This is a genomic window from Frigoribacterium sp. VKM Ac-2530, assembly GCF_015350835.1.
Classification (GTDB): Bacteria; Actinomycetota; Actinomycetes; order Actinomycetales; family Microbacteriaceae; genus Frigoribacterium.
Genome location: NZ_JADKSE010000001.1, coordinates 1,438,579 through 1,490,779, shown reverse-complemented (window position 1 = coordinate 1,490,779; position 52,201 = coordinate 1,438,579). Strand labels below are relative to the sequence as shown.

General features: G+C 70.6%; 65 protein-coding genes and 1 pseudogene (2 of these 66 running past the window's edge). 33 read left to right on the top strand and 33 right to left on the bottom strand.

Annotated features, from left to right (window positions below):
- Nucleotides 1-276: the beginning of an ABC transporter permease gene (locus ITJ48_RS07110; RefSeq protein WP_370544819.1), read on the bottom strand. The gene continues 549 nt to the left of window position 1, outside the view; the window shows 276 of its 825 coding nt (coding positions 1-276); the start codon lies at nt 274-276; its stop codon lies beyond the left edge, outside the window.
- Nucleotides 277-517: 241 nt separating this feature from the next.
- On the opposite strand from ITJ48_RS07110, the gene ITJ48_RS07105 reads away from it, so the two are divergent.
- The 4 genes from ITJ48_RS07105 to ITJ48_RS07090 all read left to right on the top strand — a co-directional run bounded on the left by ITJ48_RS07105 (nt 518) and on the right by ITJ48_RS07090 (nt 3,362).
- Nucleotides 518-1,480, top strand: a complete 963-nt coding sequence (locus ITJ48_RS07105; protein WP_194612948.1) for a LacI family DNA-binding transcriptional regulator — start codon at nt 518-520, stop codon at nt 1,478-1,480.
- 156 nt (nt 1,481-1,636) lie between these two features.
- Nucleotides 1,637-2,206, top strand: coding sequence for a recombinase family protein (locus ITJ48_RS07100; RefSeq protein WP_194612947.1), 570 nt, complete (start codon nt 1,637-1,639; stop codon nt 2,204-2,206).
- On the top strand, nt 2,206-2,685 hold the full coding sequence (locus ITJ48_RS16635; RefSeq protein ID WP_370544855.1) for an HIT family protein: 480 nt from the start codon (nt 2,206-2,208) through the stop codon (nt 2,683-2,685). The genes ITJ48_RS07100 and ITJ48_RS16635 overlap by 1 nt, the downstream gene beginning before the upstream one ends.
- Before the next feature lie 257 nt (nt 2,686-2,942).
- The gene (locus ITJ48_RS07090) at nt 2,943-3,362 is read left to right on the top strand and encodes a uracil-DNA glycosylase (protein ID WP_192119034.1); all 420 of its coding nucleotides are present in this window, start codon (nt 2,943-2,945) and stop codon (nt 3,360-3,362) included.
- Here ITJ48_RS07090 and ITJ48_RS07085 read toward each other — a convergent pair whose 3' ends face one another.
- Complete coding sequence (locus ITJ48_RS07085) at nt 3,363-4,289, bottom strand: LysR family transcriptional regulator (RefSeq protein ID WP_167260826.1); 927 nt, start codon at nt 4,287-4,289, stop codon at nt 3,363-3,365.
- Nucleotides 4,290-4,340: 51 nt separating this feature from the next.
- Between ITJ48_RS07085 and ITJ48_RS07080 the strand changes: the two genes are divergently transcribed.
- Nucleotides 4,341-5,489 (top strand): TDT family transporter, encoded by a 1,149-nt coding sequence (locus tag ITJ48_RS07080; protein ID WP_043594582.1) that lies wholly within the window; start codon nt 4,341-4,343, stop codon nt 5,487-5,489.
- Nucleotides 5,490-5,521: 32 nt separating this feature from the next.
- Here the strand turns inward: ITJ48_RS07080 and ITJ48_RS07075 are convergent, their stop codons facing one another.
- Both ITJ48_RS07075 and ITJ48_RS07070 read right to left on the bottom strand, forming a co-directional pair.
- Nucleotides 5,522-5,965: a hypothetical protein gene (locus tag ITJ48_RS07075; RefSeq protein WP_054145818.1), complete on the bottom strand. Its 444-nt coding sequence runs from the start codon at nt 5,963-5,965 to the stop codon at nt 5,522-5,524.
- Nucleotides 5,966-6,160: 195 nt separating this feature from the next.
- Complete coding sequence (locus tag ITJ48_RS07070) at nt 6,161-6,724, bottom strand: TetR/AcrR family transcriptional regulator (RefSeq protein WP_194612945.1); 564 nt, start codon at nt 6,722-6,724, stop codon at nt 6,161-6,163.
- A 117-nt stretch (nt 6,725-6,841) separates the two neighbouring features.
- Between ITJ48_RS07070 and ITJ48_RS07065 the strand changes: the two genes are divergently transcribed.
- Nucleotides 6,842-7,507: an SDR family oxidoreductase gene (locus tag ITJ48_RS07065; protein WP_194612944.1), complete on the top strand. Its 666-nt coding sequence runs from the start codon at nt 6,842-6,844 to the stop codon at nt 7,505-7,507.
- A 49-nt stretch (nt 7,508-7,556) separates the two neighbouring features.
- Here ITJ48_RS07065 and ITJ48_RS07060 read toward each other — a convergent pair whose 3' ends face one another.
- Nucleotides 7,557-8,189: a TetR/AcrR family transcriptional regulator gene (locus ITJ48_RS07060; RefSeq protein ID WP_194612943.1), complete on the bottom strand. Its 633-nt coding sequence runs from the start codon at nt 8,187-8,189 to the stop codon at nt 7,557-7,559.
- A 210-nt stretch (nt 8,190-8,399) separates the two neighbouring features.
- Here ITJ48_RS07060 and ITJ48_RS07055 point away from each other — a divergent pair, with 210 nt between their 5' ends.
- Together ITJ48_RS07055 and ITJ48_RS07050 are read left to right on the top strand one after the other, a co-directional pair.
- Nucleotides 8,400-9,470 (top strand): hypothetical protein, encoded by a 1,071-nt coding sequence (locus ITJ48_RS07055; protein ID WP_194612942.1) that lies wholly within the window; start codon nt 8,400-8,402, stop codon nt 9,468-9,470.
- Between the two features lie 32 nt (nt 9,471-9,502).
- Nucleotides 9,503-10,558: an amidohydrolase family protein gene (locus ITJ48_RS07050; RefSeq protein WP_194612941.1), complete on the top strand. Its 1,056-nt coding sequence runs from the start codon at nt 9,503-9,505 to the stop codon at nt 10,556-10,558.
- 141 nt (nt 10,559-10,699) lie between these two features.
- Here ITJ48_RS07050 and ITJ48_RS07045 read toward each other — a convergent pair whose 3' ends face one another.
- Nucleotides 10,700-11,326: a DUF6226 family protein gene (locus tag ITJ48_RS07045; RefSeq protein ID WP_194612940.1), complete on the bottom strand. Its 627-nt coding sequence runs from the start codon at nt 11,324-11,326 to the stop codon at nt 10,700-10,702.
- 158 nt (nt 11,327-11,484) lie between these two features.
- Nucleotides 11,485-11,940, bottom strand: coding sequence for a hypothetical protein (locus ITJ48_RS07040; protein ID WP_194612939.1), 456 nt, complete (start codon nt 11,938-11,940; stop codon nt 11,485-11,487).
- 170 nt (nt 11,941-12,110) lie between these two features.
- Here ITJ48_RS07040 and ITJ48_RS07035 point away from each other — a divergent pair, with 170 nt between their 5' ends.
- Nucleotides 12,111-12,377, top strand: coding sequence for a hypothetical protein (locus ITJ48_RS07035; protein ID WP_228506221.1), 267 nt, complete (start codon nt 12,111-12,113; stop codon nt 12,375-12,377).
- Nucleotides 12,378-12,482: 105 nt separating this feature from the next.
- On the opposite strand, the gene ITJ48_RS07030 is transcribed toward ITJ48_RS07035, so the two are convergent.
- A complete protein-coding gene (locus ITJ48_RS07030; RefSeq protein WP_194612937.1) occupies nt 12,483-13,166 on the bottom strand; it encodes a TlpA disulfide reductase family protein in 684 nt (227 codons plus the stop codon).
- 94 nt (nt 13,167-13,260) lie between these two features.
- Between ITJ48_RS07030 and ITJ48_RS07025 the strand changes: the two genes are divergently transcribed.
- Nucleotides 13,261-13,644 carry a hypothetical protein gene (locus tag ITJ48_RS07025; RefSeq protein ID WP_194612936.1) on the top strand — a complete coding sequence of 128 codons (384 nt, stop codon included), beginning with the start codon at nt 13,261-13,263 and terminating at the stop codon, nt 13,642-13,644.
- A 118-nt stretch (nt 13,645-13,762) separates the two neighbouring features.
- Here ITJ48_RS07025 and ITJ48_RS07020 read toward each other — a convergent pair whose 3' ends face one another.
- Both ITJ48_RS07020 and ITJ48_RS07015 read right to left on the bottom strand, forming a co-directional pair.
- Nucleotides 13,763-14,302 carry a hypothetical protein gene (locus tag ITJ48_RS07020; protein ID WP_194612935.1) on the bottom strand — a complete coding sequence of 180 codons (540 nt, stop codon included), beginning with the start codon at nt 14,300-14,302 and terminating at the stop codon, nt 13,763-13,765.
- A gap of 119 nt (nt 14,303-14,421) precedes the next feature.
- Entirely contained in the window at nt 14,422-15,279 is an 858-nt protein-coding gene (locus ITJ48_RS07015) for a helix-turn-helix transcriptional regulator (protein ID WP_194612934.1), read from the bottom strand.
- Between ITJ48_RS07015 and ITJ48_RS07010 the strand changes: the two genes are divergently transcribed.
- Nucleotides 15,278-16,150, top strand: a complete 873-nt coding sequence (locus ITJ48_RS07010; protein WP_228506220.1) for an SDR family NAD(P)-dependent oxidoreductase — start codon at nt 15,278-15,280, stop codon at nt 16,148-16,150. The genes ITJ48_RS07015 and ITJ48_RS07010 overlap by 2 nt on opposite strands.
- Nucleotides 16,151-16,233: 83 nt before the next feature.
- On the opposite strand, the gene ITJ48_RS07005 is transcribed toward ITJ48_RS07010, so the two are convergent.
- Complete coding sequence (locus ITJ48_RS07005; RefSeq protein ID WP_194612932.1) at nt 16,234-16,968, bottom strand: SDR family NAD(P)-dependent oxidoreductase; 735 nt, start codon at nt 16,966-16,968, stop codon at nt 16,234-16,236.
- Between the two features lie 59 nt (nt 16,969-17,027).
- Here ITJ48_RS07005 and ITJ48_RS07000 point away from each other — a divergent pair, with 59 nt between their 5' ends.
- Nucleotides 17,028-17,474, top strand: a complete 447-nt coding sequence (locus tag ITJ48_RS07000; RefSeq protein ID WP_192042612.1) for a MarR family winged helix-turn-helix transcriptional regulator — start codon at nt 17,028-17,030, stop codon at nt 17,472-17,474.
- Between the two features lie 90 nt (nt 17,475-17,564).
- Here ITJ48_RS07000 and ITJ48_RS06995 read toward each other — a convergent pair whose 3' ends face one another.
- A complete protein-coding gene (locus tag ITJ48_RS06995) occupies nt 17,565-17,930 on the bottom strand; it encodes a hypothetical protein (protein WP_192042613.1) in 366 nt (121 codons plus the stop codon).
- 184 nt (nt 17,931-18,114) lie between these two features.
- Here ITJ48_RS06995 and ITJ48_RS06990 point away from each other — a divergent pair, with 184 nt between their 5' ends.
- Together ITJ48_RS06990 and ITJ48_RS06985 are read left to right on the top strand one after the other, a co-directional pair.
- Entirely contained in the window at nt 18,115-18,534 is a 420-nt protein-coding gene (locus tag ITJ48_RS06990) for an ATP-dependent DNA ligase (protein ID WP_192042614.1), read from the top strand.
- Between the two features lie 260 nt (nt 18,535-18,794).
- Nucleotides 18,795-19,136, top strand: a complete 342-nt coding sequence (locus tag ITJ48_RS06985) for an ASCH domain-containing protein (protein ID WP_194612931.1) — start codon at nt 18,795-18,797, stop codon at nt 19,134-19,136.
- Nucleotides 19,137-19,193: 57 nt separating this feature from the next.
- Here the strand turns inward: ITJ48_RS06985 and ITJ48_RS06980 are convergent, their stop codons facing one another.
- Together ITJ48_RS06980 and ITJ48_RS06975 are read right to left on the bottom strand one after the other, a co-directional pair.
- Nucleotides 19,194-19,691, bottom strand: a complete 498-nt coding sequence (locus tag ITJ48_RS06980) for a DUF2231 domain-containing protein (protein ID WP_194612930.1) — start codon at nt 19,689-19,691, stop codon at nt 19,194-19,196.
- Between the two features lie 51 nt (nt 19,692-19,742).
- Nucleotides 19,743-20,546, bottom strand: a complete 804-nt coding sequence (locus tag ITJ48_RS06975) for a hypothetical protein (protein ID WP_194612929.1) — start codon at nt 20,544-20,546, stop codon at nt 19,743-19,745.
- A gap of 140 nt (nt 20,547-20,686) precedes the next feature.
- Between ITJ48_RS06975 and ITJ48_RS06970 the strand changes: the two genes are divergently transcribed.
- From ITJ48_RS06970 to ITJ48_RS06955, 4 genes are read left to right on the top strand one after another with little or no spacing between them, the layout of a single operon-like run.
- Entirely contained in the window at nt 20,687-21,496 is an 810-nt protein-coding gene (locus ITJ48_RS06970; protein WP_194612928.1) for a phosphatase PAP2 family protein, read from the top strand.
- On the top strand, nt 21,493-22,152 hold the full coding sequence (locus tag ITJ48_RS06965; protein ID WP_370544818.1) for a DedA family protein: 660 nt from the start codon (nt 21,493-21,495) through the stop codon (nt 22,150-22,152). Before ITJ48_RS06970 ends, ITJ48_RS06965 begins: the two co-directional genes overlap by 4 nt.
- Complete coding sequence (locus ITJ48_RS06960) at nt 22,139-22,810, top strand: response regulator transcription factor (RefSeq protein WP_194612927.1); 672 nt, start codon at nt 22,139-22,141, stop codon at nt 22,808-22,810. Before ITJ48_RS06965 ends, ITJ48_RS06960 begins: the two co-directional genes overlap by 14 nt.
- Complete coding sequence (locus tag ITJ48_RS06955) at nt 22,807-23,943, top strand: HAMP domain-containing sensor histidine kinase (RefSeq protein ID WP_194612926.1); 1,137 nt, start codon at nt 22,807-22,809, stop codon at nt 23,941-23,943. The genes ITJ48_RS06960 and ITJ48_RS06955 overlap by 4 nt, the downstream gene beginning before the upstream one ends.
- A 45-nt stretch (nt 23,944-23,988) precedes the next feature.
- Here ITJ48_RS06955 and ITJ48_RS06950 read toward each other — a convergent pair whose 3' ends face one another.
- Nucleotides 23,989-24,846, bottom strand: a complete 858-nt coding sequence (locus ITJ48_RS06950) for an NAD(P)H-binding protein (protein WP_194612925.1) — start codon at nt 24,844-24,846, stop codon at nt 23,989-23,991.
- 102 nt (nt 24,847-24,948) lie between these two features.
- Here ITJ48_RS06950 and ITJ48_RS06945 point away from each other — a divergent pair, with 102 nt between their 5' ends.
- A complete protein-coding gene (locus tag ITJ48_RS06945) occupies nt 24,949-25,656 on the top strand; it encodes a TetR/AcrR family transcriptional regulator (RefSeq protein WP_194612924.1) in 708 nt (235 codons plus the stop codon).
- Nucleotides 25,657-25,686: 30 nt separating this feature from the next.
- Here the strand turns inward: ITJ48_RS06945 and ITJ48_RS06940 are convergent, their stop codons facing one another.
- A complete protein-coding gene (locus ITJ48_RS06940; protein WP_194612923.1) occupies nt 25,687-26,568 on the bottom strand; it encodes an SDR family oxidoreductase in 882 nt (293 codons plus the stop codon).
- Nucleotides 26,569-26,665: 97 nt separating this feature from the next.
- On the opposite strand from ITJ48_RS06940, the gene ITJ48_RS06935 reads away from it, so the two are divergent.
- Complete coding sequence (locus ITJ48_RS06935; protein ID WP_194612922.1) at nt 26,666-27,244, top strand: TetR/AcrR family transcriptional regulator; 579 nt, start codon at nt 26,666-26,668, stop codon at nt 27,242-27,244.
- A 30-nt stretch (nt 27,245-27,274) separates the two neighbouring features.
- On the opposite strand, the pseudogene ITJ48_RS06930 reads toward ITJ48_RS06935, so the two are convergent.
- The 6 genes and pseudogenes from ITJ48_RS06930 to ITJ48_RS06905 all read right to left on the bottom strand — a co-directional run.
- A pseudogene (locus ITJ48_RS06930) lies at nt 27,275-27,517 on the bottom strand (VOC family protein); the annotation flags it as partial.
- Nucleotides 27,518-27,576: 59 nt separating this feature from the next.
- Entirely contained in the window at nt 27,577-29,304 is a 1,728-nt protein-coding gene (locus ITJ48_RS06925; protein WP_228506219.1) for a CBM35 domain-containing protein, read from the bottom strand.
- Nucleotides 29,305-29,455: 151 nt separating this feature from the next.
- Nucleotides 29,456-31,423 (bottom strand): beta-L-arabinofuranosidase domain-containing protein, encoded by a 1,968-nt coding sequence (locus ITJ48_RS06920; protein ID WP_194612921.1) that lies wholly within the window; start codon nt 31,421-31,423, stop codon nt 29,456-29,458.
- A gap of 59 nt (nt 31,424-31,482) precedes the next feature.
- Entirely contained in the window at nt 31,483-32,244 is a 762-nt protein-coding gene (locus ITJ48_RS06915; protein ID WP_192042741.1) for a carbohydrate ABC transporter permease, read from the bottom strand.
- Nucleotides 32,245-32,360: 116 nt separating this feature from the next.
- Entirely contained in the window at nt 32,361-33,344 is a 984-nt protein-coding gene (locus tag ITJ48_RS06910) for a carbohydrate ABC transporter permease (RefSeq protein ID WP_370544817.1), read from the bottom strand.
- Nucleotides 33,345-33,356: 12 nt separating this feature from the next.
- Nucleotides 33,357-34,613, bottom strand: coding sequence for an extracellular solute-binding protein (locus ITJ48_RS06905; protein WP_194612920.1), 1,257 nt, complete (start codon nt 34,611-34,613; stop codon nt 33,357-33,359).
- Between the two features lie 163 nt (nt 34,614-34,776).
- Here ITJ48_RS06905 and ITJ48_RS06900 point away from each other — a divergent pair, with 163 nt between their 5' ends.
- The 3 genes from ITJ48_RS06900 (at nt 34,777) to ITJ48_RS06890 (ending at nt 38,061) form a co-directional block, all read left to right on the top strand.
- Entirely contained in the window at nt 34,777-35,799 is a 1,023-nt protein-coding gene (locus ITJ48_RS06900; protein WP_192042627.1) for a LacI family DNA-binding transcriptional regulator, read from the top strand.
- Between the two features lie 76 nt (nt 35,800-35,875).
- Complete coding sequence (locus ITJ48_RS06895) at nt 35,876-36,877, top strand: NAD-dependent epimerase/dehydratase family protein (protein WP_194612919.1); 1,002 nt, start codon at nt 35,876-35,878, stop codon at nt 36,875-36,877.
- Between the two features lie 83 nt (nt 36,878-36,960).
- Nucleotides 36,961-38,061 (top strand): VanZ family protein, encoded by a 1,101-nt coding sequence (locus ITJ48_RS06890; protein WP_194612918.1) that lies wholly within the window; start codon nt 36,961-36,963, stop codon nt 38,059-38,061.
- A gap of 57 nt (nt 38,062-38,118) precedes the next feature.
- On the opposite strand, the gene ITJ48_RS06885 is transcribed toward ITJ48_RS06890, so the two are convergent.
- The 3 genes from ITJ48_RS06885 to ITJ48_RS06875 form a co-directional block, all read right to left on the bottom strand.
- Nucleotides 38,119-38,799 carry a cation transporter gene (locus ITJ48_RS06885; protein WP_194612917.1) on the bottom strand — a complete coding sequence of 227 codons (681 nt, stop codon included), beginning with the start codon at nt 38,797-38,799 and terminating at the stop codon, nt 38,119-38,121.
- Complete coding sequence (locus ITJ48_RS06880) at nt 38,796-39,149, bottom strand: helix-turn-helix transcriptional regulator (protein ID WP_194612916.1); 354 nt, start codon at nt 39,147-39,149, stop codon at nt 38,796-38,798. Before ITJ48_RS06880 ends, ITJ48_RS06885 begins: the two co-directional genes overlap by 4 nt.
- 134 nt (nt 39,150-39,283) lie before the next feature.
- Nucleotides 39,284-40,228: a chlorophyllase gene (locus ITJ48_RS06875; protein ID WP_194612915.1), complete on the bottom strand. Its 945-nt coding sequence runs from the start codon at nt 40,226-40,228 to the stop codon at nt 39,284-39,286.
- Nucleotides 40,229-40,344: 116 nt separating this feature from the next.
- On the opposite strand from ITJ48_RS06875, the gene ITJ48_RS06870 reads away from it, so the two are divergent.
- Nucleotides 40,345-40,974: a TetR/AcrR family transcriptional regulator gene (locus tag ITJ48_RS06870; protein ID WP_194612914.1), complete on the top strand. Its 630-nt coding sequence runs from the start codon at nt 40,345-40,347 to the stop codon at nt 40,972-40,974.
- A gap of 40 nt (nt 40,975-41,014) precedes the next feature.
- Here ITJ48_RS06870 and ITJ48_RS06865 read toward each other — a convergent pair whose 3' ends face one another.
- The 3 genes from ITJ48_RS06865 to ITJ48_RS06860 all read right to left on the bottom strand — a co-directional run bounded on the left by ITJ48_RS06865 (nt 41,015) and on the right by ITJ48_RS06860 (nt 42,424).
- Entirely contained in the window at nt 41,015-41,467 is a 453-nt protein-coding gene (locus ITJ48_RS06865; RefSeq protein ID WP_194612913.1) for a VOC family protein, read from the bottom strand.
- Nucleotides 41,468-41,544: 77 nt separating this feature from the next.
- The gene (locus ITJ48_RS16415) at nt 41,545-41,676 is read right to left on the bottom strand and encodes a hypothetical protein (protein ID WP_255524497.1); all 132 of its coding nucleotides are present in this window, start codon (nt 41,674-41,676) and stop codon (nt 41,545-41,547) included.
- 100 nt (nt 41,677-41,776) lie between these two features.
- Nucleotides 41,777-42,424 (bottom strand): NAD(P)-dependent oxidoreductase, encoded by a 648-nt coding sequence (locus ITJ48_RS06860; protein ID WP_194612912.1) that lies wholly within the window; start codon nt 42,422-42,424, stop codon nt 41,777-41,779.
- A gap of 62 nt (nt 42,425-42,486) precedes the next feature.
- Here ITJ48_RS06860 and ITJ48_RS06855 point away from each other — a divergent pair, with 62 nt between their 5' ends.
- Complete coding sequence (locus ITJ48_RS06855; RefSeq protein WP_194612911.1) at nt 42,487-43,089, top strand: TetR/AcrR family transcriptional regulator; 603 nt, start codon at nt 42,487-42,489, stop codon at nt 43,087-43,089.
- A gap of 48 nt (nt 43,090-43,137) precedes the next feature.
- On the opposite strand, the gene ITJ48_RS06850 is transcribed toward ITJ48_RS06855, so the two are convergent.
- Nucleotides 43,138-44,370: an FAD-dependent monooxygenase gene (locus tag ITJ48_RS06850; protein ID WP_194612910.1), complete on the bottom strand. Its 1,233-nt coding sequence runs from the start codon at nt 44,368-44,370 to the stop codon at nt 43,138-43,140.
- A 60-nt stretch (nt 44,371-44,430) separates the two neighbouring features.
- Between ITJ48_RS06850 and ITJ48_RS06845 the strand changes: the two genes are divergently transcribed.
- Entirely contained in the window at nt 44,431-45,042 is a 612-nt protein-coding gene (locus ITJ48_RS06845; protein WP_194612909.1) for a MarR family winged helix-turn-helix transcriptional regulator, read from the top strand.
- On the opposite strand, the gene ITJ48_RS06840 is transcribed toward ITJ48_RS06845, so the two are convergent.
- Both ITJ48_RS06840 and ITJ48_RS06835 read right to left on the bottom strand, forming a co-directional pair.
- Nucleotides 44,978-45,277, bottom strand: a complete 300-nt coding sequence (locus ITJ48_RS06840; RefSeq protein ID WP_194612908.1) for a transcriptional regulator — start codon at nt 45,275-45,277, stop codon at nt 44,978-44,980. The genes ITJ48_RS06845 and ITJ48_RS06840 overlap by 65 nt on opposite strands.
- Nucleotides 45,274-45,762 carry a hypothetical protein gene (locus ITJ48_RS06835; RefSeq protein WP_194612907.1) on the bottom strand — a complete coding sequence of 163 codons (489 nt, stop codon included), beginning with the start codon at nt 45,760-45,762 and terminating at the stop codon, nt 45,274-45,276. Before ITJ48_RS06835 ends, ITJ48_RS06840 begins: the two co-directional genes overlap by 4 nt.
- A 71-nt stretch (nt 45,763-45,833) precedes the next feature.
- On the opposite strand from ITJ48_RS06835, the gene ITJ48_RS06830 reads away from it, so the two are divergent.
- The 3 genes from ITJ48_RS06830 to ITJ48_RS06820 all read left to right on the top strand — a co-directional run bounded on the left by ITJ48_RS06830 (nt 45,834) and on the right by ITJ48_RS06820 (nt 47,889).
- Complete coding sequence (locus ITJ48_RS06830) at nt 45,834-46,421, top strand: DUF1349 domain-containing protein (RefSeq protein ID WP_194612906.1); 588 nt, start codon at nt 45,834-45,836, stop codon at nt 46,419-46,421.
- Nucleotides 46,422-46,494: 73 nt separating this feature from the next.
- Nucleotides 46,495-46,797, top strand: coding sequence for a hypothetical protein (locus ITJ48_RS06825; protein ID WP_194612905.1), 303 nt, complete (start codon nt 46,495-46,497; stop codon nt 46,795-46,797).
- Between the two features lie 87 nt (nt 46,798-46,884).
- Nucleotides 46,885-47,889 carry a MerR family transcriptional regulator gene (locus tag ITJ48_RS06820; protein WP_194612904.1) on the top strand — a complete coding sequence of 335 codons (1,005 nt, stop codon included), beginning with the start codon at nt 46,885-46,887 and terminating at the stop codon, nt 47,887-47,889.
- A 55-nt stretch (nt 47,890-47,944) separates the two neighbouring features.
- On the opposite strand, the gene ITJ48_RS06815 is transcribed toward ITJ48_RS06820, so the two are convergent.
- Nucleotides 47,945-48,736 (bottom strand): SDR family NAD(P)-dependent oxidoreductase, encoded by a 792-nt coding sequence (locus ITJ48_RS06815; protein WP_194612903.1) that lies wholly within the window; start codon nt 48,734-48,736, stop codon nt 47,945-47,947.
- A gap of 107 nt (nt 48,737-48,843) precedes the next feature.
- On the opposite strand from ITJ48_RS06815, the gene ITJ48_RS06810 reads away from it, so the two are divergent.
- A complete protein-coding gene (locus tag ITJ48_RS06810) occupies nt 48,844-49,329 on the top strand; it encodes a MarR family winged helix-turn-helix transcriptional regulator (RefSeq protein WP_194612902.1) in 486 nt (161 codons plus the stop codon).
- A 201-nt stretch (nt 49,330-49,530) separates the two neighbouring features.
- Nucleotides 49,531-49,749 carry a three-helix bundle dimerization domain-containing protein gene (locus tag ITJ48_RS06805; protein ID WP_194612901.1) on the top strand — a complete coding sequence of 73 codons (219 nt, stop codon included), beginning with the start codon at nt 49,531-49,533 and terminating at the stop codon, nt 49,747-49,749.
- A 58-nt stretch (nt 49,750-49,807) separates the two neighbouring features.
- On the opposite strand, the gene ITJ48_RS06800 is transcribed toward ITJ48_RS06805, so the two are convergent.
- Entirely contained in the window at nt 49,808-50,260 is a 453-nt protein-coding gene (locus ITJ48_RS06800; protein WP_194612900.1) for a VOC family protein, read from the bottom strand.
- A gap of 140 nt (nt 50,261-50,400) precedes the next feature.
- On the opposite strand from ITJ48_RS06800, the gene ITJ48_RS06795 reads away from it, so the two are divergent.
- Both ITJ48_RS06795 and ITJ48_RS06790 read left to right on the top strand, forming a co-directional pair.
- The gene (locus ITJ48_RS06795) at nt 50,401-51,336 is read left to right on the top strand and encodes a helix-turn-helix transcriptional regulator (protein WP_194612899.1); all 936 of its coding nucleotides are present in this window, start codon (nt 50,401-50,403) and stop codon (nt 51,334-51,336) included.
- Nucleotides 51,333-52,201: the 5' portion of an aldo/keto reductase gene (locus ITJ48_RS06790; RefSeq protein ID WP_194612898.1), read on the top strand. 100 nt of this gene lie beyond the right edge of the window; only the first 869 of its 969 coding nucleotides appear in the window; its start codon is at nt 51,333-51,335; its stop codon lies off the right edge, out of view. The genes ITJ48_RS06795 and ITJ48_RS06790 overlap by 4 nt, the downstream gene beginning before the upstream one ends.

Below are 52,201 nucleotides of genomic sequence, written 5' to 3'. Positions count from 1 at the left end.
GCTCGACCAGCGTGACGTGGAGCGGGCCAGCAGGTACGCGATCGGGAACCCGAGCACGACGCAGACGGCGGTGACGATCAGCCCGAGGCCGACGGTGCGGCCGATGATCCTCAGGTCGTACGGGTCGGTGAGCATCTGGCCGACGCGGCCCAGCACCTCGCCCGTGCCCACGCCGGGAGGGGCGACGAGCATCGCCAGCGACGGGACGAGGAACCCGACGAGCAGGAAGGCGAGCCCGGGCAGCAACAGCAGCAGGGCGGTCTTGCGAGTGGTCACGACGAGCCTTTCGTGGCGGTCGGGGTACGACGTTCGTACGGGGCCGCCTCGTCGGCGCCCAGGTCGCCGAGGGGGCAGTGACAGGGGAGTCGAGGAGGCGGTGCAACCGGTTGTGCAACCGGTCTCATCAACCATAGGGTCCCCCTGGGGGCAGCACGACCACCGCGTGTAACGATCATGTGAAACGTGGTCCGGCCGTGCCCCTAGGCTCGCTGCAGGCACGACGACGGAGGGGACGCGCATGTCGACACTGGCCGACGTCGCCGCGCTCGCGGGGGTCTCCAAGGCGACCGCCTCCCGCGCCCTCAGCCGTCCCGAGCTGGTGCTGCCCGAGACCGCGGGTCGTGTGCTCGCCGCCGCCGAGCAGCTCGGCTTCGTCGCGAACCGCGCCGCGCGCCAGCTCGCCCGGGGTCGCAGCGGTCTGATCGCCCTGGTCGTCCCCACGCTCGAGAACTCGTACTTCACGCCCGTGATCGCGGGCGCGCAGGCGCTGGCCGGCGAGCACGACATGCAGCTGACCGTCGCCGTGCACCCGCTGGCGCACCCGGACGAGCTCGTCGCGTTCGAGCGGCTCTCGGCCCAGGTCGACGGGTTCATCGTGGTGGCGCCCCGCGGGCCCGACGAGGTCGTCGCGGCCGCCGCCTCCTCGAAGCCGACCGTGCTCGTCGACCGTGAGGTCGCCGGGCTCTCGTCGGTCGTGGCCGACACCGCCGCGGCGTTCGGGTCGCTCGTCACGCGCCTGGTCGACGACGGCCACGAGCGCATCGTCTACGTCGGCGGACCGGAGGGCTCGTGGCAGGACGCCCAGCGCACCGAGGCCGTCACCCGTGCCGCGCACGGGCGTACGTCGCTCGTGCGGCTCGGGCCGTTCCCCTCCACCTTCGCGGCGGGGGTCTCGGTGCTGCCCGCGGTGCTCGAGGCGCGGGCGACGGCCGTCGTGCCCTACGCGACCGCGATCGGGCTGGGGCTGATGTTCGCGCTGGGAGACCGGCCCGCCTCCTCCCGGGTCGTCGTCAGCTCGGAGCGGATGGTCGTCGACTCGCTCGGCCTCGTCGGGGTCCCGGCGATCGACGTCGACGGCGACGAGCTGGGCCGCGTCGCGACGGGCCTGCTGCTCGACCTGGTCGACGGCCGAGGAGGCGCGGGCACGGAGCGAGCACAGCGTCGCCTCCCCGTCCCGGTGCGCTGGCCCGCCGGGGCGTGACGCTGCCCGGAGCGCCCGGGTGCCGGTCGTTCACCGGGACACCTCGGCGGGCCTGCTTCGGCCGGCCGAGGTCAAGGGGCGCCTGGCCTGCGAATTCGCGTATGCCTGTCCCGCAAAAATGCCCGGTGATGGGGGTCTAAACGCTACAGTCATCGAATGCTCATCGGATACGCCCGCGTCTCGACCTCGGGACAGGATCTCGCAGCACAACGTGATGGTCTCGCAGCACTCGGTGTTGACGATCAACACGTCCACGTTGATCACGGCCTGTCGGGCACGACTCGAGCACGCCCGGGCCTACGCGAGGCGCTGGCAGCGTGCCGCGCCGGCGATGTCCTGGTCGTGACGAAGCTCGACCGTCTCGCCAGGTCGTTGCGCGATGCGACCGACATCGCGGACGAGTTGACGAAGAAGGGCGTCGCCTTGAACCTCGGGGGAGCGGTCTACGACCCCACCGACCCGGTGGGTCGGCTCCTCTTCAACGTGCTCGGCATGGTCGCCGAGTTCGAAGCCGACCTCATCCGTGCCCGCACGCGGGAGGGCATGGCGATCGCCAAGGCCGCCGGCAAGCTCCGAGGTCGCAAGCCCAAGCTCACTGCCTCGCAGGAGAAGCACCTCGTGCAGCTGCACCGCACCGGCGCCCACACCACCAGCGAGATCGCCGAGCTCTTTGGCGTGGCCCGTTCGACGGTCTACCGCGCGATCCAGCGAGGAGAGCAGGCGTGATGGACATGGGTTCACCAGAGGTGCAGGTTCAGGTGGCGGCGGCGCCACACGAGGCTGAGCAGTTGGAGGCCTGCCCGTTCTGCCGCATCATCGACGGTTCGTCTCCGGCCGTGTGGATAGAACGTGAACACGACGCCGTGGCCTTCGCGCCTCTGCCCGATTCGGCACTCGCTCCCGGGCACACTCTGGTCGTACCCGTCGAACACACCACGGACCTCCGCACGGCATCGCCTCGCTCGCTGGCGGCGACGATCGCCCTGGTACAGCGCGTCGCGCGAGCGATGCGAGGCGGGCTCGGGGCCACGGGTACCGTCCTTCTCCAAGCCTCGGGCCAAGATGCTGGGCAGAGTGTTCCGCACCTGCATTTCCATGTCGTCCCGTGCTGGCCTGACGACGAGACCACCCATTGGCCACCACGGCCCTCTACTCACCAGTTCGACGGAGACCCCCACGCGGCCTTGGCGGAGATGTTCGAGTAGCGCCCGATATCCCATCCCCCACTGGATCACTTGCTGTGGGGCGAGCGCACTCGGAGAGGACGCCGTCGTGGTCGTTCCGTGTCGTCGGTGAGCGTGGGCGGAAACGGTCCCTAACGTCGTAGCGTCTAGGGATGCAGCAGCCCAGGGGCCTCGATCAGCTCGTATCGGAATGGCGGAGCTCCGGACCAGGACGTGCGCGCTTCGTGCCGGGCTTCGACCCATCAGGTGGAGGAGCAGCGGCGACAGTTCTCGTGCTGATGGAATCACCCGGTCCTGCCACGATCAAGCAGGGCGAGGACGCGATCAGCAGTGAGGACAACCCGGGGCCGACGGCGTCTGCGTTCAGGCGAGCACGGATCGAGTCGGGTCTGGGCAGGAACGTCTACCTGCGATGGAACATCGTCCCGTGGGCCCTTGGTCGGGCGCCGACCGTCACCGATCTCGACGAGGCACGCCCTGCCCTGGCTCAGCTGCTCGTTTCTCTGCCGCAGCTGCGGGCGATCGTGACCTTCGGCACTCCGGCCCTGACGGGCGTGATGAGGTACTTCACCCTGGAACCGCGTGCGAGGGTCGTGCCCGTGCTCGCGGCACCCCATCTGTCGCCGGCGAACGCCACCCGCGCCGGCGAGAAGCACCTGCGGGCCGTCACGGCCCTACGGCACGCTTCGCTTCTCTGATCATCTCGGCGAGGAGTCGGGGCTGTGCTGCGACGCGGCGATCACGGCCAGGAGATCCTGCGCCCCGGCGCTCAGACCGGCCGACCACACGGCGCGGAACGGGCGCCTCAGGTCGACGGCTGCCGGGACGGTGACGAGGCGCCCGGCACGGAGGTCGTCCTCGACCAGCAACGAGCTGATGACTCCCGGACCCACACCGCCGGCGATGGCCGCCCGGATGGCGCCCGTCGACGACAACTGCGCAGCGGGTTCTGCCATCAGGGCAGGGTCGATCCCCAGGGCGAGCTCGAGGGTCCGGCGGGTGCCCGAGCCCGACTCCCGAGACACGAGCGGTGTGGATGCGAGATCCGCTGCCGTCACGGGTTCGGACTTCGATGCCCATGCGTGCCTCGGCGAGACGACGACGAGCAGTTCGTCGACACCCAGGACGGTCGTGGCGAGCCCGTCGGCCTCATCAGGGGTCTCCGTGAACCCGAGGTGCGCGCGCCCCGAACGGACCTCGTCGACGACCCAGTCGCTGTTGCCCGATTCCAGGCGTACCCGGACACGATCCGCTGCCGCTGTCATCCAGCGTGGCATCAGCGCCTCTGACACCGTCTGACTCGCCGCGACGAGGAGAGCGTCGGAGGCGCCGGTCATCAGGGTGTGCAGCGATCGTTCGAAGGTGGTCGCCGCCTCGAGCAGGGGTCGGCCCCACTCGCACACCAGGAGTCCGTGCTCGGTCAGCGCCGAGCCCGCCCGAGAGCGGACGAGCAACGTACGACCCAGCCGCCGCTCGGCGCCCGTGATGCGAGACGACGCCGCCTGCTGGCTGATGCCCACCGATGTCGCGGCCCGGCCCAGACTGCCCGATCTCGAGATCGCCTCCAGCAGTCGGAGCGTCTCGAGATCAACAGGGAGTCCGGTCACAAGGATCGATTGTGACACCACAAGCATCCGCCCGTATCGGCAGCCGGACGCACGTACGAAGATCGAGGCATGCCTGCCGCGATCACACCGACTGTCGCCCCTCCCCGCACGCACGGTCTGTTCCGCCAGCTCGAGCACCGCGGGCAGATCGTGTCGAACCTGACCCCGAACTGGTTCGCGTCGATCATGGGGACCGGCATCGTCGCCAACGCCGCGGCGACCCTGCCGTTGCAGTTCCCGGGGCTGCGCCCTGCCGCGACCATCGTCTGGGCACTGGCCAGCGTGTTGTTGGTCGCTCTCAGCACGGCGACCGTCATGCACTGGGTGCGTTACCGAGCCACCGCGCGGGGGCATCGACTCAATCCGGTGATGGCGCACTTCTACGGGGCACCGCCCATGGCGCTGCTGACCGTCGGCGCGGGCACCCTGCTCTTGGGCAGAGACGTCCTCGGTACGCCCCTGGCGGTCGGCATCGACTGGGTGTTGTGGACCATCGGTACGGTGCTCGGCCTCGTCAGCGCGATCGCGGTCCCGTACCTGACGTTCACCCGGCACGACACGGCCCCCGACAGTGCGTTCGGCGGCTGGCTCATGCCCGTGGTTCCCCCGATGGTGTCTGCCTCGACCGGTGCGCTGCTGCTGCCCTTCCTGCCCGCGGGGCAGGCCAGGCAGAACATGCTCTGGGGGTGCTACGCGATGTTCGGGTTGTCGTTGCTGGCGTCGATCGTGATCATCACGCTGATCTGGTCACGCCTGGCCCAGCACAAGATCGGCCCGGCCGGCATGGTCCCGACCCTCTGGATCGTCCTCGGCCCCCTGGGGCAGTCGATCACCGCGGCCAACCTGCTCGGTGGCAACGCCCACCTCGCCGTCGACCAGGGAACCTCGCACGCCCTGTTCGTCTTCGGGCTCGTCTACGGTGTGCCCACTCTGGGATTCGCCCTGATGTGGGCGGCACTGGCATCGGCCATCACCCGCCGCACCATCCGCCAGGGGCTCCCGTTCTCACTCACCTGGTGGTCGTTCACCTTCCCCGTCGGCACCTGCGTGACAGGCCTGAACGGTCTGGCCCTGCACACGGGACTCGTCGCGCTGCAGGTACTGGCGGTCGTGTTCTACATCGGGCTCGTCGGGGCCTGGGTCACGGTCGCCGTGCGCACCTTCCACGGCAGCGTCATACGCGGAACGCTCCTCGCGCCTCCCCGTCCCCTGCCCTGACCGCGGACGACGAGGGTGCGTGGGGGAGTGGCTCAGATCGAACAGGCGTCGTTCCAGTCACGGCGATAGGCCTCGGGGTCACTGACGTCGACGATGGCCGAGGCGGCGCCCTTGGGCTCGTCACGCGACCGGTAGCTCTCGAACGCCACCGCACTGCGGTCGTTGCTCGCCGGATCACGCACCCCGGAGGCTTCGACCCACAGAGTCCAGTTCCACCGCGTCCGGACGCCAGGCTGCAACGCGCCTTCGCCGACGACCAACAGCACGTCCGTGCCGGCGGGTGAAGACTCGAAGTCTGCGCCCGTGAATGATCGGACCGACGACGTGAGGCCTCTCGCGCTGATCTCCCGAGCTAACTGACTGCCCATGTCCGAGAGATGCTCGCCAGCATCGCCATCCACAGCCACGATGCCTCCACCGGACGGAAGCTGACTCAGCATCTCGGAAACCAAGTCATGGATGACGGTGTTGCTCATGATGCTTTCTCCTGCTCACTCGTTCGTCGAAACGGAAAAGGGAGTCGGCGGCCGCCGACTGATGTGGCTGCACGAAGCGGTCGCGAACCTGATGCAACCACGAGCATGCGCCGACGTTCAGCCCTGTAGAAGCGCGTGCTTGGAGCGCCCGATAGGGGATCCTTGATCGGCACTCCTAGATGGCGATGGCTGGAGTCAGTCGACCCAAGCGGCCGAGACGCTGCGGTCCACGATGCGGCGCCAGCCCTTAGGGGCGGTGGGATCACGGCTGGCCGTTCCTGCCATCCAGAGCACGGTCATCAAATCATCGGGGGTGAATTCGCGTGAGAGAACGCCGTCGGCATGGGCGGCCTCCACGAGTTGCGCCCCCAAGGCCATCGACCGCTCGCACGCGTTGATGAGGAGAACTGCGTCGGGGTACCGCCGCAGCATCGCGTCGTTCATAGCTGGATCACTGAGCTGCAGATCGATCATCCCCGAGATGAAGGACTCCAACTGGGAGCGAGGAGAGACCTCGTCCAGCACGAGCGCCCTGAGCACTTTGAGCTTCTCGCCAGCGATGTCGTCCACCACGGCGTCGATGAGCTCCTCACGGGACCCCACCCGGTTGTAGAGCGTCCCGATGCTCACGCCCGCTTCTCGGGCGATGTCCTCCAAGGGCGCGGACAGCCCTCGCCTTGAGAACACCGCGACGGCGGCCGCGCGCAGCTTCTCGCGGTTCGCCTGGGCGTCTCGACGCAGGCCTGGCACAGCAGTCACGGCAACTCCACGGGAAATTGAGGGCGGCCTCAATCTAAGCTGATCGCCAGTTGAGGACTATCTCAACTTACCGCCTCCGCACGCGAGGGCCCAGCGGTAGGCCCGAAAGGACGAACCATGCCCCTCATCACCATCATCGGAGCAGGCCCCGGCCTGGGCCGGGAGATCGCTCGCGCCTTCGGCCGGAAAGGGTTCGACGTGGCCCTCGTTGCGCGCGATCAGACCCGGCTCGATGCACTCGCCCAGACCCTGGCCGCTGAGGGCATCACCGCGCGGGGCTTCACCGCCGACGTCGGTCAGCCCGCCACGATCACGAGCGCTCTCCGCTCGATCCGTGAGTCACTCGGGCCGATCGACATCCTCGAGTTCTCGCCGGCCGATCCGACGTTGGAGTCCGTCGATGCCCTGGAGGTGACGATGGAGAACCTCCAGCCGCAGATCGACTTCTATCTCGGTGGCGCGATCACCGCCGTCGGCGCCGTCCTGCCCGACATGATCGCCGCCGGCGCCGGAACCATCCTGGTCACCACCGGCGGCGGCCCGATGGCCCCGACACCTGCGCGCGGCAACATCAACATCGCCGCTGCGGGCCTTCGGAACTGGACCTTAAACCTGCACAGCGCCCTCGAGGGCACGGGGGTCTACGTCGCCCACGTAGCGATCACCGCGCTCATCGGAGGTGGTCGTCCCGACGCGGAGCCGGACGTCATCGCCCAGTCCTACGTCAAGCTCCACGACGAACGACGGGACGACCAGCTGCACTACGTCGCATACGACCACTGACGCCAGCCCGTCCCGTCCGGAGTAGCACTCCGGACGGGCCGCGGGGTGTCTAGGAGGGTCGCGCCGTGATCTCGGCTGCGGCAGCGCTGGTCGCGAATGCCCGGAGCGTGACGACCTGCTGGGCCGTGCTCGGCGGAGCGTCGGCCATCTGCCAACGAGAGACCAGCGCCACCATTCCCCCGATGGCGAAGGCTCGCGCCTCGCCTGTGAGACAGATCCCCGGGCGGCTTGCGTCGCCGTCCGAGTCCGTCAGCCACGTGGTGACAGCGGCAGCGAGGACCTCGGTGACTCGCTCACCTCGGGGGATTGCCCGCAACTTGTCGAAGAACTCGCGATCGGCTCGCCCTGCGGCGAGCAGCGGTTCGATGCCGGCCTCCCGAACGGCGTCGGTCAGGGCCTGGGGAAGGTTCGCGGCACCTTCGTCGAGAGACAGGCGGGTGCCGTCCAGCAATCGGCTGATCCATACATCCGTGGCGAGGTCGCCGATGTTGCCGTAGTGATTGTGCAGCGCCTGCCGGCTAAGACCTGCTCGCTGCGCGACCGAGCTCATCGAGATCGTCTCGCCCTTGGGCGATTCAGCGACCAGGGCGGTCAACGCCCTGACGAGGGCCGCGCGGGTCCGGGTGACTCGTGGGTCCACCCGCTGCACCCCGGCTGGCTGCGCGCTCGCTGCTTCGGACATGTGTCCATCTTGCCAGAACACGACCACTGATGTACTTTCGTCATCTACTGGACAACTGTAAAGGACATGATGACGCACGCGACAGGATCGACATCACGACACGGAGACGCTCCGCAGCATCCCGAATTCGAAGCGGCGGTCGCCGGAGGTTCCTTGACGTCGGAGGGGCCGGGTTCCGCGCACCGCCACCGCAACCTGATCCTCGGAGCAGTGGCGATCCTCCTGCTCGCGATGGCGATGCTGACGAGCTACTCGAGCGCCTTCGGCCACCCGCGACCCAACAACGTCGAACTCGCCGTCACCGGCGACGCGACCACGATCGTCGCCCTCGAGCAGCAGGACGCCTTGGAACTCACCGTCGTGGGGTCCCCAGAGGAGGCCCAGACGGCGGTCCGTGATCGAGACGTCGACGGCGCAGTCGTTCTCCCCTCCCCGGGTGAGTCCCCGGCCGAGTCCTCTGCCGTCACGACGTACATCGCGAGCGGTGGGGGGCGAGCAGTCGGTCAGGCCGTCTCCGGCATTGGAGACTCGATCGCGGCGAACATCGGCACCACCAACGAGACCACCGATCTCGCCCCCTTGCCGGGTAACGATCCCGTCGGGTCGATCGAGTTCTACGCGATCCTGTTCGCCGGGCTCGGTGCTGCGCTCGGTGCGACGCTCTTCGGACGTATCCTCGGCACGGTCGACACGTCGTCCAAGTTCGTCGAACGCAGCGTCGTCCTCGTCGTCTACACGGCCGCGCTGGCGGGACTGATCACCCTGTGGATCGATGCCGGCCTCGAAGCCGTCACCGTGAATCCGGGAGCGGTGTTCGCAGTCCTGTGGCTGACAGGAGTGGCCATCGGAGGAGCCGTGACCGGCGTCGCAGCTCTGGGCGGAACGATCGCAGCACTGGCTATGACACTGGCTCTGGTGATCCTCGGCAACACCTCTTCCGGTGGCCCCCTCGGCATTCATGTCCTGAACGACTTCTTCCAGACGCTCTACTACGTGTTCCCCCAAGGCGATGCTCTCGACCTCCTGCGTTCCATCCAGTACTTCGACGGCGCTGCCATGTCGGCCCCCATCATGCGGCTGGGCATCTGGGCCGTCGGCGGCATCTTGCTCACGTTGATCGCGATGCTGATCCGGAACCGGCGAGAGGCTGCGGCCCGACAGCAGGGTGGCCCTCGTCCGGGCTCCGGTGCTGCCACTGCGACCGCCCCGTCGAGTTCCGGCCCCGAGCTCACCGCAGTCACCGCGAGCCCGACACCTCACGCGACGACTTCGGCACCCTGAACGGCAGTGATCGAACATTCGGAAGGAAGCGCATGCCAGGCAAGATCGATGTCCACCAGCACCTGCTCCCACCCCGGTACTTCGAGGCGTTGGCCTCAGCGGGACACCGGGCGATGATAAGCGGCGCAGGGGCCGGTACGCAGCCGAGTCCGACGGCTGTCGTCGGTGGGACTGCGCAGTGGGACCCGTGGGCACCAAGCGCGGGAACCACCGCTCGGCACGGTTCGCGGACAGTCGGCGGGTGGCTAATGCCGGACTGGGACCCGGAGGCGGCGATCGCGATGATGGACGACGCGGGCATCGAGACAGGCATGCTGTCGATCAGCGCACCGGGCGTGCACTTCGGCGACGACGCCGCGGCCCGCGACCTCGCCCGCGAACTGAACGACTACCAGGCCGAACTCATCAGAGAACGACCAGACCGCTTCGGACACTTCGCCGTACTCCCGCTCCCGGACTTCGACGGCGCCGTCACCGAAGCTGTCCGAGCACTCGACGAACTCCACGCCGACGGCGTCCTGCTCATGTCGAACGCGCACGGCCGTTACCTCGGCGATCCCGCCTACGAACCACTCTGGGTCGAACTCGCTGCACGCTCAGCCGTTGTCTTCGTACACCCCACCGCACCACCAATGGCAGAACTGCCAGGCATGCCCACAGCGCTCCTGGACTTCCCCTTCGACACCACCCGAACCGCCGTCGACCTCGTCGCCCACGGAGTATTCGACCGGCACCCAGAACTCCGCGTGATCCTCTCGCACGCCGGTGGATTCCTGCCCTACGCCGCCGACCGATTCAGCGCCGCCGCCATGTTCAACCCCGGAATCACCCCCGAGAGCATCCAAGCGGGCCTCCGCAAGTTCTACTTCGACACGGCGTTGTCCGCGACACCTACCTCGCTACCGTCGCTCCTTGCGTTCGCGGAGCCGGGACACGTGCTCTACGGCAGCGATTTCCCCTATGCCCACCCGGAATGGCGTGCCCGCTTCGACCACAGCCTGGCCACCTACGACGGCCCAGATGCGGAACGACTGGGCGAAGTGCACCGATCCGCCGCCGAAGTACTCTTCCCCCGTCTGGCTCGATGAGGCGTCCCACTAAACGATCGTTCACCGAGATCAGTTTTGGACTGACCTATCGAGACAGCCGGCGCCCCGTAGCTGCGGGGGAGTGGCTAGCGTCCGCCGGTGGTCGGTGTCCGTGATCGGTTGCGAGCACGAGCCCTGGTGTCAGGTGAGCCAGGGGTCTCCGGCGATCATGAGGCGGCCGATACTCGTTCCTAACCGAGCCTTGTCGATAAGCGAATCGAAGTCCTGCCAGCCGGACGCGGACCAACCATTCACGCCGACAGTCAGCTTCCAGTCCTTGCCCTCGGCGTAGAGGAACTCTCCGTTCATAAGGCCGATGAATAGGTCGTCGATCGCAGTCAGCAGGTTGTCGCTCCCGCTGTCGCATGCGTCGCAGCCGCAGAAGGGCTCCATCCCGATCAGGACTGCAGGATCACCAACGCCGAGCGCGACTGCGTCCTCGATGCCCTCCGTCGACCCCATGACGACCAAGATCGACAGTGCATCCGCTTTCACGGGAGTGACGAGAACGGCCCGGGAGTCGGTGGGTCCGTACGCCCATGGCGGCGCTTCAACGCTCTGGGCCGTCCCGAGCTCCAGGCCCTCCAGAGCGTCGATCCACGACCTGGCCCTGGCGCCCACGACGGCGTAGCGCTCTGGTTCGCTGACTCGGGAGTACTCCTCGTCAGCGATATCCAGGTGCTCATGAGGGTCGTCCCACCGCGTGCCGCCTGAGGGGTGCGCGGTAAATCGCCGAGTGACTTCGGCTATCACGTCGTGAATTTCCACGCCCTGAACCTAGCGGCGGTTGCGTCCGATGAGGGATCGTTCACCGAGATCAGTTTCGGACTGACCTATCGAGACAGCCGGCGCCCCGTAGCTGCGGGGGAGTGGCTAGCGTCAGCCGGTGGTCGGTGACCGATCGGCTACCGAACGGTCGGCGCCTCTCATCGGGCCAGTCGGCGCAGGCTCAATCCCGCTGTGAGGCCGGCACCTGATGCGGCAAGGAGTCCGACGATGGCACCGGAAGGGGAATCGCTGAAGAAGAGGCCGAGGGCCAGGCCTGCTGAGATGCCGACAACTGCTGCTGTGGCCAACACCGCTGATGTCTGGCTTCTCGATCTGCCCCAGCGGGGGTGCTGCCGCAACAGCGACGCGCTGACGAGTCCGGCAACCGCTCCGATGAGGGCGAAGACCACGGCAGCAGGAACTGCGTAGACGAGCGTGATCACGACCCATCCCGCGATCCCGGCGCCGTCGAGCCCGGCGAAGGCACCCCACACGACGATCCACACGATGGGCAGAAGCAGCGCACAGCCCGCGCCGACCGCTGCTCCCGTACCGACCAAGACGCGCGCATCCGACCGCTGCGCGCGTACCGGACGCTCAACGTCGACGCTCATGAGGACTCCCCTTTTCCATGAGGCTAGGGCTTGCACCCGGGCATGGGCATCCCCTGACCAGGTGCGCCAACTCTCCCGAGAATACGAGCTACGCAGCACGACCGGCGGCCCGGGAAGGGGGTCTGCGTCAATGTCCGATAGACGAATCGGCGTCCGGCACACTGGGTCTCATGCCAAGAGAGGTGTCCCTCGTCCTCTTCGAGGGTCAGTCGTGGCCGCTTCGCGAGAACATTCTGCTCAATGACGATGCGCGAACTACCTTCTCGCCCGAGGAGTACGGGCTTTCTGCACGGCTGACGCAGCAGCTCTACGACTGGACTGAGTGGTGGCACACCCACGAGATGCGTCAGTCTCCTAGCCACGACCGGTGGGCGGCTCGATTGGCTCGAGACCTGCAAGCTGAGCTCGGCCCGGAATTCGTCGTACTTCTCGACTAGGCGCCCTGATGAGCAAGTTCGGGTCGAATGCCCGATAGCCGATCGGCTATGGGTGTGGCGCTTTTGCCGCCAAGCATCGCGCAGAAGGGGCGGGTGCCGCCCGGTTCACTCAGGTGTTGCGGACGCGGTCTTGACAAGTGCCCGCAGGATCGAAGGCTCGACGGCTCCTAGGACTCGAGCGCTCACGCGGCCCTCAGGGTCGAGGACGAAGGTCGCCGGGGTCGCATTTGGGGCCGTCTTACCGGCGAATGCGAGCTGGACGCTGCCGGTGTTCGCGTCGATGGCGGTCGGGTAGGTGACGTCGAATTGTCGGGTGAAGGCGTCAGCAGTGTCGGGCTGGTCCCTGACGTTGACGCCCAGGAACGCAGCATCGTCGGCCACGTCCTCGCTCACCGTTTGAAGGTCGGTCGCTTCCATTCGGCACGGGACGCACCCGGCGAACCAGAAGTTGAGAACGGCGACCTTGCCCTGGTAATCAGCCGCAGTGATCTTCGTGCCGTCGCTGAGCTCGGAATCGAACTCGATTGGGGCGCCGCGGTCTTCGGGAGCGATCTCGGTCACGACCTGGTCGGCTGAGATGTATCCCTTACCGTCACCCCACTGCTGTTCGATTCCCGACGATGAGGTGCACCCAGCCACGGCCGCGCTGGTGGCCAGGAAAAGGGCCGAGAAAGCCAGGAGTCGACGTGTGCGCACGCGTGAGGATAACTCGGTCAAGCTGCGCGCGAGCAGTGTCGAATTGGGGATGTTGGTCCCGTGGCCCGGGCGACGCCATAGGCGATCGGTCATCGGTGATCGGTTGACCGCCAGGGAGACGCTGGCTGACGTTGGCTGGTAGTGCCCTTGGGCAGCCCGGCGCGACTGTCCGTGACAACATTCGTTCATGCGGCTCTGGCCTAAACGCTCTTCAATCACACCTCCGCGCGAGGAGGTCGATCCCAGGGTTCCGAAGCTTGTGGACTGGGATCAGCATGGCATCGTCGGCACAATTGGCTCAGGACCTGCTGCGGGAACGACCGTGGTAGCCCACAGCTACAGGACAGAGACTGGTGGTCTCGACTTCTATGAATTGGAGTTTTGGGACGGCCCCGACCAGATCTTCGACGCGGCGGGCCGGTTCGTCATGAGTGATTGGGTTACTGACAGTCGAGTGCCTGGCGAAGAGGGGGGCCTCATCGACGCGCTGACCCGTGAGGTCGATGTCACCTGGTGGACCGACCGGGAACGGATCGACGCGTTCTGGTCGGTGCACTGGGACCCACGTTAGGGACTCGCCTGACCAGCTTCAGCGTGCCACTTGCCGATCGGCGACCGGGCAAGCTCGTTCGTAGTCGCGGGCATCTCTCGGGAGGCGAGGCGTCTGTCGATTGTCTCCTCGGTCCGAGTCAGGGCCTGGACCCTTTGCGGCGTCTCCACGAATTCTTCAGACGCACTAAGTCGCCCCATTTCTCGGCTGCACGCAGGACTCCGAGAGCGAGCACGACGAGCAGGGTGGTGGCGACGAGGATTCCGATGAGGGGGCTGCTGGCGCTGTCGTGGACGGTGTCGGTGCCACCGAGGATGGCATCCGGTATCGCGTAAGAACGCGAGGTGCCGTTCCTTCCCACTGCCCCGTCGAGTCCGACGCTGCGGTAGGTCAATTCACCGTCGTCGCTCGTCCACGTGCCGACGCTTTGGCAGCCGTACCGGCCATCGCCTTCGCAGCTCTCCTCGGTGAACGTGCCTGCCACATGCGCCTGAGTCGAGTCGTGGACGGCTGAGGCGAGAATTAAAGCGACGACCAGCGCTACTAGAGCGGCCCCGGCGTAGACCGAGAGATGCCAGGCGCGCGTCCAGGGGCCCGAACGGTGGCGAGTGCTGTCCGGACGCCGATGTCTCGGGCCATAGAACCCATCATCCACTTCTGAGGGCACAACTTCGCTCACGCCGGCAAGCGTGCCACAACTCAAGGTCACCTCTGGCAATGCGCCCGTTAGGGGATCGGCCATCGAGACTCGGCCGCGATGTTCGTCGATCTCTCAGAGCCTCAGCTTGGATGGGCCGTTCAGGTGCCCTGCGGCTCGACGAGGGTCTCGGAGCCGATGACTTCCAGCAAGGCGAGGTTCTCAGCGTCTCGGGAGCCTGCTGGTGCGGTGTAGAGCACGAGGTGTTGGTCCCGTTCGGTGATGGCGAGGGAATCGCAGTTGACGGTGATCGGCCCGGCCGGTGTGCGGCGGAAGGTCTTCTGCAGGGGCGGTGGCGTTTGGACGTCGTGTCGCTCCCAGAGTCGTCCGAACTCTGCGCTGCCGGCGTGGAGGTCGTCGATGAGTTCGCGGACGCTCGGGTCTGATGGGTAGACGGCCTGGGCACTGCGGAGTTGAGTCACGACACCCTCCCGGAATGCGACCTCGTCGGAGATGCCGTAGATCTCCTCTGACGGTTGCCCATCGTGGAGGAATGTCTTCCTCGCGAGGTTGCGATCGCGAGGCGCGAGCTGGGCGAAGTCTTCCATGAGAGCTGCCGCCAGGTCGTTCCAGGCGAGCACCTCGAAGGTGGCCGAGAGGACGATCCCGGCGGTGTGGGGGAGCCGTTCGAGCAGGGTCAGGATGCTCGGCCGTACGTCGCGACTGTGCAGTCCCGTCGGAGTGGGGGCGGTGCCGGCCAGCCGGTGCAGGTGGTCGGACTCCTCGGGGGTGAGACGCAGTGCGCCCGCGATGCCTGCGAGGACGACGTCTGAGGGCCGAGGCGCACGGCCCTGTTCGAGTCGGGCGTAGTACTCGGTCGAGACGTGGGCGAGGACGGCGACCTCCTCACGCCGAAGACCTGGAGTCCTCCGCCGAGACCCGGACGAGAGGCCGACGTCTTGGGGGCGGAGACGCTCGCGGCGACTCCGGAGAAAAGCTGCGAGCTCACCCTTGTCCATGCCGCCATTCTCCGCCCGGTCAGGCCGCGGACCCTCGTACCGTTTGTGCCTGGATGCGGATTCCCGAGGCGAAGACGCTCATCACATGACGAACAACAACGAGAACACGCCGGTCGGCCTGCTGACCGGGAAGGTCATCTTCATCACCGGAGCCAGCCGCGGCATCGGCGCCGCGGCCAGCCGTCTCTTCGCTCGAGAGGGCGCATCCGTCGTGCTCGCTGCCCGCGGCACGGGGGCGCTCGACGCCCTCGTCGACGAGATCCGCACCCAAGGCGGCACGGCTGACGCCGTCGCGATGGACCTCGCCGACCGGGCCAGCATCCGTGCGGCCGTCGAGCGAGTCGAGGAACGCCACGGGCGCCTCGACGGGGCATTCAACAACGGAGGAATCAACCAGCAAGGAATCGGCCCACTCGACACCACGTCCGATGACGACATCGACGAGCAGTTCGCCGTGAACTTCCGTGCACACTGGGTCGCGATGGTCGCCGAAGCAGCCCTCATGCGGAAGACCGGCGGCGGCGCGATCGTCAACACGTCCAGCATCGGCAGTCGCCGTGGCGTGCCGCCGCTGCCGGCGTACGGGGCCATGAAGAGGGCGTTGAACAGCATCACGGAGACGGCGGCGGTCACCTGGGCTGCCGAGGGCATCCGTGTGAACGGGCTCATGCCCGGCGGAACGGCGACGGAGATGATGGACGAGTGGGAGAAGAAGGCCCCGGGGATCATCGACGCCAACAACGCGGCCAGCCCGATGGGCCGCATGGCGACCGCCCTCGAAGTCGCCGAGGTAGCCGCATTCTTCCTGAGCGATCGTGCCTCGGCCGTGACGGGTGCCATCGTGCCCGTCGACGGCGGCGCCGGCGCCTGAGGCCGGGGCCGTTCACGTGTCAGACGCGCCTTCGGTCGTCACCGACAGGAGAAACGTCGGCCAGGCGATCGGTCATCGGCCGTTCACCACGCGAGCTGCTGATCGTCCTCGAAGACCGCGCCGGTCGGGCCGGCCGTGGGGAGGGTGGCCAGGCGGATGGCGGCGGCGGCGCCTTCGTCGGGCGTCCGGGTGCCACGGAAGTCGTTGAAGTCGGTGGCGACGTGTCCTGGGGCGGCGCCGTTGATCTTCAACGACGTGTCGGCGAACTGCCGGGCGTAGTGCACCGTCAGGGCGTTGAGGGCTGTCTTCGAACTCGAGTACGCCATCGACGGCTGCCCCGCCCAAGCGCCCTCCTCGCCGATGGACCCGCGCTTGCTCGTGACGTTGACCACCCGCGGTGCGTCCGCCTTCGTGAGGAGAGGCAGGAACGCGGTCATCATCCGGACGACGCCGAACACGTTGACCTCGTACACGTTCCTGATGTCGTCGACCGTCTCCTCGGTCGGCCTGGGCAGGTGGTCCATGGGGTGGAAGGTGAGGGTGCTGACGCCGGCGTTGTTCACCAGCACGTCGAGGTGCCCGAACTCGTCCGAGACATCCGCGGCGAGAGCGTCGACCTGATCCTGCTGGGTGACGTCGAGGACGACGGGGCGAACGTCACCGTCCAGTGATGCCGCTGCTTCCTCGCCGGCGCCGATGCTCCTCGCGCCTAGCAGGACGATGAAGCCTTTCGAGGCGAGGCCCCGCACGATCGCGATGCCGATGCCTCTGTTTCCGCCGGAGATGAGAGCGACCTTCTTCATGCTGTGTGTTGTCATGTCAACAGCATGGACCTACCGCGTTGACGCGTCAACACCACGGCCGGTAGGTTCGACGCATGACCGCACCCCTCACGGAACAGGAACAGGATCTGTGGCATGCGTGGAAGGTCGCCGCCGACATGGTGCGGCAGCGTGTGGCCGAGGACATCAAGGCGGGCTCGGGGTTGTCCGATCAAGACTTCGGCATCTTGACCCGACTGGTCGAGATGGGTGGCGGGGAGCTTCGCCAGAACGATCTCGGCGGTCTGTTGCAGTGGGATCGCAGTCGCCTCTCTCACCAGCTCACGCGCATGGAGAGCCGTGGACTCGTCAGTCGCAGCGCGGTCGACGGTGGCGTTCTCGTCAGAGTCCTGGACGAGGGAGCGAACCTGGTCCGGATCGCGCGACCGATCCACGCCGCCGCGGTCCGAGAACACCTGCTGCAACGCACCGAGGGCCTCGAGCACGCGACGCTGATGCACGCTCTGGAACGACTTTCAGTCGACCGACCATCGTCTCAGTAGGCGGTCTCGCGAGGGCAAGCAGGCAGGGACCGTGGCGCGCTTGCCGTCGATGGACATCGCGGGATGCCCGGAGGACGAACTCGGGCGGCTTCACGCGGACGCGGCATGGGTCACCAGAGCAGCAGAGGCCACGATGAGAGCGCCCAGCGCGAGCAGTGCACCGAAGGCGAGGCCGACGAGGCGGGAGGGGCGGACGCGGTCACGGAGCACCCAGATGCCCACGGCGCAGACCAGGACGATGAGCCCGGCGAGGAACGGGTAGCCCTGCAGGGTCCCGCTGCCGAGGGCATAGTTGCAGCTGCCCGGTCGTGAGCTGCAACCGGCGAACGCCATGGACCCGATCGCCACGACGTACCAGCCGACGAACGCGAGGGGAACGCCGAGGAGGACGACCCCGGTCATGGCCGCGACGACGATGCTCGTGGGCGACCCCTCGTGCACGACTTCGCGTCTCATGATGCGATCGTGTCACGTCACGCTGGCAGGGCTGCGGGGGCAGCCTCTTGTGGCAGGGCCCGCAGCGGATAGAGTCGCGCGTACCGAGCGTTGATCGAATGTTCATGAGGCATCCCCAGGCCCCGGATGCGTCGGGAAACGGTGCACGATCTCATCCACATCGGTGGTCTGGACGGGCCACCCCATGGGTTCCATCAGCTACGACGGGCTCGTGGTCGTCGTGGACGACCGCACCCTGACGCACCTCCAGATCGTCATCGTCAACAAGCTCCGCCGCGGCGAGGCGTTCCTCATGTCCTGGAAGGACAGCGTCGAGGCCGGCTCGGGACGGAGCGCGATCTGGATGCACCCGCAGGTGCTCATCTACTTCAAGTTCGACGGCAGCCGTGTACCGGTCATCAACGAGACATGGCTGCGCGAACTGGCGGACTCGGCGGAGAGCTCCCGGGGGCTCGTCGTCACCACCGAGGCCGGGGACGTCCCGAGCCTGGCTCCGAGGAAGTACTCCCAGCCCCGAGGCACGGTCATCGCCCCGACGGACGGCGGGGGACGCGACCGGACCACCGCCACTCGAGTGCGGGCCTCCGCCGAGCTGTCGTCGTGACGTCCGGCAGCGTCGACGTCGAGTTCGCGACCTTCAAGCAGCAGTTCCTGAACCGGACTCAGCGTCGCAGGCTCGGCATCGAGCTCGGACAGGACGACGCCTGGCAGATCTACGGCGACGATGCCGCTTTGCGTCGTGAGTTCGACACGTGGCAGACGCGGACGCGCCAGCCTCTGCGGCCCCGTCTCATCCGGATCGGACGAGCGCCACGCGGTCCGTGGCACAGGTGGATGACGGGCCGGAAGGGGCAGGCTGGTCGGATGACCGACGGAGCGCGCCAGATCATCCACTTCCACCGGCAGCACTACGACGCGATCGTCAGCGGCGAGAAGGTGACGACGGTCCGGTGGGGCGAGTCAGTCCGGGTCGGAGCGTCGACGTTCGTCTTCGACGAGCACCCCACCGCCCCGCCCCTCGCCGGGCACGTCACCGCGGTGCGGCGCCATCGTCTCGACGAGCTCACCGCCGAGCAGGCGCGACAGCCCGCAGGGACGGACATGGCGCTCTTCGCCGAGCAGCTCCGGGAGAACTGGTACCCGGACATGCCCGACGACGCAGTCGTCGAGGTCGCCGAGCTCACCGTGGCGACGCCGACGCGATAGGCATCCACCGCCGGGACGTCGTGGTCGCGCCACCCGGCGAACACCGCCACAGCCCTGTCAGCTCTGGGAGGAGTCGGACCACACGGCCTTCGCGCCGGAGTCGCCGATCCGGACCGTCGTGACGATCCCCCCGATGCTCGTCCCGACGGCCAGGACCGTCAGCAGGGCGCCGACGATCAGTCGGGCGCTGCCCCGGACGGCCGGACGGGGACGTTGCTTCTCGGGCGTCAGCACCCAGTGCTGCCAGGCCCACTGGGCCACGGCCACGACGACCACTGCGATCGCCCAGGGCAGCAGGGTGTCGCCCAGCTGCGTGTGGGCTTCGAGCAGTGCGCTCGTGCCGACCCGCTCCTCCAGCGACTCGCCGGACGAGGTGGCGAGGGGCACGGCGATCAGCGACACCAGGGCGATCAGGGGGGTGATGACTCCGAGCCGTCGGCGCAGGGCGGGCCAGAACGCCCCGACGAGGACGAGCAGGGACGCCGTCGGGAACGCGACGGTGACGAGGTGGACGATGAGCGGGTGCATCGGGAGGCCGTTGATCTGCCAGTCCATGGGGTCTTCTTTCTCGAGTGGGTGGTGGGGGAGGAGGGGCGGAGGGGGTGTTCAGACGCGCAGGGCCGGGCGCGCCGGTCGCCGCTCCGTGAGGACGACGACGAGGGCTGCGATGGCCACGAGGAACACCACGCTCGTGACGGTCGACCCGAGGCCGAGCCCGCCGTCCGCGACCGGCTGCGACAGGAAGTCCCCGACGGAGGCGCCGAGCGGCCGGGTGAGGACGTACGCCGCCCAGAAGGCGAGCACCGACCCGACGCCCGCGAACCGGTGGGCGAGCGCGACGACCCCGATGGCCGCGGCGAACAGCAGCGCCGAGGGCAGGTAGCCGAGCGCGAGCTGCTCGCCGAGCAGGTCGCCGACCGCCGTGCCGAGCGCGAAGGTCATCAGGACGGCTGCCCAGTAAAAGGACTCTCGGCGCGGGGTCGTGACCTCGTGGATCGACAGGGTGTCCTCGACGCGGTGCCAGACGACGAACACGACGGCCAGCGCCACCGCGAAGACGGCCGTCGACACCCACAGGCTGACGCCGAGCGAGTCGGTCAGCGTGTCGGTGAGGAGGGTGCCGACGACGCTGATCAGCACGACCGCGAGCCAGTAGACGACGGGCACGTAGGCCCGCGTCCGGAACTGCACGACGAGGGCCACGACGAGCAGGGCCGCCATCACGACGCTCGTCACGGTCAGTCCGAGTCCGAGTCCGAGGCCGTCGGCGAGGAAGTCGGCGAAGGTCTCGCCGACGGTGGTGCACAGCACCTTGATCACCCAGAACGCGAGGGTGATCTCGGGGACCTTGCTCAGCAGGGCCCCGCGGTCGAGGGTCGTGGTCCCGGTCGGGACGGCGCGTGTGGTCATGCGACGACCGTCACCGGTCGCCTCCCAGAAAGCCCCCAGGGGCCGAGACGAGGAGGCGCACCGTCCGAGACGAGGAGGCGCAGGTCGGCCCGCCAGGGCCTCTGAGCGGTTTCTGGGACGACCGGGCGGAGCCTGCGTGCATGACCGTCCTGCACCGTCCGCCCTCACCGGCGTTCCCTCGCGGCCGCACCGCGCCTCCTCTGTTCCCGGCTGTCCGCTCTGTCGTCCACGACCGGGCGTGGGCGGCCTGGGGCGCGACCGGCGTCGCCGGCGTCGTCGTCGCCGGGCTGCTGATCACCTCGGGCGCGGGCGGCGTGAGCGAGGTCGACCTCGACCTCGTCCAGCACGCGAGCCGCGCGCACGTCCCCGTGCTCGACGGGGCCGCACTGCTCGTCGACCGACTGCTCGGGCCGCAGCTGGGCGCGGCCCTCGTGCTGCTGCTGGTCGTCGCGGTGTGGGTCGTGAGCCGCCGAGCGGCCGCCGCCCTCACTGCCCTCGGCGTCGCGACCGGGCCGTGGGCCGCCGCCGAGCTGGTCAAGCTCGTCGTCCAGCGTGACCGGCCCGACCCGGGGCTGCTCGTCGACCCGCTGATCGTCGAGCCGCACTCGTTCTCGTTCCCCAGCGGGCACACGGCCCTCGCGACCGGGCTCGCGCTCGCCCTGGTCCTGCTCGCCTGGGGGAGGCGCGGCGCACCGGTCGTGATCGGGACGGCGGCGCTCGCCGTGGCCGGCGTCGGGCTGTCTCGTGTCTGGGTGGGCGTGCACTGGCCGAGCGACACGGTCGTCTCGGTCGTGCTCGGCTGCTCGGTGGTGGCGCTGGCCCTGCCGCCGTGGCTGCACCTCCTCGATCGGATCGAAGGCCGCGCCGCAGCAGCGCCCTCGTCCCACCCCGTCGACCCCTCGGCGCCGAACCCCTCCCCGACCACCGACCCAGGACGGACCCGCTCGTGAGCATCCTCGACCCCCAGACCCTCCTCGCCGGCATGGGCCCGTGGGCCCTCGGCGGCCTGTCGCTCATGATCTTCGTCGAGTCGGGCCTGCTCTTCCCCTTCTTGCCGGGCGACTCGCTGTTGGTGACCGCGGGCCTGCTGCACCAGAGCCTCGGGCTCAGCGTGGCCGTCATCGCGCTCTGCGCGTTCCTCGCGGCGGCGGCCGGCGACCAGGTGGGGTTCTTCCTCGGCCACCGGTTCGGGCGCCGCTGGTTCCGTCCCGACGCCCGTGTGCTGAAGACGGCGCACCTCGAGCAGGCCGAGGCGTTCTTCGAGCGGCACGGCGGCAAGGCGCTCGTCCTCGGCCGGTTCGTGCCCGTCGTCCGCACCTTCGTGCCGCTCGCCGCCGGCACGAGCGGCTACCCGTACCGCCGGTTCATCGTGTGGAACCTCACCGGGGCGTTCCTCTGGGCCGTCGGCATGACGGTGCTCGGATCGCTGCTCGGTGGCCTACCGTTCGTGGCAGACCACATCGACCTGCTCGCCGTCGGGCTCGTCGTCGTGTCGGTGCTGCCGATCGGGGTCACCGCCCTGCGGCGCTCGCACGCCGGCCGGGCCGAGCAGAGGGTCGCAGCGACGACGACGAGAGACGAGGAGGCGGTGGGTGACCGGTCCTGACACGCGCCCGAGCCTCCTGCTGGTCGAGGACGACCCGGCGCTCGGGCCCATCGTGGCCGACGTGCTCGGCGAGGCCTGGCAGGTCGACCTCGTGACCGACGGCCGGCGCGGGCTCGAGGCCGCCCGGGCAGGTGGGCACGCGGTCCTCGTCGTCGACCGCCGCCTCCCCGGGCTCGAGGGCACCGAGCTCGTCGCGGCTCTCCGGCGGGAACACGTGACCACCCCCGTGCTCATGCTGACGGCGCTCGGCACGACCGCCGACCGCGTCGCGGGGCTCGACGGCGGGGCGGACGACTACCTCGTCAAGCCGTTCGAGTTCGACGAGCTCTTCGCCCGGCTGCGCGCCCTGACACGGTCGTTCGCCGCCCAGGAGCGCTGGCTCGACGTGGGGGAGGCCCGCCTGTATCCCGAGAGCCGCATCGTCGTCACGCCGTGGTCGAGCCGCGTCGTGCTGAGCGAGCGAGAGAGCGCCCTCCTCGCCGAGCTCGCCCGACGCCCGGACCACACCTTCGACCGGGCCGACCTGCTCGCCCGGGTGTTCCCGCACGGCGAGCAGCTCGGCACCGTCGACACCTACGTCAGCTACCTGCGGCGCAAGATCGACCGCGACGTCGTGCTGACCGTCCGCGGGCGCGGGTACCGGGTGGGTGCCCTGTGAGCTGGTGGCGCGGGCGCGGGCGCGGGCACGGTGGTGCCGGTGCCGGTGCCGGTGCCGGTGCCGGTGCCCAGGCAACGCCCGCTGCCGATCCCGAGGCCGCGGCCCTGCAGGCCGCCGCCCGGTCGATCGGCCGACAGATCGTGCTCGTCTCGGGACTCGTCGTGGTCGGCGCCCTCGCGCTGACCATCGCGTGGGTGCTGCACCAGACCGTCCCGCAGGAGCGCCTCGAGCAGGTCGCCGCCGCGGGCCAGGGCGAGGTCTTCGTCTCGGCCACGGACGTCGTGGCCGGCCTCGTCGTCCTCGGCGTCGCCGGCGTCGTCTTCGCCGGCGTCGTGACGGTGGTCATCGCCCGACGCGCCGTCCGGCCGCTCGGTGAGGCCCTGCGCCTGCAGCGCCAGTTCGTCGCCGACGCGAGTCACGAGCTGCGCACGCCCCTGGCCGTGCTCGACGCCCGTCTCCAGGCGCTGCAGCGCCGGATCGCAGGAGGCGCGGCGACCGCCGACGACAACGTCACCGCCGACCTGGCGAGGCTCCGCGACGACTCGCGGGCCCTGATCGACATCGTCGGCGACCTGCTCGAGGCGGCCGGCGGCGACCCTGCCGAGGGAGCGACGTCGGCGGGGTCAACCGTGCTCGACGACGTGGTCGCCGAGGTCCTGAGGTCGATGTCGGTGCTGGCCGAGGAGCGTGCGGTGGCGCTCGACCAGCAGGGCGACGGGTCGGTCCGCGTCGCCGTGCCGCCCGCGAGCCTCCGACGGGCCGTCTTGGCCCTGGTCGACAACGCCCTCGGCCACGCGCCGGGCGGGTCCACGATCACCGTGTCGACCCAGGTCAGGGGAGGCTCGGTCGTGCTGGCCGTCACCGACCGTGGGCCCGGCATCACCGGGATCGACCCGACGCGCGTCTTCGACCGGTTCGCCCGGTCGGAGTCGCCCGCGGTGAGCTCGGTGGCCCCGGCGCCGGCTCCGGCTCCGACGAGCGGAGGGCAGGGCACTCGCCCGAGCTTCGGCATCGGCCTCGCGCTCCTCCGCGAGGTCGCCCTGCGTCACGGGGGCAGCGTCCGCGTGGCCTCGACCTCGGCCGCCGGGACGACGATCGAGCTCACCCTTCCCCTCGCCGACCTCGCGAACTGACGGGCTCGGCGGCCACGTCTCGTGACTGGTGACCAGCTGTGCTGATCAGCCGCGGTGCTCCGCCACGAGCACGTCGCGGACCGTCCGGGGCTCGCGTCCGAGCAGCTCGCCGAGCAGGAGATCGGTGCCCGCGAAGAACCCGCCGGCCGCGGCCTGGTACATGCCGAGCATGAAGCGGGCCACGAACTCCGGCTGGCCGGACGTCACCTGCCGGTCGATCCACTCGTCCTCGCCGACGACCTCGGTCCTGACGGGTCGTCCTGAGACCTCGGTCGCGATCGAGGCGATCTCGGTGAAGGTGGGCGCGGCGGCCGCGGTGAGGGTCACCGGGCCGTCGAAGGCCTGCTCGGCCAGCAGGATGCGCGCAGCCGCCTCGGCGGCGTCCTCCCGAGCCGTCCACGACATCGGCCCGTCGACCGGCACGGTGACGACGCCCGTCTCGCGCCAGTCCCCGAGCGACCACGTCAGGCTGTGGGCGTAGAAGCCGTTGCGCAGCGAGGTCCAGGCGAGGCCCGAGTCGGCCAGCAGGGCCTCCGTCGCCGCGTGGTCGCGACCCGGCCCGAACGGCGTCTCGAGCGACGCGCCCTGATGGCTCGTGTACAGGACCCGACCGACGCCTGCGTCGACGGCGGCCTCGACGGCGTTCCGGTGCAGGGCGACGGCATCGGCCCGCTGGTCGTTGGACGAGACGAGGAGGAGCTGGTCGGCTCCTGCGAAGGCGGCGGGGAGGGACGTGGGGTCGGCGTAGTCGCCCGTCCGCACCTCGACTCCTCGATCGGCGAAGCGGGCCGCCTTCGCGGCGTCGCGCACGACGACGACGACGTCGGACGCCGGCACCGTCTCGAGGAGGTGGTCGACGGTGGCTCCGTTGAGAGAGCCCGTGGCGCCGGTGACGATGATCATGAGGTGAGCCTCTCGTTGGTCCTCGGATTCGGTATCCGTGGTACGGCATTGATGCTAACGCTGGAATCTCAGCGATAGCAAGGAGCCGCTATCGTTGATCACGTGATCGACGCCACGACTCTCCCCGACACCCGCACCCGCATCGTCGAGGTCGCCGCCCGGCTCCTGCGGGACGAGGGTCCCGGCGCTGTCACGACGAGGGGCGTCGCGCAGGCGGCCGGCGTCCAGGCGCCGGCGATCTACCGGCTCTTCGGCGACAAGGACGGCCTGCTCGAGGCCGTGGCCGAGAGCGTGATGTCGTCGTTCGTGGCGGCCAAGGCGTCGGTCGTCGAGGCGGCGGCCGAGGCGGACGTCGACCCGGTCGACGACCTCCGCGACGGGTGGCGCAGCCAGGTCGCGTTCGGCCTCGCGAACCCGGCTCTCTTCGCGCTGCTCAGCGACCCCGGTCGAGTGGCGGGCTCACCTGCCGCCCGCCGAGGCAAGGAGGTGCTCGAGGCGCGGATCCACCGGGTCGCGGTCGCGGGGCGGCTGCGGCTCTCCGAGGTCCGGGCCGTGGGGCTGGTCCAGTCCTCCGGGGTGGGCGTCATCACCACGCTGCTCGCGACGCCGGTCGACGAGCGCGACCCGGGGCTCTCCGAGGCCGTGCTGGCGGGCCTGCTCGCGCAGATCCTGACCGAGGCGCCCGCCTCCGCAGGACCGGGCGACCTGTCGACGGCCGTCGCGTTCCGCGCGGTCGCCCCCCAGCTCGAGCAGCTCAGCAGCTCCGAGCGCCGCTTGCTCATGGAGTGGCTCGACCGGATCGTCTCCTGACGGAAGCGGCCAGGGTGGTGCGCACCGCTCCTAGGGCTGGAGGTTCTCCAGGTCCGAGAGCAGGCTCGCGTGGGTGGGCTCCCACCCCAGCGCCTCCCTCGTGACGGTGCTCGACGACGGCTGGTCCATGGCGAAGATCGGTCCGAGCGGACCGAACACCTCGTCGGCGACCGGAGCCGTGGGGATCCCGAGGCGACGTCCGACGACCGCGGCGATGTCCACGACCCTGTCGCCCTCGTCCGCGACCGCGTGCCACGCGGTCCCGGCGGGAGCCTTCTCGAGTGCCAGCCGGAACAGCACGGCTGCATCGCGTGCGTGGACGGCGGGCCAGCGCTGGGTGCCGTCGCCCGGGTAGCCAGCGACTCCCGCGGAGCGGGCCGCCTCCGTCAGGAGGCCGGCGAACCCGCCCTCGCCGTTCTCGTGGACGGTGCGGGGCATCCGCACAGCCGACGCGCGGACACCTCGGGCGGACAGTGCCAGCGCAGCCTCGACCGAGACCGCTCGGCCGGCCACAGGGCCCTCCTTCGGCAACGGGTCGGACTCGGTCGACGGTCGTCCGCGGGTCCACGGAGTGCCCGAGACGACGACGAACGGCTTCTCCGTCCCGACGAGGGCCTCCCCGAGAGTGCGCATGGCCGCGCCCTCTTCGTCGATGCTGGTCGCGAGCGCCTCGGCCGAGCTGTAGTCGCTGCCGAACGCCAGGCTGATCACTCCGTCGGCCTGCCGGGCGCCCTCGTGCAGCACGCCGAGGTCGGCGAGGCCGCCCCGCATGGTGTCCGCGCCTGCGTCGCGCAGGGCGGCCTCGGAGCTGGCCGAGCGGGCCAAGCCCAGGACGGTGTGGCCGTGAGCCAGGAGCTCTGCGACGACGGGCGAGCCGATGGTGCCGGTGCCTCCGGTGACGAAGACGTGCATGGGTGCTCCTCGGGCAGGACGACCCCCTGATGGGACCGTTGTCCCGTCACCGTAGCACCGCGATGGGACAATTGTCCCATCCGGTTACCATTGCCCCATGGCCAGATGGGAATCGGGAGCACGCGAGCGGCTCGTCATCGCTGCCGTCGACCTCTTCGTCGACCAGGGCTACGACGACACCACCGTCACCCAGATCAGCGAGCGGGCCGGCGTCACCAAGAGCACCTTCTTCCGGCACTTCCCCGACAAGCGCGAGCTCCTCGTCGCGGGGCAGGAGACCCTCAGCGCGCTCCTCGCCGAGGGGATCGCCTCTGCCCCGGCCGGGTCGTCGCCCCTCGAGGCGGTCGCGGCAGGGCTCGAGCGCGCCTCGTCCGAGATGGGTCCGCGCAACCGTGACCTCGGACCTCGCATCCGGGCGGCGATCAGCGCCAGCAACGAGCTCCAGGAGCGCGACGCCCTGAAGAGCGTCGGGATGGCGGCGGCGATGACGTCCGCCCTCCAGGCGCGCGGAGTCCCGGAGATGACCGCCCAGCTGGCCAGCGAGATGGGCGTGCTCGCCTTCAAGCAGGGCTACGCGAGCTGGTCCGACGGGGACAGGTCGGACGAGGCCGGTCTCGCTCCTCACTCGCTCGCCGCGCTGCACGCACTGCGTCTCGCAGCGACGTCGCTCGGCTGACGTGCCGCCGAGGCCGCGGGGTCACCGGCGTCACTTCGTGAGGTCCTGGGCGAGCATCACGAGGATCCCGCTCGGGCCGCGCACGTAGGTGAGCGCGTAGACGTCCTCGTAGGTCGCGACGCCCCGGAGCGGGTGGCAGCCGTGGCGTGCCGCGGTCTCGAGCGCCTCCTCGATGTCGTCGACGGAGAACGCGACACGGTGCATGCCGATCTCGTGGGGGAGCGTCGGCTCCGTCTCGATCGCCTCCGGGTGGAGGTACTCGAAGAGCTCGAGGTGCCGCGCCCGCGACTGACGGGCCGGGCCCCGTCAGGAGCCCGGCCGCGTCCCGCCGTCTACCGCGGTGTCACCGTGATCGAGTCGAGCTCGGCGAAGCCGGTGCCCCCTGCGAAGTTCGGGGATCCCTTCGCGAGTCGGATCACGTTGAAGCCTGCCTTCAGCGTGATCGGCGTGGCCGCTGACGTCGCGAACTGGCCCCAGCCCCCGGTCGGGGCGTACGACACGGTCGAGAAGTCGCTCCCGTTGTAGGCGAGGCCCTGGGTCGACGTCGTCGTGCCGCCGTTCGCGTAGCGGGTCGTCAGCGAGTAGCTGCCGGCCGTCGGGACCTCGACCACGAAGTCGACGAACGAGTTCGACCGACCGTCTCCGAGGCCGTCGACGCGTCCGACGTAGCTGCCGTTCGACGCCGATGCCGACGGCAGGATCGACGCGTTGACGACGGTGGCGTTCTCGGCCTCGTACGTCTGCTGGTAGCTCGTGACCGGGCCCGGGGCGGGAGTGACGACGACCTGGTAGGCGCCGAGGTGGTCCTGGTTCGTGATCGGCACGGTGACGGCCCCGTTCACGACCGTCGCGGTCGTGCTGGACACCTGCGTCGGAGCCGCCACGTTCGACATGCGTCCCGAGCGCGGCGTGTAGTTCACCGTCACCCTGACCTGGGAGCCGAAGCTCGCCAGGCCCTTGACCTGGACGGCGTTGTCGCCGAAAGTCCCGCCGAGGGCGACGTTCACGATCTTCCGGGTCGAGTCGTACGACGCGAAGCCGTCGAGGTCGCCCGAGGGCGTGACGCCGACCATGTTCCCGGCCATCTCGCCGTACCACTTGTACAGCCAGTACGACCCGGTCGGGCGGTCGTTCCAGACGAGCCCGCCGACGGTGCCGGACTCGTACCAGTAGGCGCGCTCGGCATCCTTGATGCCGGTGCGCTCGAACTGGGCGATGAAGTGGGCGGAGACGCTGGGCGTGTCGACCTGGTTCGGGGAGCCGTACTCGTTGATCGAGATAGGTCTCGGGCTGATGCCGAGGCTGCGCTCGATCGAGCGGTAGTCGGCGACGTGCTCGTCGACGTCGTTCCAGCCACCGTCGTCAAGCTCGTGCCAGACGACGACGTCGGGGAGGGTGCCGTCGGCCTTGGCCCTTGCCATGAAGTCGCGCATCAGGTCGGGGTAGTAGCGGCTGTAGCTCGGGCCGACGATCGGGGTGGTCGTGTCCTGCGACTTCACTTGACGGTAGGTGCGGGTCCAGCCGTCGAGGAACGGGCCGGCCTTGGCGGTGTCCCAGGTGCCGTCGGGTTCGTTCCACAGCTCCCAGCCGTTGATGTTCGTGGTCGACCGGGCGTCGACGCGAGCCTTCACCATCGTGTCGATCTTCTGGGTCCAGTCGGCCCAGCTGATCCAGCGGTAGGGGAAGTTCGGGTACACGTCGGGCATCCGCGCGTAGGCCTGGGCGCCGTCGCGGGTGAACGCCGGAGCCGTCTTGAGGATGTCGCCCGAGGGCACCGTCGCGCCGTTGCCCAGCTGCTGGACTCCGGGTGCGGGCTGGGTGTGCTGCTTCAGCCTGAGCGGCGTCAGGAGGCCCGGGGCAGGGTCGGTGTCGCTCGCGACGGCGTACAGGCCGCCCGCCCCGACGTGGGTGACGGGCCGGATGCTGTTCGCCGCGTCGACGACGAGGGTGTTCCCGGCGGCGTTCGCCGCGGCCCCCGGGGTGAGGAGCGCGGCGACGACCGCCGCGCTCAGGCCGAGGCCGAGGACGGCCCCCGTCGACTTCTTCTTCGTTCTTCTCATCCTGTGCTCCTTTGCGTGGACGAGCGGCGCCGTGAGGGACGGCAGTGTCCGAAACCGCTTTCAGCAACCCTGACACTCAGCTGTATTTTAAGCAAGTACCCGGCCTGAAGAGGTTTCGGTAGGGTGGCCCCTACCGATACGCGTGAGGTCGTCAGGCCTCGAGGTCGTCCGTGGGGAGCCACACGCGCATCGTCGACGGGCCGCGGTTGCCCCACGAGGCGTACGGCACGAGCGGGACGCTGCCGAGGCACAGGGCGGTGGCCTCGACACGGCCGTAGGGCCAGCCGCTGTCGGGCGTCTGGCTGCGGGACAGCTCGACCCGTGCGCCGGTCGACGTCGTGACCGGGTCGACGGAGGTGTCCACGAGCACGTCGTTGACGCTGCCGAAGGGCAGGTCGACCGACTCGAGCGCCAGCACGAGCGGTCCGCGCTGGACGGCGACCTGACCACGGACGGCGTCGATGCGCGGGTCCGGGGCGACCCACTCGGCCGTGGTGGGCAGCTCGAGCACGACGACGTCGCCCGCCGAGAAGCGGCGGCGGACGACGACCGTCGAGCCCTGTGCCTGCCGGACCTCCCCGTCCGGCAGGGCCACCGTGACCGGTGAGCCGTCGGCCCACGAGGGGACACGGAGCGTGAGCTCCACCTCGCGGTCGACGTCGCCGCGCCACGTCACCTCGACGCGCCCGTCGAGGGGGTATCCGCTCGCGACCGACAGCGCCAGCGGCGTGCCGTCGTCGAGCACGGTGTCGACGTCGTAGCTGCCGTACTGGTGCAGCTGCACCCCGTCGGAGGTGCGGGTCGCGAAGTACTGCTCGACGCTGGCCAGGGTGCGGGCCACGTTCGTGGGGCAGCACGACACCTCGAACCACGGCGCGCGCAGGCTGGACAGGGCGCGGGCGTTCAGCTCGTCCTCGTCGGGCTCGGTGCCGAGCGTCCTCTGGTGGAGCGTGTTCGTGTAGAAGAACGCGCGACCGTCCTCGCGAGGCGAGGCGAGCACGACGTTGAGCAGGGTGCGCTCGATCAGGTCGGCGTACCGGGGATCGCCCTCCACGAGCAGCAGCCGCCACGAGAGCATCGTCGAGGCGATGCCCGCGCAGGTCTCGGAGTACGCGCGGTCCGGCGGCAGCTCGTCGTCGGCGCCGAAGGCCTCGTCCTGGTGGTGGGAGCCCATGCCGCCCGTGACGTACGTGCGGTGGGCGACCGTCGCCTCCCACTGTCGTCGGACGGCAGCGGCGAGGTCGTCGTCGCGCGTCTCGACGGCGACGTCGAGGGCTCCCGCAGCGAGGTAGAGGGCACGGACGGCGTGTCCGCGCAGCACGTCAGCGTCGCGCACCGGCACGTCGTCCTGGAAGTACTCGGAGCCGTACTCGATCGGGCCGAGCAGGCCCCGTCCGCGCCGGTCGACGAAGAGGCGGGCGAGCTCGATCCAACGGGGCTCGTCCACGGCGCGGCCGAGCTCGGCGAGCGCGACCTCGATCTCGGGGTGCCCGCAGATCGCGACGCGCCCCCCGGGGCCGAAGACCGTCCAGAGGTGCTCGGCGAGACGGCGACCGACCTCGACCAGACGGGGCGAGGAGGCGGTGCGCTCGGCAGCGACGACGGCCTGCAGCAGGTGGCCCATCGAGTACAGCTCGTGGCCCCACTCGAGGTCGCTCCACCTCGGTCGCTGCCAGGCGCGGCCGAAGCTCGTGTGCAGGTAGCCGTCGGCCTCCTGGGCCGCGGCGACGCGGTCGACGAGGGAGTCGTAGCGTGCCTGCAGGGCCGGATCGTGCTCCCGCCCGAGCTCCCAGGCCATGCCCTCGAGGAGCTTGTAGACCTCGGAGTCGACGAACTCGATGCCGGAGTGCTCCCAGGGGGTGCCGGGGTCGTCGAGGCCGGCGGCGGCGCGGTCGAAGTTGCTCGTCCACCCGATGCGCTCCATCCAGTCCTCGCAGTGCCTCAGCACGACGTCGGCGTTCAGGGCCTGCTTCTCGGCCCAGAAGCCGTCGGTGAACCGGATCTCGGTCGCGTCGAGCGGCGTGAGGACGGAACGGGACGGATCGACCGGGCCCGAGAAGGGGCGGCTGTCGCCGAGGTCGGTGCGGGAGGCGCTGGTGCGCGGAGAAGTGGTGGTCACGATGTGCTCCAAGAAGAGAGGGGAAGCAGGAGGAGGTGGTGCCGAGGTCGACGCGCGGGTCAGTCCTTGACGGCGCCGGCCGTGACGCCGGCGGCGACGTAGCGCTGGGCGACGACGAGCAGCACCGTGGCGGGGATCGACGCGACGACGGCGGTCGCCATGATCGAGTTCCACTCCTGGTTGTTGTTGCCGATGTACCGGTAGATGCCGAGGGTGATGGTCTGGGCGTCGCCGCCGCTGTTGAGGGTCGACGAGAACACGAAGTCGGACCACGCCCAGAGGAACGCGAACAGCCCTACGGTCACGGCGGAGTTGCGGCTCACCGGCAGCACCACCGACCGGAAGGTGCGCCAGGCGCCGGCGCCGTCGAGCTTCGCGGCGCTCATCAGCTCGTCGGGGATGCCCCGCATGAACGCGGTGAAGATCAGCACGCCGAAGGGCACGGCCAGGGTCGAGTCGGCGATGACGAGGCCCCACCAGTGGTTCAGGATGCCGAGGTTGAGGTAGATCGCGTAGAAGCCCATGGCCATGATCACCTGGGGGATCATCTGCGCGACGATCATCACGAAGCTCAGCGCGCCTCCTCCGACGGGTCGCAGCTTGGCCAGCGAGTACGCGGCCGGCGCGGCCAGGGCGATCGTCACGACGACGGTGCCGAGGCCGACCAGCAGGCTCGTGCCGAGGAAGGGCAGCTGCTCGCTCACGACGGCCCGGTAGCCGTCGAGCGTGGGTGACGAGGGGAACCACGACGGCGGGCTCTGCCGCATCTGAGCGGTCGGCGTCAGCGACACGTTGATCATCCAGTAGATCGGGAACAGCATGATCGCGGTGAGCACGACCCCGATCACCGTGGTGGCGAGGCTGCGGCGGCCGGCGCGACTCGAGGAGACGCGGCGGGCGGCCGACGTCGGGGCGGCGGCGGGCCTGATGGTGGCGCTCACGACTGGTCCTGCTTCCTCTGCACGCGCAGGTAGACGAATCCGCAGACGAGGGCCATGACGATCAGCAGGTTGCCGACCGCGGCGGCGGGTCCGAAGGAGGGGAGGGTCGAGCCGAAGCCGAGCTGGTACGACCAGATGGCGAACGTGGTCGAGGCGTCGCCGGGCCCGCCGCGGGTCATGATCCAGATGATGTCGAAGACCTTCAGCGTGTAGACGAGGCCGAGCAGGATCGTGATCGCGGAGACCGGGCGCAGCAGCGGGAAGGTGATGCGCCAGAAGACCTGCCAGCCGTTCGCACCGTCGAGCGCTGCCGCCTCGTAGAGGTCTCCGGAGATGTTCTGCAGCCCGCTGTAGAGGATCACGAGGTTGAACGGGATGCCGATCCAGATGTTGGCGATGATCACGCTGGTCAGGGCCCACTGCGGCGACGTGAGCCAGTTGACCTGGTCGCCGCCCAGGGTGCGGATGACGGAGTTGACGACGCCGCTCTCGCTGTTGAGCATCCACGACCAGGTCGACGCGCTCACGATGAGCGGGAGCAGCCACGGCACGAGGAACAGTGCCCGGAGCGTCGACGAGAGCGGGAACTTCTGGAAGAAGAACACCGCGAGGGCCATGCCGATCGAGAACTGGAACGCGATGGAGACGCCCGTGAACAGCAGGGTGTTCATCAGTGCCGGCCCGAAGGTCGGGCTGGAGAAGACGTCCGCGAAGTTCTCGAGCCCGATGAAGGGGGCGGTGCCGTCGATGAACGACCGGACCGTGTAGTCGTGCGTCGAGAGGTCGACGTTGCGGACGAGCGGCCAGACGTAGAAGACGGCGAGGTAGGCGACGACCGGGGCGAGGAACGCCCAGGCGGTGAGCTGGGAGGCGCCGGGTCGGCGCCGACGGCGGGCCACGCCCCCGGGGAGGCCGGCCTGGTGCAGGGCCGGCCTCCCCTCTGACGGTGCCTCGCGACGTTCGATCGTGTCGGTGCTCACGGTGCGCCTCGGCTACTTCGTGGCGGACGCGGCGGCCTGCTGCGCCTCCTGCAGGGCGGCCTCAGGGGCGGACGACCCGCTGAGGCTGTTCTGGACGGCCTTCCAGAGCTGCTCCGAGATCTTCGGGTAGTCGGTGCCGAGGTCGTCGCTGGTGCGGCCCTTGGCATCGGCGACCGCGGTGACCCACGGCTCGAGGTCGGGGTCGGCGGCGACCTGCTCTGCCTGGGCGTCCTTCGTCGGGGCGACGTAGGACAGCGTCGTGTCGGTCGCGACGAGGTTCTCGGTGCTCGTCAGGCACGACTGGATCTTCTCGCTGGCCTCGTAGCGGGCGTCGTCGCTCTGCACCGGGACGGTCAGGAACTCGCCGCCGGTGGGCGCAGGGGCCGCGCCGCCGTCCTTGGCGGGGATCGAGATGATGCCGTAGTCGATGCCCGACTCCTTGACGCCGGCGAGCTGCCAGGTGCCGTTCTCGCCGAAGGCGTACTCGCCGGTCAGGAATTCCTGCCAGCTCGTCGTCTGCGTGTTGTTGATCACCGAGTTGGGGGCGTAGCCCTTCTCGACCCAGTCGGTCCACAGGGCCAGGGCGGAGACGGCGTCGTCGGAGTCGAGCTCGGTGAGGTCGGCACCTGAGCCCCAGTACCAGGGCAGGAACTGGAAGCTGCCCTCCTCGGTGCCGATGCCGGAGAAGGTGATGCCCTTGCCGCCGGAGGCAGAGACCGCCTCGAGGGCGGAGGTGAGGCTGTCCCAGTCGGTGACCGAAGTGGGGTCGACGCCTGCCGCGTCCAGGACGGCCTTGTTGTAGTAGAGCGCGAGGGTGTTCGCGCCGATGGGGACGCCGTAGGTCTTCCCGTCGAGCTGGCCCGCGGCCAGGATGTTCGCCTCGATGTCGGAGGTGTCGGCCCCGGTCTCGTCGGTGTCCGTGAGCAGGCCCGCCTCGGCCAGGGTCGAGACGACCGGGTTGTCGACGAGCAGCAGGTCGGGGGAGTTGCCCTGCTGGCCGGCGAGCAGCGCCTTGCTGGTCAGGTCGGAGGTGTCGTACCCGGTGCGCTCGACGGTGACGCCGGCGTCGGTGCCGCACTTCTCGACGAGCTTCGCCCAGTCGCTCGAGTCGTCGAACTGGGGGTACGGGTCCCAGAACGTGTAGGTGCCCGAGGCGGCGTCGGACGAGCCGCCGCCCGCTCCGCCGGCGCAGCCGGTGAGCGCCAGGGACGCGGCGGCCAGGCCGACGACGGCCACGGCGGTGCGCTTGCTGCGGATGAAGGAGATCACAGGAGGTTCCTCTCTGAACTGCTGCGGATGCTCCGTCGGAGGGCCCGGCAGGTGCAGCACAGGGCGCTCATCGTCGAGAGCAAAGAGACCGAAACTGGTTTCGGGAGTGAAGTTACACGGGCAATGGTTGCCCGTCAATGAGTTTGTGAACTATTTTCGGTACATGACCAATGCAGGAGGCGGCAAGGCGGCGACGACACCCGTCACGCTGGCCGACGTGGCCAGGGCCGCCGGGGTCTCGGTCGCCACGGCCTCCAAGGCCCTGAACGGCCGGGCCCAGGTGCGGGAGTCGACCCGCGTCAAGGTGCAGGAGGCTGCTGCGGCGCTCTCCTTCACGCCCAACTTCTTCGCGCAGGCGCTGAACTCGGCCAGGACCGGCACGATCGGGATGGTCACGAGCGACCTCGACAACCGTTTCGTGCTGCCCGTCCTGCTCGGCGCCGAGGACGCCTTCGGCTCGGGCTCGTTGTCGGTGCTCCTGGCCGACGCCCGGGACGACGCGCTCCGCGAGCAGCTGCACCTGCAGACGCTGCTGACGCGTCGGGTCGACGGGCTGCTCATCGTGGGGCGCACGACGAACCCGCGTCCGCCGGTCCCGTTGCTCGCGGACGTCCCCGTCGTCTACGTCTACGCCCCCTCCAGCGACCCGGCCGACGCCTCCTTCACCCCCGACAACGTCCAGGCCGGACGGCTGGCCGCCGAGCACCTGATCGAGAAGGGGCGGACGCGCATCGCCCTGGTCAACGGAGAGGCGTCCTACGCCGCGGCGCGCGATCGTGCGACCGGCGTCCAGCAGGCCCTGACGGCGGCAGGGCTCGAACTGGTCGGCGGGACCTCCCTCTTCGGGCAGTGGGGCGAGGGATGGGGGCGTGACTGCGCCCGCCTCCTGGTCCGGGGCAGCGAGTCGGTGGACGCCATCATCGGCGGCAGCGACCACATCGCCCGTGGCGTCATCGACACGCTCCGGGACGAGGGGGTCGGCGTCCCCGACGACATCTCCGTGGTCGGCTTCGACAACTGGGACCTGCTCGTCCGCGACTCGCGACCGCCGCTCACGAGCGTGGACATGTCGCTCGAGCAGCTCGGACGCGCCGCCGCACAGCACCTCGTCGACGCCATCGGCGGAGCGCCCTCCCCGGGCATCGTGGCCGGCGCCGTGAAGCTCGTCGTCCGGGGTTCCGCCTAGGCGCCTGGTCGGTCGCCCGAGCCCGGGGCGGAACGAGCAGACTGGGGGAGTCCTCCACGAGAAAGAAGAGCCCCTCATGTCAGCGTCGACAGTCCTGTTCATCGGCGGCACCGGCATCATCAGCTCGGCGGCCGCGGCCCGAGCCGTCGAGCTAGGCCACCACCTCACCGTCCTCAACCGCGGGGCCTCGTCGACCCGGCCCACGCCTCCTGGGGTCGAGGTGCTGACGGGAGACGTGTCCGACCCGGCGTCGATCCGCCGGGCCCTCGGCGACCGGTCGTTCGACGTCGTCGTCGACTTCGTCGCGTTCACCCCCGACCAGGTCCAGGCCGACATCGACCTCTTCACCGGCCGGGCCGGCCAGTACGTCTTCATCAGCTCGGCGTCGGCGTACCAGAAGCCCGTCGCCGCGCTGCCGATCCGCGAGTCCTCTCCGCTCCGCAACCCGTTCTGGCAGTACTCCCGGGACAAGATCGCCTGCGAGGACCTCCTCGTCGGCGCCTACCGGGAGAGCGGCTTCCCGGTCACGATCGTCCGCCCCTCGCACACCTACGACCGGACCACGATCCCGGTCACCGGCGGCTGGACCGTCGTCGACCGGATGCGGCGCGGCCTCGAGGTGGTCGTCCCCGGCGACGGGACGTCCCTCTGGACGCTGACCCACCACGCCGACTTCGCCCGCGCCTTCGTCGGGCTGCTGGGCCTGCCGGCCGCCGTCGGAGACGTCTTCCACATCACCTCGGACGAGGCCCTGCCGTGGGACCAGATCTACACGACCCTCGCGGCCGCGGCGGGCGTCGACGAGCCGGCGCTGGTGCACGTGGCGAGCGAGAGCGTGGCCGTCGTCGAGCCCGAGTGGGGCCCGGGGCTCCTGGGTGACAAGGCGCACTCCGTCGTGTTCGACAACACCAAGGTCAAGGCGTTCGTGCCTGGCTGGCAGGCGACGACGTCGTGGGCCACGGGTGCTCGGGAGATCGTCGAGTGGTACGACGCCGAGGCCTCCCGTCGCGAGGTCGACCCGGCGACGGAGACGGCGTTCGAGCGCCTCCTCACCGGGGCTCGCGCCTTCGGCGCCTGACCGGGTGACGCGGTACCGGGGGACGACTCCGACGGTCCCGTGGCGTCATGTGCCGGCGCTCCTGGGCCCGGTACTTTCTCGGCATGGGAAACGTGCTGCCGGGAGTGTTCGCGTTCGGGATCGGCTCCGTGCTGGCGATCGGAGCCCTGGTGCCGTGGACGGCGGCCGAGTACCGCCGACACGGCCAGCTCGGTGTCCGACGCACCCTCGTCGCCTTCGGCACCCTCGTCTACGCCCTCGCGCTCGTCACCTACACGCTGCTTCCCCTGCCTGCCGACGTCGCGACCATGTGCGCCGCCCCGGCCTCGGCGCAGCTGACCCCGTTCGCGTTCGTCGGCGACATCGTGAAGGAGGGCGGCATCTCCGGGCCGCGCTCGCTGCTGACGAACCCGGCGATCGCGCAGGTGCTCTTCAACGTGCTGCTGTTCGTCCCGCTCGGCGCCCTCGCCCGGCACGCCGTCGCCCGGAGGCGGCTCCTCGGCGGGCTCCTGGTCGGCCTCGGCACCGGGTTCGTCGTCTCGCTGCTCATCGAGCTGACGCAGCTCACCGGCGACTGGTTCCTCTACCCCTGCGCGTACCGGCTGTTCGACGTCGACGACCTCATGGCGAACACCGCCGGCGCCGTCGTCGGCACCCTGCTGGCACCGCTGGTCGGGCTGCTGGCCGGCTCGGGCGACCCCGTCGACGCCGACCGGCCCCGGCCCGTGACCGCCGCCCGCCGGTTCTCCGGCATGCTCTCCGACGTCCTGGCCATCTGGCTGCTCTCCGGCGTGCTCAGCGTCGGCACGACGCTCGCCTGGGCCCTCGCCGACCGCGACGACGACGACCCGCTGCTGGCGACGCTCGTCACGACCGGCGCGCTCGTGGCGCCGGCGGTGCAGCTGGTCATCGTCCTGGCCTCCGGGCGCACCCTCGGCGAGCACGTCGTCCGCCTCCGGCCGACACCTGTTCCCGGGGTGGGCAGGCGCCTGCTGCGCTGGGCGCTCGGCTCCGGCGGGTGGGCGACGCTCCTCGCCCTCGACGTCCCCCTGTTCGCGTTCGTCGCCTCCCTGCTGGCGGTCGCGTCCGTCATCACGGTGTGGTCGACCCGAGGGAGGCGCGGCCTGGCTCTCGCAGTCCTGCGCGTGGACGTCGAGGACGAGCGGACTGCACGAGAGGGGGCTGCGGCACGGCGCGGTGCATGAGCCGTCGTCGAGACACGGACGTCGTGCCGTCGGGACGACGGGGCTGGACGGCGCGGCTCAGCAGCAGTCGCAGGCCTCGACCTGGCGCTCGCCCGTGAGGGCCGACACAGGCGTCTTGCACGCGTCGCCGCGCCAAGCCTCGAGGCCCTCGCGCACGGCGAACACGACGATGACGAGGCCGGCCACGGGGTCGGCCCAGGCCCAGCCGAAGGCGAGGTTGAGCACGAGGCCGACGAGGACGGCCGCGGACAGGTACGAGCAGATCAGCGTCTGCTTCGAGTCCGCCACGGCCGACGCCGAGCCCAGCTCGGTGCCGGTGCGGCGCTCGACCAGGCTGAGGAACGGCATGACCGCGAGGCTCACCGCGGCGAGCACGATGCCCACGGGGGAGTGGTCGGGCTCGCGGATGCCCGTCAGGGCGAGCACTGCGTCGACGGACACGTAGGCGGCCAGGCCGAAGAACGACACGGCGATGACGCGCAGCGCCACCCGTTCCCGTTTCTCCGGGTCGGGTGCGGCGAACTGCCACGCGATCGCGGCGGCCGACAGCACCTCCACGATCGAGTCCAGGCCGAAGCCGATCAGGGCCGTCGAGGAGGCGACGGTGCCGGCCGCGATCGCGACGATCGCCTCGATCACGTTGTACGTGATCGTGACGGCGACGATGATCCGGATCCGGCGCTGCAGCACGAGCCGACGGGCCGACCCGAGGAGGCGCGGCGCGGCCGTCGCGGTCACGCGCCGGTCCCGCAGCAGAACGGGACGTCGCAGGCGTCGTCGGTGCAGGGCACCCCGTCGTCGACGGCGAGGACGACGTCGACCAGGGCGGTCAGTGCGCGCGTGAGGTGGTCATCGGCGATCTCGTACCTCGTCGAGCGGCCCTCGGGCACGGCGACGACGATGCCGCAGCCCCGCAGGCAGGAGAGGTGGTTCGACACGTTCGAGCGCGTGAGGCCGAGCTGCTCGGCCAGGGCACCGGGGTAGCCGGGCTGCTCGAGCAGGTGCAGCAGGATGCGCGACCGGGTGGGATCGGCCATGGCGCGCCCGAGGCGGTTCATGACGTCGACACGCGACGGGATGGTCAGCATGTGCTGACCATACAGCAAGCGCTGACATGTCTTCGAGGCGTCACGTCACCTTCCGAGCATCACGTCACGTCGTGGCCGGACGCGATGCTCGGAACGTGGTGCGACACGGCCACGGATTCGCACCCGCGCCGGCGTCACTTGCTCTCGACGTGGCCGATCGGGTCGGCGGCGTCGTGGAAGGCGGAGCGGGCAGCTGCCCAGCTGCCGTCGTCGACGTGCAGCGCGGTGCGGAGCCACGCCGTGGTCAACCGCTGGACGACGGCGACCCGCTCGGGGCTCTCGTCGGTCGTCTCGGCGACCTCGTAGCCGACGATCCCGCCCAGGGAGTGCTCCGCGCCGTGCAGGGTGAGCAGGTCGGTGGCCCCGGGGCTGTGCGTGTAGGCGTCGGTGAACCAGTCGGGACCCCGGCGCGACATCCTCGACTGGTCGTGGTCGCCGGCGACCACCAGCGTCGGCGTCGCCAGCTCGGCGAAGGAGGGGCGCATGAACGGGAATTTCGCCTGGGCGAACGGGGCCAGGTCGTCACCGGCGAGACCGGTCGCGGCCAGCAGGACGCCCGCCGTGACGCGGGCGTCGGACCTGTCCCGACCGACGCCTCCTTCGTCGTCCAGGATCCGTGCGCCCAGCAGCGACTGCGCCGTCTGGCCGCCCCAGGAGTGACCGGCCACAGCGATGCGGCTGCGGTCGACGCGGCCGGCGAGGCCCGGGACGGCGGCCTCGACGGTGTCGAGCTGGTCGAGGACGCGGGTCAGGTCCGAGATCCGCTCGGTCCAGATGTCGGGGAAGACGGGGTGGTCGAAGTCGAACCCGTTGCGCCTCGAGTCCAGGTGCGTGGGCTGGATGACGACGAAGCCGCGCGACGCCCAGAACGCCGTCAGCGGTGCGTAGCCGTCGAGGTCCCAGCCGTTGCCGTGCGAGAACACGACGACGGGCAGGTCCGTCCCGGTGGCGGGCGCCGAAGCGCGCACCTCGAGCGGGACGTGGCGGCCCGGGGCCACCAGCCCGACGGGGGCGACGGACACGACGGGGCCCGGGGTCCCGATGACGCTGTCGAGCGGGGTGGCGGTGGATGAGGGCATGGTGCTTCCTTCCCGAGGGTGTGCTCTGCGAGACTGACTATCGGAGCAACGCTCCGCAACGTTACGGAACACTGTTCCGTTAAGCAAGCGCCAGGTCGAGACCTGAAGGAGACGACATGACCGATCCGCAGGACGACGACCGCTCTGCCGCACCGGCGAGGCCCCCGGGTCGTCCGCGACAGGACCCGCAGGCACTGCTCGCCGCCGCTGCCGCGGTGTTCGTCGAGTGGGGCGTCGACGCGCCCGTGCGGGAGATCGCCGCCCGGGCCGGCGTCGGGGTGGGCACCGTCTACCGCCACTTCCCGACCCGTCCGGCGCTGGTCGTCGCGGTCTACCGGCACCAGGTCGAGGCGTGTGCGGAGGCCGGCCCGCGCCTCCTCGCCGAGCGCGCGACCCCGGAGGAGGCGCTGCGGGAGTGGATCGCGCTGTTCGTGGACTTCCTCGTGACGAAGCACGGCCTGCCCGGTGCGCTCCGCGGCGACGACGCGGGGTCGGACGCGCTGCACACCTACTTCGTCGGCCGTCTCGTCCCGGTCTGCGCCTCCTTGCTGGAGGCGGCCCGCCTGGATCGCGGGCTCGCCGGCGGCGACGCGCCCCTGGACGGGTACAGCCTCCTCAGGGGCGTCGGCAACCTCTGCATCGGGGCTGCGACCGACCCCGACTACGACGCCGACCGGCTCGTGCAGGCCCTCGTCACCGGCGCGCTCGGCTCGGGCGCGTCACCGCCGTCGGACGTCGCCCCCTGACCTGTCGGCCGTCGTCGTGCCGGCAGCGACCGGGCGCAGCTCAGCTGTGGGTCGTGTTCGCGCGCATCTCGTCGACGGTCATCTCCGGGGCGCCGCCGGCTGCCGCCTCCGGGTCCATCCAGACGAAGTCCCAGTGGTGGCCGTCGAGGTCGTCGAAGCTCCTCGAGTACATGAAGCCGTGGTCCTGCTCGCCCGCAGGCGTCGCACCCGCGGCGACGGCCTTCTCGACGATCGAGTCGACGTCCTCCCGGCTCTCGGCGCTCAGGGCGAGCTGCACCTCGGTCGAGGTGGTGGCGTCGATGATCGACTTGCTCGTGAACTCGGCGAAGAACTCGCGGGTGAGCAACATGGCGGTGATCGTGTCGCTGATGACGATGCTCACGGCGTTCTCGTCGCTGAAGCCCTCGTTGACGGAGTAGCCGAGCGACTCGAAGAACGCGCGTGAGCGGGACGGGTCGCTGACGGCCAGGTTGACGAAGATCGTGGTGGGCACGGGCGGCGCCTCTCCTCAGGTGGCGGACGTCGGAGGCGGCCGCTCGCCCCCGATGATGGCGACCGGCCGCCACGAGGTCAAGGGAACGCGAGCCCGCCGCCGTCGGCGCCGCCGCCGCTCGCGTCGTGGTCGTCGACCTCGAGGCTGATCCCGATCGGGCCCCACCCCTCCGTGGGCGGCTGGGCGAGGGGCGGTCGCTCGACGGTCACGTGTCCTCCTGCAGGGTCGCGGGTGCAGCAGGCTGGACGTGTGCCTGGTGCAGGGCCACGCAGGGGCTGGGCGGGGTGAGTCGAACCTACCCGGAGGGAGCTACCGCCGGTAGGCGCTGCCGTCGCAGGTGTGCACGGCCGAGTCGTCAGAGAGGGTTCTGAGGTTGTAGCTCGCGCAGTCGACGAAGGTGCCGATGCTGATCCTGCGGGCCGAGCGCTGCAGCTCGCCCCTGGACGGGCCGTCGGAGCCGATCCCGGCACGGTGGACCGTCCAGGCGATGTCCCGCGCCTCCTCGTCCAGGTACCGCATCACCGCCTCGTTGTCCTCGTGCTGTCCGATGTAGCCGCGGGCTATCGTGCTCCGCACCAGCCGGAGGGCAGGGGCGAGCGGCTTGCCGGGCGCGGCGCTCAGCCCGCCGGCCTGGTAGAGGAGGCGCTCCGTGCCCGTGCGGCGCATGGCCGGCACGAGCGACCGGACGAGGGGCGTGTTCACCGGGCGCTCGCGCTGGGCTGCCGCGTCGCCGAGCATCATCACGACCGCGTCGGTGCCGTCGAGCAGTGCGTCGAGGTCGAGGTCGTCGGTGACGGAGCCCTGCACGACCTCGAGGCGGTCGTCGTCGAGGGCGAGCTTCGAGGGCGTCCGCGCCAGGACGCGGACGCGGTGTCCGTCGGCGAGGGCGAGGCGGGTGAAGTGCTGTCCGGTCTGGCCCGTGCCGCCGAACACGAGGAGGGATCGCTGAGTTGTCATGCGGCCAATCTAGTCACTGACTAGAAAATAGGCAATGACTAGTGCGGGTCTATGCTGGGCCGATGACGCAGCGGCCCTTCCACCACGGGAACCTGCGGGCCGTGCTGCTCGACGAGGCGACCGCGGTCCTGCGAGAGTCGGGCGTCGACGGGTTGTCGCTGCGCGACCTGGCGCGCCGGGCCGGCGTCAGCCACGGGGCCCCCCGGAGCCACTTCGTCGATCGTCAGGCGCTGCTCGACGCCCTCGCGGAGTTCGGCTTCGAGCGGCTGACGGCGGACGTGCGCCGGGTGCTGGAGGCCGGCGGCGACCTGCCCGTCCGGTTCCGGCGCGTGGCGCGGGCCTACGTGGACTTCGCCATCGACGACGCCGCCCTGATGGAGCTCATGTTCCAGGCCAAGGTGACCCAGCGGGCCGGTCGGCTGCACGAGGCGGCGGGCGTCCTCTTCTCCGTGCTCGACGGTGCGCTGGGGCCCGCCGCGGACGAGCCCGCCGACGCCGACGCTCGCGACGTCTTCAAGATGCTCTTCGCGGCGACCATGCAGGGGATCGCGGCGCTCGTCTCGTCCGGCCGCATCGCCCGGGCGCAGGCCGACCGCCTCGTGGACGCGGCCGTCGACACGATGCTGGAGTCGTCCCTCCGGGAGAGGGCCACCGAGGCGCCCTGAGCGGATCGGCGCCGGGGTGGTCGGGCTGGCCGGGCTGGCCGGGCCGCCTCAGCGGACGAGGTGCGAGTAGTCGGGCAGGTCGATCGCATCGGCCGGGGGAGAGAAGAGCTTGCCGCCGACCGCGCGGAACGCCCGGCTGGCGCCGATCCTCGCGGCGGTGTTCAGCAGGGCGATCCCGGGACGAGTCCTCGGGTTCGCGAGGCGGGGGGCCCCGGGCGGGAGCTGCTGGGCCTGCGCGACGTAGGGGCGCATGATGCGCTCGTAGCCGCGGAACGCGTCCCGGTGGTCGACGTGGGCGGCGATCTCCCCGGCGAGGACGTAGGCGCCGACGAGGGCGAGGCTCGTGCCCATGCCGCTGATCGGTGACGCACACCAGGCTGCGTCGCCGAGCAGGGCCACGCGCCCTGAGGTCCATCGGGGCGCGTGCACCTGGCCGATGTGCTCGAAGTAGAGGTCGCCCTCCTGCTCGAGCCCGTCGAGGATGCGCCGCGCCTCCCAGCCGGCGTCGGCGAACTTCTCGCGGAGCAGGTCCTTCTGTTCGTCCGGACCGAGGCCGGCGTGAGCACCCGGTGTCGACAGGAACGACAGCGTGGCCCGGATCGTGCCCTTGGTGTCGGGTCGCAGGGTCATCGTGCGCCCGCCGGCGGCGTTGTACCAGCGCGCCCAGTCGCTGTCGCGCTCCGTCCGCGGGATCGTCAGGTACGAGGTGTCCAGGCCCAGCGGTCGGATGGTCGGGGCGCTGCCGAACACGAGTCGACGGGTGCGCGAGTTCATGCCGTCCGCGATCACGACGAGGTCGACGTCGCGGTCGCCTCCGTGCTCGAACGACACCCGGACGTGGTCGGGCTGGTCGTCGATCGCGGCGATGCTGTCGCCGAAGACGTACTCGACGGCATCTGAGCTGCCGGAGCCGGCAGTGCCGGAGCCGACGGAGGCGTCGACCAGCAGGCGGGCGAGGTCGCCCCGCAGGATCTCCAGCTCGGCCGTCGCGCCGCTCGTGTCGGAGGTGCTGGCCGGGAACCGCGCGACGGTGCTGCCGTCCGACCGGACGAACTCCGTGCCGAGCTCGCCGGTCGTGGCGTCACGGATGCCGTCCTCGACTCCCATGCGACGGGCCACCGTGCGGCCTGCGCCGCGGACGTCGATGTTCTGCCCGCCGTCGCGGAGCTCGGGCGCACGCTCGACGACGGTGACCTGCCACCCGTGGGCGGCGAGCCAGTATGCGAGAGCCGGCCCGGCGATGCTGGCGCCGGAGACGAGGGCGGTCTTGGCAGGGATCATGGTCGTTCCGCTCATTGGTAATCAATCAGATTGGCAAGATCGAGTATTACCATGGTGGGCATGGACGTCAAGCCGGACCTGCCCTCGACCCCGCCGAGCCGCACCGAGCGCACCGACCGCGCCGAGCGCACCGCCGCCCGCCGTGACGGGAGCGACGGCGCAGGCGGCGACCTCCGCGCGCAGGTGCAGCAGATCGCGATCAGGCAGCAGCGCTTCGAGCAGCACCTCGCCGCCGAGCTCGACGTGGACCGTGCGGGCCTGGAGGCGATGGACCACCTGATGACGACGGGGCCGACGACCCCGACCGAGCTCGCGCGCCGCCTCGGCATCTCCACCGCCGCGACGACCCTGGTGCTCAACCGGCTCGAGGCCGCCGGGCACCTGCGGCGCGACCCGCACCCGACCGACCGGCGCAAGCTGGTCGTGACGGCCTCCGAGGAGTCGTCCGACCGCGCCTGGGGCCACGTCGCGCCCCTGATCGACAGCGTGGAGGCGCTGATCGAGTCCCTGGGGGTGTCCGAGCGGACGATCGTCGAGGACTTCGTCCGGGGCCTGCTCGCCGCCTACGACGACGCGACCCCGGCACCGGCTACGGCTACGGCTACGGCTACGGCGCGAGGCTCTGCAGGAACGCGAAGTGACCGCGCAGCGCCTGCGACCCGGCCGCGGTGAGGGTCACCCACGTCCGGGCCTGGCCCTTCGCGCGCTGGACGCGTCGGAGCTCGACGTAGCCGGCCTCGGTCAGGGTGCGGAGGTGCTTGCTGAGGGTCGCGTCGGAGACGTCGAGCCCCTCGCGGAGCACCCCGAACTCCACCTCGCCGCCGCGCGCGAGCATCGCGCAGATCTGCAGTCGCTGGGGCGCGTGCACGACGGCGTCGAAGACCGGCTCGGGTGCGGCTCCGCTCACCGGGCGTCCCCGGTGCCGAGCTCGCCGCCCAGGCGGCGACGGGCGGACGCGTCGGCGGGGGGTCCGAGGGCGAGGGTGACCACTCCGGCGACGCCGGCGGCGACGCCGACCTGCCAGAGCGGCTCGTCCTGGGCGATGACGACGAAGGCCAGGGCCGCGACCATCACGACGAGGGCGATGACCGCCCAGGGGGCTCCGAGTGCGAGGAACCGCCACCGCTCGGGGTTCGCCCGGGCGACGCCGACGTCGCGGACGCGGCGGCGGGAGAGGGCGATGAGGCCGACGAGGCCGAGCAGCATCCACCCGGTGCTGTCGGGGGCGCCGAGGCCGTAGACCATGGCCGCCACGAGGAGGCCGCGGAGGGCGTGCACCCACCAGGGCGAGCGGACGCGGGCGGCCATGCGGGCCTGGGCGTCGTTGGCGACCCGGAAGGCGGCGACGGGGTCGACGGGCTGGGACGAGTTGTCGTTCGAATGGCTTTCCATGTCGGCAACACTAAGTGTTTCCGAGTCGGAAAGTCAACCGGGTGGTCGCGCCGCGTGGCAAGCTCCGCACCATGACCGACATCGACTGGAATTCCGGCACCTGGACGACGGCCCCCGCAGAGGTGCACGTCGCCCCCGACGGCCTGCACGTGACGGCCGTCGAGGGGAGCGACGCCTGGCGCACCACCTCCTACGGCTTCGTGCACGACACCGAGCACGCGCTGCTCGTCCCGTTCGAGCAGGACACGGCCCAGGAGGTGTCGTTCCGGCTGGACTTCACCGCCCAGTTCGACCAGGCGGGCATCTTCGTCGAGATCGACGACGAGACCTGGACCAAGGCCGGCGTCGAGCGCAGCGACGGCGAGGACAGCCTGGGCGCGGTCGTCACCCGCGGCATGTCCGACTGGTCGCTCTCGCCGGTGCCCGGCTGGCACGGCCGTGAGGTCACGATCCGCGCGAGCCGCTCCGGCGACGCGCTGACCGTCCGGGCCCGCGTGGACGACGAGCCGTGGCGGCTCGTCCGGGTGGCGCCCCTCGACGCCAGCGCCCGCGTCTCGGCGGGGCCGATGTGCTGCGCCCCGTCGCGCGGCGACCTCACCGTGCACTTCACCTCGTGGACGACGGGCGAGGCCGACGCGAGCCTGCACCCCGAGAGCTGAGGAGGCGGCGAGCCGAGTGCCTGTCGGCCGCGCACACGCTAGACAGGAGTCCCCGAACAGCGACAGGAGCACCATGACCGACCCCGAGGAGCCCGCTGGCTCCGCCGCGGATCGCCGCTTCCGCGAAGCGCTCCGTGAGGGCCTCGCTGCCGCCGAGCGTGAGAGCCAGGCCGAGGCCCAGGGCGACGGACCCGTCGCGGACCAGCCCGCCCTGCCCAGGCAGGGTCAGTCCGTGCGCACGGACCGGGGGGCTCCCCGGTCCCGCTCCGAGGTGTTCATGGACTGGGCGCCCCTCGCCGTGGCCGTGCTCGCGATCGCCGCGATCGTCGGCATCGCCCTCTACGGCCTGAACGGCGGCGACCTCGGCCCCTGGTGAGCTGCAGGACTTGCACCTGACGCGACGTCATGTGGTCTGGTGGGGACCGTTGCACCACCTCCGACGCCCCCTCAGGAAGGCCCCGCCGTGTCCTCGTCCTTCATCCCGCCTCGCCAGGTCGCCATCGGCGACGCCGCCTCGTTCGTCGGCACGACGCCGAGGGCGATCCGCCACTACCACTCGCTGGGGCTGCTGCCCGAGCCCGAGCGCGACGGCGGCGGGCGTCGCCGCTACGACTACGACGCCATGATCCGGCTGCTCTGGATCCGCAAGATGACCGACGCGGGCATCGCCCTGGGTGACATCCGCGACGCCTTCGCGGGCGCCTCCGCCGACGGTCCTGCCGCCCTCGGCCCGGTCGACGCCGGAGCTCCTGACCGTGCCGCTGCCGGCCAGGGCGACGTCGCGGACGTGCTCGAGCAGCTGGAGGCGACGCTCGAGGCGAAGGAGGCGGAGCTGCAGCGCCAGCGCGCCGCGGTCCGCCGCATGCGCGCCCTGGGCAGCCGGACCGGCCTGCTCGACGAGTTCGTCTCCCGGCGGCTCATGGGCTTGCCCGAGGGCTCGCTCCGGCAGGACGACCTCGACGCCCTGCTCGTCACCGAGCGGATCTTCGGCCCGCTCGGCGCCGCCGTGCAGGCCGGCCGCTTCGTCGCGCTCGCGGCCCGACCGGAGCTCCGCGCGCAGTCTGATCGCGTCGACGCCGCCGAGGCGGCGCTCGACGACGCGGTCGCCGTCGACGACCCCCGCGTGGCCGAGGTGGCCGCCGAGCGGCACGCCTTCGAGGAGGTGCTGCTCGCGGTCATCGAGGAGTCCGGCCAGGACGCGCAGGACGACGCGCTCGTCGCGGCCTGGGACGAGCTGCACCCGGAGGGGGCCGCCCCTGAGCACGACACCGGCGCCGACGGCGGGTCCGGGTCCGGGGCCGGTCGCCGGCGGAGGTCGCGGAGCCTCGCGGACGCCGTCGGCATGATGCCCTACGACTTCTCCCCGGCCCGGGCTCGCTGCCTGGAGCTCTCCCTCGAGCTGTCCCTGGCCGGCGCCGTGGACGAGTCGACCGCCGATGCGAAGGCCCGCGCGGGCACGTCCTCCTGACCCGTCCGTCCGTGCCGGCGCCCGCTGGCACGCGAGGGGCGCCTCCCAGATCAGCTCACAGCGTGGTCGTCAGCACCCCGCCGTCCGCCCGCAGGGCAGCCCCGTTGGTCGCCGACGCGACGGGGCTCGCGAGGTAGGTGATGAGGGACGCGATCTCCGACGGCTCCAGGAACCGCTCGAGCAGCGTGGTCGAGTTCTGGCCGATGACGGCGTCCCGGACCGCCTCGACGGGCGCTCCTTGCGCCTCCGCGATCCCCGTGACGGTCGCCTCGACCCCGTCCGACCAGGTCGGTCCGCCGAGCACGGTGTTCACCGTGACCGCCGTGCCCCGCGTCGTCTTGGCGAGGCCGTTCGCGAGCGCGATCGTGGCCGCCTTCGTGACGCCGTAGTGCACCATGTCGGCCGGCACCGAGACGCCCGACTCGCTGCTGACGAACACCACTCGCCCCCAGCCGCGCTCGAGCATGCCCGGCAGGAGCGCCCGCGACAGCCGGACCCCGCTCATGACGTTCACCTCGAAGTAGCGCTGCCACTCGGCGTCGTCGATCGTCGCGAACGGCGCCAGGCCGAACAGCCCGACGTTGGCCACGAGCACGTCGACGTCGCCGAGCCGGTCGATCAGGTCAGCGACCTGCACGGCGTCGGAGAAGTCCGCGGCGATGCCGGCGACCGGCACTCCGGGACGTTCCGCCCGCAGGCGGGCGACCGCCGCCTCCACCCGGTCCGCGCTGCGGCCGTTGAGCGCGACGTGCACGCCCTCGGCGGCGAGGGCGGAGGCGACGGCCCAGCCGATGCCGCCCGTCGAGCCGCTCACGAACGCGGTCCTGCCGTCGAGCTGCATGTCCATGTCTCTCCGTCCCAGTCCCGGAACCCGAGACGCCTATGACTTGCTTGAGCAAGTCACGATACGCACGATGACTTTCCCGAGCAAGTCAGCCCGGCTAGGCTGGCCGCATGACGCTCAGCACCGACGAGCTCGCCACGTGGGCCTCGCTCGCCACCCTGCTCGAGCGCCTGCCGACGGCGCTCGACGCGCAGCTGCAGCGCGACAGCGGCCTCACGCACTTCGAGTACGGCGTCCTCGTCGCCCTCGACACGGCGCCGGACCGGACCCTGCGGCTCAGCGTGCTCGCCGGCTACGCCGCCTGCACCCTCTCGCGGCTGTCCCGCGCGATGACCCGGCTTGAGAAGGGCGGTCTCGTGCAGCGCGCCGTCGACCCCACGGACGGCCGCTTCACGCTGGGCACGCTGACCGAGCACGGCCACGACGTGGTGCAGGCCGCGACCCCGGGGCACCGCGAGCTCGTCCGCCGACTCGTCTTCGACCTGCTGACCGACGAGGAGGCGCGGCGCCTGGGGCAGCTCACCGGCCGCCTCGTCGAGGCCAGCGGCCCCGGGCCGGCGTGGTCGCCGCCGTCGCCCCCGGCCCCGCCCGCCTGAGGGACGCGCCCCGGCTGGTGAACCGACACGAAGTGCTCCCGGGGGGGGGGCGAAAGAGAGCGATCTCGCCCGGTCCGCTCGGGCTGAGAGGCCTCGGATCGACCTCAGGAGGTGCGGGGAGGTCGATTCCAGGCCTCTCGTCAGCACAGCAGCGCGGAGAGTTCACTTGCGGCGCAGCCGGTCAGGGCACAGGCTGCGGCCATGAAGACACCGAGCGAAGATCAGGCGGTCGACCAGGTCGTCGACCGGATGAGCACGAAGTACCCGCTGATGGCCCGCAGCCACATCCAGGGCATGGTGAGCCAGGTGCACGCGGGGTTCCGCGGGAACCCCGTCCGCAGCTACGTCCCCGTCCTGGTCGAGCGCCAGGTCAAGGCGCGCCTCGCGCAGGAGGCGCTGGCCCTGGCCGCTGCCGGCTGAGGCCGGCCGCAGCCCACCGGTCCGCAACTCCCCGGGCTGCGTCCCACCGGGCAGCAGGTCACCAGGCCGTCGGGTCGTCCGCGCCCTCGGCGACGAAGATGCAGAACGGGTGCCCCGCAGGGTCGGTGAACACGTACAGCGCCTCCGCGGGGTCGGCGCTCTGGTCGTCCACGACTGTGGCGCCGAGCGAGACGGCGCGTGCCCGGTGCTCCTCGAGCTCGGCGGCGTCGGCGACCATGAAGTCGAGGTGCAGCTGCTGGGGCACCGGGCCGTCGGGCCAGGTCGCCCGCGGCAGCTCGGCCACCCGCTGGAACGCGAGCCGCACCCCGGCAGGAGTCCGGAACGCCACCCACTCGGCGCCGTCGTCGGTCCCGTCCGCGGCGGGCTCGTCGCCGGGGCGGGCTGGTTCGTCACCAGGGCGGTACGTGCCGCCGACCAGCCCGAAGTAGAAGCTCGCCAGGGCACGCGCGTCCTCGGCGTCGAGCACGGTCTGTCGCAGGTGGATGGTCATGGCGGGAGGCTACGCCTGGGTCGGCCGCGCCTCCAGGGCCCCTGGTGGGTGACCACCGACGGGCGGAGTGCCCCGTCTCCCGCCGGGGGTGCCCCACCGGAGCACCCATCCGGCCGCCCCGGCGTCGTACGGTCGATGCCATGGACAACAAGAGCGAGGTGCGGGACTTCCTCACCACGAGGCGAGCCCGTGTGACACCCGAGCAGGTCGAGCTGCCCGGCGGCCCTGGTCGGCGGGTGCCGGGCCTTCGACGGACCGAGGTGGCGATGCTCGCCGGCGTCAGCGTCGAGTACTACTCGCGACTCGAACGCGGTGACCTCGGGGGCGTCTCGGAGGCGGTGCTCGAGGCGATCGGCAGCGCTCTGCTGCTCGACGACGCCGAGCGGTCGCACCTGGGCGACCTCGCCCGGGCAGCGAACGAGTCGCCCGTCCGCAGCCGCTCGCGGCCACGCTCGCGGCCGTCGGGCATCTCCCGCGCCCTGCAGCTGGCCCTCGACTCCGTGACGGCCGGCCCGGCCTTCGTCCGGAACGGCCGGATGGACGTGCTCGGCGAGAACGCGCTCTTCCGCGCCCTCTACTCCGACCTGTACGCGCTGCCCGACCGGCCCGTCAACCTGGCCCGCTTCGTGTTCCTGCACCGCGAGCTGGCCGAGGCGTTCTACCCGTCGTGGTCGATCGCCGCCGACATCAACGTCGCCATCCTCCGCACCGAGGCGGGCCGCGACCCGCACGACAAGGCGCTGCACGACCTCGTCGGCGAGCTCTCCACGCGCAGCGACGAGTTCCGCGCCCGCTGGGGCGCGCACGAGGTCCGGCACCACGCGTCGGGCAACAAGTCGTTCCGGCACCCGGTCGTCGGCGACCTCGAGCTCGTCTACGAGGCCATGGAGCCGATGGGGCAGCAGGGGCTCAACTTCCTGATCTACAGCGCCGAGCCGGGCTCGCCGACCGAGGAGCGCCTCCGCCTCCTCGCCAGCTGGGGCGCGACCCCCGCCACCCAGGAGGTGCGGGAGACAGGGCTGGCCGGCCGGCACCCGAGGAACGACGACGCGCGACGAGAGGACACCCCCCGATGAAGTACGGACGACTCGGCACCACGGGCCTGCGCGTCAGCAGGATCGGCCTCGGCTGCATGAGCTACGGCGACCCCACGCGGGGCCTGCACACCTGGACGCTCGACGAGGAGGCGTCCGCGCCCTTCTTCCGCCAGGCGGTCGAGCTCGGCGTGACGTTCTGGGACACCGCGAACGTCTACCAGCAGGGCACCGGCGAGGAGTTCGTCGGCCGTGCCGTGCGCGAGTACTCGCGGCGCGAGGAGATCGTGCTCGCCACGAAGGTCAGCGGCAAGGTGCACGACGGGCCCGGCGGCTCGGGGCTCTCGCGCGCGGCGATCCACGAGCAGGTCGACGCGTCGCTGCGGCGCCTCGGCACCGACTACATCGACCTCTACCAGATCCACCGCTTCGACGACGAGACGCCGGTCGAGGAGACGATGGAGGCGCTGCACGACCTCGTGAAGGCAGGCAAGGTCCGGTACACGGGTGCGTCGAGCATGTTCGCGTGGCAGTTCGCGAAGCTGCAGACGGCCGCGGCCGTGCACGGCTGGACGCCGTTCGCGTCGATGCAGGACCAGTACAACCTCCTCAAGCGCGAGGAGGAGCGGGAGATGATCCCGCTCTGCGCCGACCTCGGCGTCGGGCTCGTCCCGTACTCGCCGCAGGGCAAGGGGCGGCTGACGAGGCCACGTGACGTGACGACCGACCGATCGGCCGTCGACGAGGTCGCGAAGGCGTTCGACACCGACGCCGACGGCCCGATCATCGACGCCGTCGAGCAGGTCGCTGCCGAGCACGAGGTGTCGATGGCGCAGGTCGCGGTGGCCTGGGTGCTCCGGAACCCCGTGGTCTCGGCCCCGATCGTCGGCGCGACGAAGCCGCACCA

What these genes read in the sequence shown, in the direction of transcription:
- ITJ48_RS06875 (WP_194612915.1), bottom strand. Translation starts at nt 40,228, where the DNA reads ATGCCCTCATCCACCGCCACCCCGCTCGACAGCGTCATCGGGACCCCG.
- ITJ48_RS07100 (WP_194612947.1), top strand. Translation starts at nt 1,637, where the DNA reads ATGCTCATCGGATACGCCCGCGTCTCGACCTCGGGACAGGATCTCGCA.
- ITJ48_RS06950 (WP_194612925.1), bottom strand. Translation starts at nt 24,846, where the DNA reads ATGATCATCGTCACCGGCGCCACGGGCTCTCTCAACGGAGCCACCGTC.
- ITJ48_RS06915 (WP_192042741.1), bottom strand. Translation starts at nt 32,244, where the DNA reads ATGCTGTTCCCGATCTACTGGATGATCAACGTGTCGCTGACGCCGACC.
- ITJ48_RS06825 (WP_194612905.1), top strand. Translation starts at nt 46,495, where the DNA reads ATGACCGACCCCGAGGAGCCCGCTGGCTCCGCCGCGGATCGCCGCTTC.
- ITJ48_RS06800 (WP_194612900.1), bottom strand. Translation starts at nt 50,260, where the DNA reads ATGACCATCCACCTGCGACAGACCGTGCTCGACGCCGAGGACGCGCGT.
- ITJ48_RS06880 (WP_194612916.1), bottom strand. Translation starts at nt 39,149, where the DNA reads ATGCTGACCATCCCGTCGCGTGTCGACGTCATGAACCGCCTCGGGCGC.
- ITJ48_RS06795 (WP_194612899.1), top strand. Translation starts at nt 50,401, where the DNA reads ATGGACAACAAGAGCGAGGTGCGGGACTTCCTCACCACGAGGCGAGCC.
- ITJ48_RS06810 (WP_194612902.1), top strand. Translation starts at nt 48,844, where the DNA reads ATGACGCTCAGCACCGACGAGCTCGCCACGTGGGCCTCGCTCGCCACC.
- ITJ48_RS06890 (WP_194612918.1), top strand. Translation starts at nt 36,961, where the DNA reads ATGGGAAACGTGCTGCCGGGAGTGTTCGCGTTCGGGATCGGCTCCGTG.
- ITJ48_RS06870 (WP_194612914.1), top strand. Translation starts at nt 40,345, where the DNA reads ATGACCGATCCGCAGGACGACGACCGCTCTGCCGCACCGGCGAGGCCC.
- ITJ48_RS07105 (WP_194612948.1), top strand. Translation starts at nt 518, where the DNA reads ATGTCGACACTGGCCGACGTCGCCGCGCTCGCGGGGGTCTCCAAGGCG.
- ITJ48_RS07005 (WP_194612932.1), bottom strand. Translation starts at nt 16,968, where the DNA reads ATGACAACACACAGCATGAAGAAGGTCGCTCTCATCTCCGGCGGAAAC.
- ITJ48_RS06850 (WP_194612910.1), bottom strand. Translation starts at nt 44,370, where the DNA reads ATGATCCCTGCCAAGACCGCCCTCGTCTCCGGCGCCAGCATCGCCGGG.
- ITJ48_RS06815 (WP_194612903.1), bottom strand. Translation starts at nt 48,736, where the DNA reads ATGGACATGCAGCTCGACGGCAGGACCGCGTTCGTGAGCGGCTCGACG.
- ITJ48_RS07035 (WP_228506221.1), top strand. Translation starts at nt 12,111, where the DNA reads ATGCCAAGAGAGGTGTCCCTCGTCCTCTTCGAGGGTCAGTCGTGGCCG.
- ITJ48_RS06970 (WP_194612928.1), top strand. Translation starts at nt 20,687, where the DNA reads ATGACCGTCCTGCACCGTCCGCCCTCACCGGCGTTCCCTCGCGGCCGC.
- ITJ48_RS06860 (WP_194612912.1), bottom strand. Translation starts at nt 42,424, where the DNA reads ATGACAACTCAGCGATCCCTCCTCGTGTTCGGCGGCACGGGCCAGACC.
- ITJ48_RS06985 (WP_194612931.1), top strand. Translation starts at nt 18,795, where the DNA reads ATGACCGACGGAGCGCGCCAGATCATCCACTTCCACCGGCAGCACTAC.
- ITJ48_RS06935 (WP_194612922.1), top strand. Translation starts at nt 26,666, where the DNA reads ATGGCCAGATGGGAATCGGGAGCACGCGAGCGGCTCGTCATCGCTGCC.
- ITJ48_RS06845 (WP_194612909.1), top strand. Translation starts at nt 44,431, where the DNA reads ATGGACGTCAAGCCGGACCTGCCCTCGACCCCGCCGAGCCGCACCGAG.
- ITJ48_RS07060 (WP_194612943.1), bottom strand. Translation starts at nt 8,189, where the DNA reads ATGTCCGAAGCAGCGAGCGCGCAGCCAGCCGGGGTGCAGCGGGTGGAC.
- ITJ48_RS06980 (WP_194612930.1), bottom strand. Translation starts at nt 19,691, where the DNA reads ATGGACTGGCAGATCAACGGCCTCCCGATGCACCCGCTCATCGTCCAC.
- ITJ48_RS07075 (WP_054145818.1), bottom strand. Translation starts at nt 5,965, where the DNA reads ATGAGCAACACCGTCATCCATGACTTGGTTTCCGAGATGCTGAGTCAG.
- ITJ48_RS06855 (WP_194612911.1), top strand. Translation starts at nt 42,487, where the DNA reads ATGACGCAGCGGCCCTTCCACCACGGGAACCTGCGGGCCGTGCTGCTC.
- ITJ48_RS07080 (WP_043594582.1), top strand. Translation starts at nt 4,341, where the DNA reads ATGCCTGCCGCGATCACACCGACTGTCGCCCCTCCCCGCACGCACGGT.
- ITJ48_RS07025 (WP_194612936.1), top strand. Translation starts at nt 13,261, where the DNA reads ATGCGGCTCTGGCCTAAACGCTCTTCAATCACACCTCCGCGCGAGGAG.
- ITJ48_RS07090 (WP_192119034.1), top strand. Translation starts at nt 2,943, where the DNA reads ATGGAATCACCCGGTCCTGCCACGATCAAGCAGGGCGAGGACGCGATC.
- ITJ48_RS06925 (WP_228506219.1), bottom strand. Translation starts at nt 29,304, where the DNA reads ATGAGAAGAACGAAGAAGAAGTCGACGGGGGCCGTCCTCGGCCTCGGC.
- ITJ48_RS07040 (WP_194612939.1), bottom strand. Translation starts at nt 11,940, where the DNA reads ATGAGCGTCGACGTTGAGCGTCCGGTACGCGCGCAGCGGTCGGATGCG.
- ITJ48_RS07015 (WP_194612934.1), bottom strand. Translation starts at nt 15,279, where the DNA reads ATGGACAAGGGTGAGCTCGCAGCTTTTCTCCGGAGTCGCCGCGAGCGT.
- ITJ48_RS06830 (WP_194612906.1), top strand. Translation starts at nt 45,834, where the DNA reads ATGACCGACATCGACTGGAATTCCGGCACCTGGACGACGGCCCCCGCA.
- ITJ48_RS16635 (WP_370544855.1), top strand. Translation starts at nt 2,206, where the DNA reads ATGGACATGGGTTCACCAGAGGTGCAGGTTCAGGTGGCGGCGGCGCCA.
- ITJ48_RS06995 (WP_192042613.1), bottom strand. Translation starts at nt 17,930, where the DNA reads ATGAGACGCGAAGTCGTGCACGAGGGGTCGCCCACGAGCATCGTCGTC.
- ITJ48_RS06835 (WP_194612907.1), bottom strand. Translation starts at nt 45,762, where the DNA reads ATGGAAAGCCATTCGAACGACAACTCGTCCCAGCCCGTCGACCCCGTC.
- ITJ48_RS07050 (WP_194612941.1), top strand. Translation starts at nt 9,503, where the DNA reads ATGCCAGGCAAGATCGATGTCCACCAGCACCTGCTCCCACCCCGGTAC.
- ITJ48_RS06895 (WP_194612919.1), top strand. Translation starts at nt 35,876, where the DNA reads ATGTCAGCGTCGACAGTCCTGTTCATCGGCGGCACCGGCATCATCAGC.
- ITJ48_RS06900 (WP_192042627.1), top strand. Translation starts at nt 34,777, where the DNA reads ATGACCAATGCAGGAGGCGGCAAGGCGGCGACGACACCCGTCACGCTG.
- ITJ48_RS07065 (WP_194612944.1), top strand. Translation starts at nt 6,842, where the DNA reads ATGCCCCTCATCACCATCATCGGAGCAGGCCCCGGCCTGGGCCGGGAG.
- ITJ48_RS06940 (WP_194612923.1), bottom strand. Translation starts at nt 26,568, where the DNA reads ATGCACGTCTTCGTCACCGGAGGCACCGGCACCATCGGCTCGCCCGTC.
- ITJ48_RS07000 (WP_192042612.1), top strand. Translation starts at nt 17,028, where the DNA reads ATGACCGCACCCCTCACGGAACAGGAACAGGATCTGTGGCATGCGTGG.
- ITJ48_RS07030 (WP_194612937.1), bottom strand. Translation starts at nt 13,166, where the DNA reads ATGACCGATCGCCTATGGCGTCGCCCGGGCCACGGGACCAACATCCCC.
- ITJ48_RS06975 (WP_194612929.1), bottom strand. Translation starts at nt 20,546, where the DNA reads ATGACCACACGCGCCGTCCCGACCGGGACCACGACCCTCGACCGCGGG.
- ITJ48_RS07010 (WP_228506220.1), top strand. Translation starts at nt 15,278, where the DNA reads ATGCCGCCATTCTCCGCCCGGTCAGGCCGCGGACCCTCGTACCGTTTG.
- ITJ48_RS06990 (WP_192042614.1), top strand. Translation starts at nt 18,115, where the DNA reads ATGGGTTCCATCAGCTACGACGGGCTCGTGGTCGTCGTGGACGACCGC.
- ITJ48_RS06805 (WP_194612901.1), top strand. Translation starts at nt 49,531, where the DNA reads ATGAAGACACCGAGCGAAGATCAGGCGGTCGACCAGGTCGTCGACCGG.